The sequence below is a fragment of the Acidaminococcus fermentans genome (assembly GCF_009696675.1).
Lineage (GTDB): Bacteria > Bacillota > Negativicutes > Acidaminococcales > Acidaminococcaceae > Acidaminococcus.
In genome coordinates, this window is sequence record NZ_VULN01000009.1 from 53,744 (window position 1) to 103,095 (window position 49,352).

The 49,352-nt window shown below is 54.3% G+C and carries 51 protein-coding genes and 2 pseudogenes (1 of these 53 cut by a window edge); 40 read left to right on the forward strand and 13 right to left on the reverse strand.

Annotation, left to right across the window (positions count from 1 at the left end):
* The 16 genes from alaS to FX155_RS07365 all read left to right on the forward strand — a co-directional run.
* Nucleotides 1-2,128: the 3' portion of an alanine--tRNA ligase gene (alaS, locus tag FX155_RS07290; protein WP_154488255.1), read on the forward strand. 500 nt of this gene lie to the left of the window's left edge; 2,128 of the gene's 2,628 nt are visible here — the last part of the coding sequence; the start codon falls outside the window, past its left edge; its stop codon occupies nt 2,126-2,128.
* Nucleotides 2,129-2,174: 46 nt separating this feature from the next.
* A complete protein-coding gene (locus tag FX155_RS07295) occupies nt 2,175-2,705 on the forward strand; it encodes a TetR-like C-terminal domain-containing protein (protein WP_154488256.1) in 531 nt (176 codons plus the stop codon).
* 56 nt (nt 2,706-2,761) lie between these two features.
* Nucleotides 2,762-3,022, forward strand: coding sequence for an IreB family regulatory phosphoprotein (locus FX155_RS07300; RefSeq protein ID WP_022487614.1), 261 nt, complete (start codon nt 2,762-2,764; stop codon nt 3,020-3,022).
* A complete protein-coding gene (ruvX, locus tag FX155_RS07305; RefSeq protein WP_022487615.1) occupies nt 3,022-3,441 on the forward strand; it encodes a Holliday junction resolvase RuvX in 420 nt (139 codons plus the stop codon). Before FX155_RS07300 ends, ruvX begins: the two co-directional genes overlap by 1 nt.
* Nucleotides 3,442-3,443: 2 nt before the next feature.
* On the forward strand, nt 3,444-3,758 hold the full coding sequence (locus FX155_RS07310) for a DUF1292 domain-containing protein (protein WP_154488257.1): 315 nt from the start codon (nt 3,444-3,446) through the stop codon (nt 3,756-3,758).
* Nucleotides 3,759-3,773: 15 nt separating this feature from the next.
* Nucleotides 3,774-4,802 carry an endolytic transglycosylase MltG gene (gene mltG, locus FX155_RS07315; protein ID WP_154488258.1) on the forward strand — a complete coding sequence of 343 codons (1,029 nt, stop codon included), beginning with the start codon at nt 3,774-3,776 and terminating at the stop codon, nt 4,800-4,802.
* Nucleotides 4,799-6,019 carry a U32 family peptidase gene (locus tag FX155_RS07320; RefSeq protein WP_326831122.1) on the forward strand — a complete coding sequence of 407 codons (1,221 nt, stop codon included), beginning with the start codon at nt 4,799-4,801 and terminating at the stop codon, nt 6,017-6,019. Before mltG ends, FX155_RS07320 begins: the two co-directional genes overlap by 4 nt.
* Before the next feature lie 113 nt (nt 6,020-6,132).
* On the forward strand, nt 6,133-7,182 hold the full coding sequence (locus tag FX155_RS07325) for a M24 family metallopeptidase (RefSeq protein ID WP_022487619.1): 1,050 nt from the start codon (nt 6,133-6,135) through the stop codon (nt 7,180-7,182).
* Nucleotides 7,183-7,221: 39 nt separating this feature from the next.
* Nucleotides 7,222-7,779, forward strand: coding sequence for an elongation factor P (gene efp, locus FX155_RS07330; RefSeq protein WP_022487620.1), 558 nt, complete (start codon nt 7,222-7,224; stop codon nt 7,777-7,779).
* Nucleotides 7,780-7,872: 93 nt separating this feature from the next.
* Nucleotides 7,873-8,481 (forward strand): histidine phosphatase family protein, encoded by a 609-nt coding sequence (locus FX155_RS07335; RefSeq protein ID WP_154488259.1) that lies wholly within the window; start codon nt 7,873-7,875, stop codon nt 8,479-8,481.
* A 106-nt stretch (nt 8,482-8,587) separates the two neighbouring features.
* On the forward strand, nt 8,588-9,436 hold the full coding sequence (locus FX155_RS07340) for a DUF2156 domain-containing protein (RefSeq protein WP_288174613.1): 849 nt from the start codon (nt 8,588-8,590) through the stop codon (nt 9,434-9,436).
* A 12-nt stretch (nt 9,437-9,448) separates the two neighbouring features.
* On the forward strand, nt 9,449-10,630 hold the full coding sequence (locus FX155_RS07345) for a GNAT family N-acetyltransferase (protein ID WP_022487623.1): 1,182 nt from the start codon (nt 9,449-9,451) through the stop codon (nt 10,628-10,630).
* A gap of 11 nt (nt 10,631-10,641) precedes the next feature.
* The gene (locus FX155_RS07350) at nt 10,642-14,418 is read left to right on the forward strand and encodes a phosphoribosylformylglycinamidine synthase (protein WP_154488260.1); all 3,777 of its coding nucleotides are present in this window, start codon (nt 10,642-10,644) and stop codon (nt 14,416-14,418) included.
* Nucleotides 14,419-14,504: 86 nt separating this feature from the next.
* Complete coding sequence (locus FX155_RS07355; RefSeq protein WP_154488261.1) at nt 14,505-17,432, forward strand: insulinase family protein; 2,928 nt, start codon at nt 14,505-14,507, stop codon at nt 17,430-17,432.
* Between the two features lie 431 nt (nt 17,433-17,863).
* Nucleotides 17,864-18,904 carry a 3-deoxy-7-phosphoheptulonate synthase gene (locus FX155_RS07360; RefSeq protein ID WP_022488106.1) on the forward strand — a complete coding sequence of 347 codons (1,041 nt, stop codon included), beginning with the start codon at nt 17,864-17,866 and terminating at the stop codon, nt 18,902-18,904.
* 19 nt (nt 18,905-18,923) lie between these two features.
* Nucleotides 18,924-19,337, forward strand: a complete 414-nt coding sequence (locus tag FX155_RS07365) for an amino acid-binding ACT domain protein (protein ID WP_022488105.1) — start codon at nt 18,924-18,926, stop codon at nt 19,335-19,337.
* Between the two features lie 417 nt (nt 19,338-19,754).
* Here the strand turns inward: FX155_RS07365 and FX155_RS07370 are convergent, their stop codons facing one another.
* Nucleotides 19,755-20,165, reverse strand: coding sequence for a peptide deformylase (locus FX155_RS07370; RefSeq protein ID WP_154488262.1), 411 nt, complete (start codon nt 20,163-20,165; stop codon nt 19,755-19,757).
* A gap of 508 nt (nt 20,166-20,673) precedes the next feature.
* Nucleotides 20,674-21,039, reverse strand: coding sequence for an ACT domain-containing protein (locus tag FX155_RS07375; protein WP_154488263.1), 366 nt, complete (start codon nt 21,037-21,039; stop codon nt 20,674-20,676).
* A 464-nt stretch (nt 21,040-21,503) separates the two neighbouring features.
* Between FX155_RS07375 and FX155_RS07380 the strand changes: the two genes are divergently transcribed.
* The 12 genes from FX155_RS07380 to FX155_RS11545 all read left to right on the forward strand — a co-directional run bounded on the left by FX155_RS07380 (nt 21,504) and on the right by FX155_RS11545 (nt 28,655).
* Nucleotides 21,504-22,052, forward strand: a complete 549-nt coding sequence (locus FX155_RS07380) for a TetR/AcrR family transcriptional regulator C-terminal domain-containing protein (protein ID WP_195839633.1) — start codon at nt 21,504-21,506, stop codon at nt 22,050-22,052.
* Nucleotides 22,053-22,184: 132 nt separating this feature from the next.
* Nucleotides 22,185-22,511 (forward strand): cupin domain-containing protein, encoded by a 327-nt coding sequence (locus FX155_RS07385; RefSeq protein ID WP_022487520.1) that lies wholly within the window; start codon nt 22,185-22,187, stop codon nt 22,509-22,511.
* Nucleotides 22,512-22,586: 75 nt separating this feature from the next.
* On the forward strand, nt 22,587-23,231 hold the full coding sequence (locus FX155_RS07390) for a flavodoxin family protein (protein ID WP_022487521.1): 645 nt from the start codon (nt 22,587-22,589) through the stop codon (nt 23,229-23,231).
* A gap of 28 nt (nt 23,232-23,259) precedes the next feature.
* Nucleotides 23,260-23,763: a flavin reductase gene (locus tag FX155_RS07395; protein WP_154488266.1), complete on the forward strand. Its 504-nt coding sequence runs from the start codon at nt 23,260-23,262 to the stop codon at nt 23,761-23,763.
* 305 nt (nt 23,764-24,068) lie between these two features.
* A complete protein-coding gene (locus FX155_RS07400) occupies nt 24,069-24,413 on the forward strand; it encodes a hypothetical protein (RefSeq protein WP_154488267.1) in 345 nt (114 codons plus the stop codon).
* The gene (locus tag FX155_RS07405; RefSeq protein WP_154488268.1) at nt 24,403-24,936 is read left to right on the forward strand and encodes a hypothetical protein; all 534 of its coding nucleotides are present in this window, start codon (nt 24,403-24,405) and stop codon (nt 24,934-24,936) included. The genes FX155_RS07400 and FX155_RS07405 overlap by 11 nt, the downstream gene beginning before the upstream one ends.
* A gap of 94 nt (nt 24,937-25,030) precedes the next feature.
* A complete protein-coding gene (locus tag FX155_RS07410; protein ID WP_154488269.1) occupies nt 25,031-25,273 on the forward strand; it encodes a hypothetical protein in 243 nt (80 codons plus the stop codon).
* A gap of 438 nt (nt 25,274-25,711) precedes the next feature.
* Nucleotides 25,712-26,053, forward strand: coding sequence for a hypothetical protein (locus FX155_RS07415; protein ID WP_154488270.1), 342 nt, complete (start codon nt 25,712-25,714; stop codon nt 26,051-26,053).
* A gap of 448 nt (nt 26,054-26,501) precedes the next feature.
* Nucleotides 26,502-26,783 carry a peptide deformylase gene (locus FX155_RS07420; RefSeq protein ID WP_022487524.1) on the forward strand — a complete coding sequence of 94 codons (282 nt, stop codon included), beginning with the start codon at nt 26,502-26,504 and terminating at the stop codon, nt 26,781-26,783.
* A 298-nt stretch (nt 26,784-27,081) separates the two neighbouring features.
* Entirely contained in the window at nt 27,082-27,786 is a 705-nt protein-coding gene (locus FX155_RS07425; protein ID WP_195839634.1) for a radical SAM protein, read from the forward strand.
* 261 nt (nt 27,787-28,047) lie between these two features.
* Nucleotides 28,048-28,374 carry a hypothetical protein gene (locus FX155_RS11540; RefSeq protein WP_229778485.1) on the forward strand — a complete coding sequence of 109 codons (327 nt, stop codon included), beginning with the start codon at nt 28,048-28,050 and terminating at the stop codon, nt 28,372-28,374.
* Nucleotides 28,353-28,655 (forward strand): nucleotidyltransferase domain-containing protein, encoded by a 303-nt coding sequence (locus FX155_RS11545; RefSeq protein ID WP_326831123.1) that lies wholly within the window; start codon nt 28,353-28,355, stop codon nt 28,653-28,655. Before FX155_RS11540 ends, FX155_RS11545 begins: the two co-directional genes overlap by 22 nt.
* Nucleotides 28,656-28,747: 92 nt before the next feature.
* Here FX155_RS11545 and FX155_RS07435 read toward each other — a convergent pair whose 3' ends face one another.
* Entirely contained in the window at nt 28,748-29,302 is a 555-nt protein-coding gene (locus FX155_RS07435) for a hypothetical protein (RefSeq protein ID WP_154488272.1), read from the reverse strand.
* Between the two features lie 107 nt (nt 29,303-29,409).
* Between FX155_RS07435 and FX155_RS07440 the strand changes: the two genes are divergently transcribed.
* A complete protein-coding gene (locus tag FX155_RS07440) occupies nt 29,410-30,210 on the forward strand; it encodes a DAPG hydrolase family protein (RefSeq protein WP_022488296.1) in 801 nt (266 codons plus the stop codon).
* 131 nt (nt 30,211-30,341) lie between these two features.
* On the opposite strand, the gene FX155_RS07445 is transcribed toward FX155_RS07440, so the two are convergent.
* Together FX155_RS07445 and FX155_RS11750 are read right to left on the reverse strand one after the other, a co-directional pair.
* Nucleotides 30,342-30,491, reverse strand: a complete 150-nt coding sequence (locus FX155_RS07445) for a YvrJ family protein (protein WP_083236257.1) — start codon at nt 30,489-30,491, stop codon at nt 30,342-30,344.
* A 46-nt stretch (nt 30,492-30,537) separates the two neighbouring features.
* Nucleotides 30,538-30,723: pseudogene (locus FX155_RS11750) on the reverse strand (DUF2922 domain-containing protein); the annotation flags it as partial.
* Between the two features lie 562 nt (nt 30,724-31,285).
* Here FX155_RS11750 and FX155_RS11755 point away from each other — a divergent pair.
* Together FX155_RS11755 and FX155_RS07455 are read left to right on the forward strand one after the other, a co-directional pair.
* Nucleotides 31,286-31,393 (forward strand): annotated as a pseudogene (locus FX155_RS11755) (DUF4343 domain-containing protein); the annotation flags it as partial.
* Nucleotides 31,394-31,462: 69 nt separating this feature from the next.
* Nucleotides 31,463-31,753, forward strand: a complete 291-nt coding sequence (locus FX155_RS07455; RefSeq protein WP_229778480.1) for a hypothetical protein — start codon at nt 31,463-31,465, stop codon at nt 31,751-31,753.
* Between the two features lie 405 nt (nt 31,754-32,158).
* Here FX155_RS07455 and FX155_RS07460 read toward each other — a convergent pair whose 3' ends face one another.
* From FX155_RS07460 to FX155_RS07470, 3 genes are all read right to left on the reverse strand, one after another.
* Entirely contained in the window at nt 32,159-32,437 is a 279-nt protein-coding gene (locus FX155_RS07460) for a type II toxin-antitoxin system YafQ family toxin (RefSeq protein ID WP_154488274.1), read from the reverse strand.
* Nucleotides 32,430-32,699 carry a type II toxin-antitoxin system RelB/DinJ family antitoxin gene (locus FX155_RS07465; protein ID WP_154488275.1) on the reverse strand — a complete coding sequence of 90 codons (270 nt, stop codon included), beginning with the start codon at nt 32,697-32,699 and terminating at the stop codon, nt 32,430-32,432. The genes FX155_RS07460 and FX155_RS07465 overlap by 8 nt, the downstream gene beginning before the upstream one ends.
* A 549-nt stretch (nt 32,700-33,248) precedes the next feature.
* Nucleotides 33,249-34,109, reverse strand: a complete 861-nt coding sequence (locus FX155_RS07470; RefSeq protein ID WP_154488276.1) for an MBL fold metallo-hydrolase — start codon at nt 34,107-34,109, stop codon at nt 33,249-33,251.
* A gap of 136 nt (nt 34,110-34,245) precedes the next feature.
* Between FX155_RS07470 and FX155_RS07475 the strand changes: the two genes are divergently transcribed.
* The gene (locus tag FX155_RS07475; protein WP_022488291.1) at nt 34,246-34,707 is read left to right on the forward strand and encodes an Lrp/AsnC family transcriptional regulator; all 462 of its coding nucleotides are present in this window, start codon (nt 34,246-34,248) and stop codon (nt 34,705-34,707) included.
* A 302-nt stretch (nt 34,708-35,009) separates the two neighbouring features.
* The gene (locus FX155_RS07480; protein WP_154488278.1) at nt 35,010-35,477 is read left to right on the forward strand and encodes a low molecular weight protein-tyrosine-phosphatase; all 468 of its coding nucleotides are present in this window, start codon (nt 35,010-35,012) and stop codon (nt 35,475-35,477) included.
* On the opposite strand, the gene FX155_RS07485 is transcribed toward FX155_RS07480, so the two are convergent.
* From FX155_RS07485 to FX155_RS07500, 4 genes are all read right to left on the reverse strand, one after another.
* On the reverse strand, nt 35,401-36,105 hold the full coding sequence (locus FX155_RS07485) for a DUF2249 domain-containing protein (protein ID WP_154488279.1): 705 nt from the start codon (nt 36,103-36,105) through the stop codon (nt 35,401-35,403). The two genes, FX155_RS07480 and FX155_RS07485, sit on opposite strands and share 77 nt — an antisense overlap.
* 449 nt (nt 36,106-36,554) lie before the next feature.
* Complete coding sequence (locus FX155_RS07490; protein ID WP_022488289.1) at nt 36,555-36,818, reverse strand: type II toxin-antitoxin system RelE family toxin; 264 nt, start codon at nt 36,816-36,818, stop codon at nt 36,555-36,557.
* 1 nt (nt 36,819) lies between these two features.
* Entirely contained in the window at nt 36,820-37,044 is a 225-nt protein-coding gene (relB, locus tag FX155_RS07495; protein WP_022488288.1) for a type II toxin-antitoxin system RelB family antitoxin, read from the reverse strand.
* Nucleotides 37,045-37,271: 227 nt separating this feature from the next.
* Nucleotides 37,272-38,126: a LysR family transcriptional regulator gene (locus tag FX155_RS07500; protein ID WP_022488287.1), complete on the reverse strand. Its 855-nt coding sequence runs from the start codon at nt 38,124-38,126 to the stop codon at nt 37,272-37,274.
* Nucleotides 38,127-38,234: 108 nt separating this feature from the next.
* Between FX155_RS07500 and FX155_RS07505 the strand changes: the two genes are divergently transcribed.
* The 7 genes from FX155_RS07505 (at nt 38,235) to FX155_RS07535 (ending at nt 47,847) form a co-directional block, all read left to right on the forward strand.
* Nucleotides 38,235-39,992, forward strand: coding sequence for an ABC transporter ATP-binding protein (locus FX155_RS07505; protein WP_154488280.1), 1,758 nt, complete (start codon nt 38,235-38,237; stop codon nt 39,990-39,992).
* Nucleotides 39,992-41,734: an ABC transporter ATP-binding protein gene (locus tag FX155_RS07510; RefSeq protein WP_154488281.1), complete on the forward strand. Its 1,743-nt coding sequence runs from the start codon at nt 39,992-39,994 to the stop codon at nt 41,732-41,734. Before FX155_RS07505 ends, FX155_RS07510 begins: the two co-directional genes overlap by 1 nt.
* Before the next feature lie 146 nt (nt 41,735-41,880).
* Nucleotides 41,881-42,129, forward strand: a complete 249-nt coding sequence (locus FX155_RS07515) for a YdbC family protein (RefSeq protein WP_022488284.1) — start codon at nt 41,881-41,883, stop codon at nt 42,127-42,129.
* An 838-nt stretch (nt 42,130-42,967) separates the two neighbouring features.
* Nucleotides 42,968-43,336: an endonuclease domain-containing protein gene (locus tag FX155_RS07520; RefSeq protein WP_154488282.1), complete on the forward strand. Its 369-nt coding sequence runs from the start codon at nt 42,968-42,970 to the stop codon at nt 43,334-43,336.
* Between the two features lie 586 nt (nt 43,337-43,922).
* Nucleotides 43,923-45,560, forward strand: a complete 1,638-nt coding sequence (locus tag FX155_RS07525) for a DUF4153 domain-containing protein (RefSeq protein ID WP_022486632.1) — start codon at nt 43,923-43,925, stop codon at nt 45,558-45,560.
* Between the two features lie 28 nt (nt 45,561-45,588).
* Nucleotides 45,589-46,509: a DMT family transporter gene (locus FX155_RS07530; protein WP_195839635.1), complete on the forward strand. Its 921-nt coding sequence runs from the start codon at nt 45,589-45,591 to the stop codon at nt 46,507-46,509.
* 27 nt (nt 46,510-46,536) lie between these two features.
* Entirely contained in the window at nt 46,537-47,847 is a 1,311-nt protein-coding gene (locus FX155_RS07535; RefSeq protein WP_154488285.1) for an aminopeptidase C, read from the forward strand.
* Nucleotides 47,848-48,195: 348 nt separating this feature from the next.
* Here FX155_RS07535 and FX155_RS07540 read toward each other — a convergent pair whose 3' ends face one another.
* Nucleotides 48,196-49,251, reverse strand: a complete 1,056-nt coding sequence (locus tag FX155_RS07540; RefSeq protein WP_326831124.1) for an amino acid permease — start codon at nt 49,249-49,251, stop codon at nt 48,196-48,198.
* Between the last annotated feature and the right edge of the window lie 101 nt (nt 49,252-49,352).

Genomic DNA, 49,352 nt, shown 5'->3' on the forward strand with positions numbered 1-49,352 from the left:
GGATTCCGAAATCCATATCGACCTGGGGGAAGAACGGGGCTGCGGCAGCCCTGACTGCGGGCCCGGCTGCGACTGCGGCCGGTTCCTCGAACTGTGGAACCTGGTGTTCACCCAGTACAACAAGGAAGCGGACGGCAGCTACACGCCTCTCCAGCACAAGAACATCGATACGGGCCTGGGCCTGGAACGGGTGGCTTCCGTGCTCCAGGAAAAACCCAGCAACTTTGAAACGGACCTGATTTTCCCCATTATCGAATACGCCTGCAAAGTGTCCGGCAAAACCTACAACGCGGACCCCAAGGATGATATTTCCCTGAAGGTCATCGCCGACCATGCCCGTTCCGTCACCTTCATGATCGGGGACGGGATCCTGCCCTCCAACGAAGGCCGGGGCTACATCCTGCGCCGGGTACTCCGCCGGGCCATCCGTCACGGCCGTCTCCTGGGCATCCGGAAGGAATTCCTGGTGGGGGCTGCGGACCTGGTCATCGACATGTACGGGGACCATTACACGGACCTGCGGGAAAAGAAAAGCTACATTGAAAAAGTCATCGCCATGGAAGAAAACTCCTTCCTTCAGACCCTGGAACAGGGCACGGATCTCCTGAACCAGAAGATCGATGCCATGCGGAAAGCCGGCAGCACCGTGCTGAACGGGGAAGACGCCTTCCAGCTGTATGACACCTTCGGTTTCCCCTGGGAACTGACGGAAGAAATCCTGGAAGAACAGGGCTTCACCATGGACAAGGAAGGCTTTGAAAAAGCCATGGAAGCCCAGCGGGAAAGAGCCCGTGCCGCCCGGAATGACAAAGAGGGCAAACCGGTGCTCTACGAAACCCGTCATCTGAAACTGGGGAACCTGACGGTGGACGAAGCCAGCAAAAACGGCAAAGTGGCCGCCATCTTCCCGGCTCACGATACCCAGCCCATCCAGAACGCCAAAAGCGGGGATGAACTGGCAGTGATCCTCACTAACACCGCCTTCCATGCAGAAGGGGGCGGCCAGCTGGGAGACACCGGCCGGCTGGTGTCCGACAAGGGCATTTTCAACGTTACTGACACCAAAAAGCTGCCCGATGGGTACACCATCCAGCTGGGCACCCTGGAACAGGGAACCCTGGCCGTAGGGGACGAAGTGGAATTCGAAGTGAACCTGAAACGCCGGGGGGACATTGCCCGGAACCATACGGCCACCCATCTGCTCCATGCAGCCCTGAAACAGGTGCTGGGCAGCCACGTGAACCAGGCCGGCAGCTATGTGGGGCCGGACCGTCTCCGGTTCGACTTCTCCCATTTCTCTCCGCTGACGGAAGAAGAACTGGCCCAGGTGGAAGACATTGTCAACGAAAAGATTCTGGATGCAGTGGATGTGGAAATCTCCCAGCAGGATCTGGAAAAAGCCAAGGAAATGGGCGCTATGGCCCTGTTTGGGGAAAAATACGGCAAGATTGTCCGGGTGGTGAATGTGCCCGGTTACAGCATGGAACTGTGCGGCGGTGTCCATGTGTCCAATACCAGCCACATCGGCCTGTTCAAGATCCTGTCTGAATCCAGCGTTGGCGCCGGGGTGCGGCGGATCGAAGCGGTGACCGGCCGGGGCGCCCTGGCTTACACCCGGGAACTGGAAAATCTGATCGGGGAAGCTTCCGCTGCGGTGAAGGGCCGTCCCAACAACCTGGTGACCCGGATCAATGCCCTCCAGGAAGACCTGCGGGCGGAAAAACACCGGGCTGATGAAATGGAAAAGAAACTGGTGGCTGCCCAGGCTGCCAGCGTAACGGCAGATGCCAAAGAGGTGAAGGGTGTGCCCTTCCTGGCTCAGGAAGTGAAGGTACAGGATGTGGATGCCCTGCGGAAAATGGGGGACACCCTCCGGGACAAGACCGGCGGGGTGGTGGTGCTGGCTGCACCTATGAGCGCCGACAAGGTGAACATCCTGGTGATGGCTTCCAAGGAAGCAGTCCAGAAAGGCATCCATGCCGGGAAGATCGCCAAGGGAGTTGCCCAGGCCATGGGCGGCAACGGCGGCGGCCGGCCGGATATGGCCCAGGCCGGGGGCAAGGATGCCTCCAAGGTCCAGGCAGGCCTGGCCAAGGCTCTGGAACTGGTGGAAGGCCAGCTGAACTGAGAAAACCAACCAACAGGAAAGATTGGGTTGACAAGAAGGTGTGGAAATGGATCCAAAGGAAAAACTGGGAAAAGCCCTGTACCATCTGCTGGAGAAAAAACACCTCCACGACATCACAGTGGACGAAATCGTCCGGGATGCGGGGCTGACCAAGGAAGATTTTGAACGCTGCTGCAAGAACAAGAAGGAACTGGCCCACTGGGTGTATCTCCATATCCTGGCCCGTCACGGCCGGGATATCCTGAAAAGCCACTGTTGGTCCGAGGCTCTGTACAAAAAGTTCCTGCTGTACAAGGCCAACCTGAAGTTCCTGCAGAACCTGTACACCAGCTGTGATGTGGAAGACATCCGCCAGACCAACCGGCGGTTCGTCCGGGATGCCTATCACCTGATGCTGAAAAAAGCGGGAGCGGATCTGACGAACCCCCACATCCAGTTCGCCACGGAAATGGTGATCTACGGTGGGGAAGAAATGACCATGCGGTGGATCCTGGAAGGGATGGAAGTCCCCATCGAGGTGATGCTGGTCCTGTTCCAGGAATCCATTCCCCTGATCATCAGTCAGTATTTTTATTGAATAAAGCGGGGGGTGTTGCCGTGCAACAGCCCCTTCTTTACAAAGGAGGGAGAAACATGTCTCGTACTACACAGGAAACCACCATGTTCAAACCGGTTCCGGAAACCAAAAGTGTGGCGGAAACCATCCGGGAGGTGGCAGAGGCCCTGAAGGAAAAAGGGTACAACCCCATCGACCAGCTGGCCGGATATCTCCTGAGCGGGGATCCGGCCTATGTGACCAGCTACAAGGACGCCCGGCTGAAGATCCGCCATTTTGAACGGTACGAACTGATCGAAGCCCTGCTCCAGGCCTACCTGGAGGAATCAGAACGCTGATGAGGATCATGGGCTTGGATCTGGGCACCCGGACCATCGGGGTGGCCGTCAGCGACGAAACCGGCTTCATCGCCCGGGGGGTGGAGACCATCCGCCGGAAGGGGCTGGAAAACGACCTGAACCGTCTCACGGAACTGGTGGAGGCGGAAGAAGTGGGGCAGTTCGTATTGGGCTACCCCAAGAACATGAACGGGTCCATTGGCGACAGAGCCAGGGCCAGTGAAGAATTCAAAACCATCCTGGAGGAACGCTTCCCGTCCATCCCGGTTGTCCTTTGGGATGAGCGGCTCTCTACGGTAGCAGCGGAAAAAGTCCTGATCGAGGCGGATCTCCAGAGGAAGAAACGGAAGAAAATCATCGACATGATGGCCGCTGTGGTCATCCTGCAGAATTACCTGGACAGCCCGAGGAGGAAATGACAATGGCCAAGAACGACGACGAAAAGCTGCTGGCAACGGAAGACCAGGAGGCGGTGGTGGTGATCACCGACGAAAAAGGCAACGAATCCTATTATCTGGAAGAAATGGTAATCCCCATGGATGGGAAGAATTTCGCCCTTCTGACCCAGATCCCGGAAGACGATGACACGGACCCTGACGAAGAGGACAATGTGATCATCGCCCGGGTGGATTTTGATGACAAGGGGGACCCGGTGTACCTGGATCCCACCGATGAAGAATTCGAAGCAGTCCGGAAAGCCTATGAGGAAATCATGGACGAAATGGATGCCCAGTAACCAGGAAGGCCCATTATGCGGAAAAAATTCTTGCCCATCGGGATCGCCCTGGTGCTGGCCCTTCTGTTCGGAGGCTACTGGTACCTGGACTACTTCAACACCAACACCAGCCTGGCCACCGGTCAGAAGGTCCGGTTCACAGTTACGGAAGGCATGACCACCTCTGACATTGCCACCCTGCTCCACGACAAAAAGCTGATCCAGACTCCGGAATCCTTCCGGCTGGCAGCCCGGGTAAAAGGTCTGGAAAACCATCTCCAGGCCGGCACCTACGAAATCACCGCCGGCATGAGCGACGGGGAGATTATCAACATCCTCTCCAAAGGGAAGGTCCATTCCAACAGCTTTGCGGTGCCGGAAGGGGCCACCATCAACGAAATCGCCCTGAAGCTGGAACGGGAACACCTGACCACCGCCCAGGCCTTCAAGGATGCCTGCCGGAACTATACTCCCTACACCTACATGGAAAGCCGCAATCCGGATGTGGTGTACAAGGCAGAAGGGTTCATCTGCCCGGCCACCTACAACATCCCGGAAAAGGCCACCGCCAAGGACATGGTGGCCATGATGGTCCAGGAGTTCAACAAAAAGCTGACCCCGGACCTGCGCAGGGACATCCAGAAAAGCTATCTGCCCCTCCGGGACATTGTGACCCTGGCTTCCATGGTGGAACGGGAAGCCACCCACAAGGAGGAAATGCCTCTTATTGCCGGGGTGTTTGAAAAACGCCTTCAGATGGGGATGCCCATCCAGTCCGACACCACCATCCAGTACATCCTGGGAGCCCAGAAGAAGGAAGTCACCTACGACGACCTGGAGCTGGAATCTCCCTATAACACCTACCTGAACAAGGGCCTGCCTCCGGGACCGGTGGGGAACCCCAGCATGGATGCCATCCGTGCAGTGATCCATCCGGTGATGACCGATTATCTGTACTTTGTGGCGGATAAGGAAGGTTACCATCACTTTACCAAAACTTACGAAGAACATGTGGCCATGATCCAGAAACTGAACCCTGGAGAAGTCATAGGAGAAGCACAGTGAACAAACCTGAACTGCTGGCTCCCGCCGGGAGCCTGGAAAAGGGCCGGATGGCCCTGTTGTACGGAGCTGACGCCATTTATCTGGGAGGCCGGGCCTTCGGGCTCCGGGCCTTTGCCGCCAATTTCTCCCTGGAAGAGATCCGGGAGATCACGGCCTTTGCCCACAGCCTGGGGAAAAAGGTCTATGTGACCGTGAACATTTTCCCTCACAACAGCGACCTGCCGCCCCTGCCGGATTATCTCCGGGATCTGGAGGCCTCAGGGGTGGATGCCCTGCTGGTGTCCGACCTGGGAGTGTGGATGACGGCCCGGAAAGTGGTCCCCGGTCTGGGGCTCCATGTAAGCACCCAGGCCAACGTGACCAACTGGGCCACCGCCAAAGCCTGGGAAGACCTGGGAGCGGAACGGGTGGTGCTGGCCCGGGAACTGTCCTTCCAGGAAATCCGGGAGATCCGGGAAAAGATCACCGCTGACCTGGAAGTGTTCGTCCACGGGGCCATGTGCATTTCCTATTCCGGACGGTGCCTGTTGAGCAACTACTTCACCGGACGGGACAGCAACCGGGGGGCCTGTGCCCAGGTGTGCCGGTGGGAATTCGGCCTGACGGAAAAGAACCGGCCCGGGGAAGTGTTCTCCATGGCAGAGGATGAACGGGGCACTTACATCATGAATTCCAAGGATCTGTGCCTCATTGACTATCTGCCCCAGCTGATGGAGGCAGGGGTCACCAGCCTGAAGATCGAAGGCCGGATGAAAAGCGTCCATTATGTGGCCACTGTGGTCAGCGCCTACCGGAAAGCCATCGATCTGTGCTGGGAGGATCCGGAACATTTCACCGTGCCGGAAAGTCTCCGGCAGGAACTGAAAAAAGTCTCCCACCGGCCCTATACCACCGGGTTCGCCCTTGGGAAGACCGGCCCGGAAGACCAGGTGTACACCACCAGTTCCTATGAACAGAGCGCGGATTTCGTGGCTCTGGTGAAGGACTTTGACCCGGCCGGGGGACGGGTGACCCTGGAACAGCGGAACCATGTGAAGGCAGGGGAAGTGCTGGAAGTACTGACTCCCGGGGGAGAAATCTTCCCCTGGACCCTGGAGGACATGAAGGACGGAGAGGGGAACCCTCTTACCGCCGCTCCCCATGCCCAGATGGTGTTCACCGCCAAAGGGGACGGACGGATGGCTCCCTTCTCCCTAGTCCGCCGCCTGAAGAAATAAAACAAAACAATTTGTAACAAAGTATATAGAAACCCTTGCTTTTTTTCGGGGTTTAAGAGTACAATAGATTAGTCAAACTGATTTTGTTGGACGAAGCACAAGGAGACGATAGGATGAAGGCACTGGAAAGACTCCGGAGTTTTCTGGAACAGGAAAAAGTGGATGGGATCTTCATCAAGGGAGATTCTTCCATCCGGTATTTCACCGGCTTCACCGGCGGGGACAGCCTGCTGTATGTGGATGCCCATCGGGCGGTGATCATCACCGATTCCCGGTATACTCTCCAGGTGCGCCAGCAGGCTCCGGACTGCGAACTGGTGGAACATCTCCATGGGTTCTGGCCGGAAGCGGCCAAACTGCCCCAGTCGGACAACCTGTCCCTGGACGGGGATTATTTCTCCTATACGGAACAGCGGGCCCTGGCAGCGGCCCTGCCCCATGCCACCTGGAAGAATGTGAACCTGGTGGGCCTGCGGGCGGTGAAGACCCCAGAAGAGCTGGCCCTGATCCGGAAGGCAGTGGCCATTTCCGACGAAGCCTTCCTCCAGCTGCTGCCCCATATCCGGGCTGGCCGGACGGAAAGCGATCTGGCGGCGGAACTGGAATACAACATGCGGAAGCTGGGGTCCACCAAGCCTTCCTTCGAAACCATCTGTGCCTCCGGCAAACGGAGCGCCCTGCCTCACGGGGTGGCTTCTGACAAGGTGGTGGACGCAGGCGATTTCATCACGTTCGACTTCGGGGCCACCTATGGGGGCTACTGCTCCGACATCACCCGGACGGTGGTGTTGGGGAAGGCTGCTCCCTGGCAGAAGGAAATCTATGATATCGTACTCCGGGCCAATCTGCTGGGAGAAAAGACCCTGAAGGCCGGGCTTACCGGCATCCAGGTGGACGGAGCCGTCCGGGACTTCATCACCGGCAAAGGCTACGGACCCAACTTCGGCCATGGCCTGGGCCACGGCGTGGGCCTGGACATCCACGAAAAACCGGTGCTGAACCGGGCCAATGACCAGCCTCTGCCGGCTGGTGCGGTGGTGACCATCGAACCGGGCATCTATCTCCCTGATAAGGGCGGTGTCCGGATCGAGGATACGGTACTGGTCACGGAAACGGGCTGCGAACGGCTCACTTCCGTGCCCAAGGAACTGAAGGAACTCTGATTTACCCATATAAACTATATTTTTTTGGAGGTTGTTTTCATGATTTCTACGAACGATTTTAAAACTGGCGTAACGGTTGAAATTGACGGCGATGCTTGGCAGGTCGTTGAATTCCAGCATGTAAAACCGGGTAAAGGCGCTGCTTTCGTACGGGCCAAAATGCGCAACCTGTGCACCGGCGCTGTGGTGGAACGGACTTTCAACGCGGCTGAACGTCTGGAAAACGCCATTGTGGAAAGAAAGGGCATGCAGTACCTGTACGAAGCCGATGGCACCTATGTGTTCATGGACAACGAAACCTATGATCAGCTGGAACTGAACAAGGATCAGCTGGGCAAGGCCGTGAACTTCCTGAAGGAAAACATGGACGTAAAGGTCATCACCTTCAAGGATCGGATCCTGGGTGTGGAACTGCCCAACACGGTGGAACTGACTGTAGTGGAAACCGAACCGGGGATCAAAGGGGATACCGCTACCGGCGGCAGCAAGAACGCCAAAATGGATACCGGTTATGTGGTCAAAGTGCCTCTGTTCATCAACGAAGGGGACGTTCTGCAAATCGATACCCGTACCGGGGATTATATTGCCAGAGCATAACAGGGAGAAAATGGGGGCTGTCGCAGGACAGCCCCATTTTGTATTCCGGCGGTTTTTGAAACCCGGCCGGACGGTGGAATAAAGGAAAGAAACATGAAGACAATCTATCTGGTGCGCCATGGGGAAACCCTGGCCAACCGGCAGGGGATCCTCCAGGGCTGGTCCAACAACCCCCTGGACGACACCGGCCGGAAACAGGCATCCGCCCTGGTGACCCGGGCTGCCCGGGTGCCTTTGGATGCCCTCTATACTTCGGACCTGATCCGGACCCGGGAAACGGCTGCCCCTCTGGCGGCGGCCCGCGGCATGGAAGCAAAGGCCCTTCTCGGGCTCCGGGAGATTTCCTTCGGGAAATGGGACGGCCATCATCTCCGGGAAATCCAGGAAAAGGATCCGGATACCCTCCGGGATATTTTCCTGAAGCCGGGACAGGTGGACCTGGAAGCGGAGGAAGACCTGGCCGCTTCCCAAAAAAGAGGATGGGAAACCTTCCGGGAACTGGTGGACCAAATGGAACCGGAAGGCACCATCCTGTGCGTCAGCCACGGGGGCCTGATCCGGCTCCTGGTGTGTCAGATCCTGGGGTTCCCCATAGACAACATGTGGCGGATGAGCCTGGCCAACACGGCCTTCGTCCAGGTGGTCCAGACCGCCGACTACGGATTCCGGGTGGACAAACTGAACGATATGGGGATGCTGTAAGCCTCTTGACTCATCTGTTATAATAATAGATACATATAAACATCTTACAAATGAGGGAGCGATTCTTATTTTAGAATTCAAGCATATCAGCATCGACGACAAGCCGATATTCGATGATTACTTTACCGAAGAGGACTACCATGCCTCGGAATGTTGTTTCGGGTCTATCTTTATCTGGCGGAAGCAGTATGACAGCTACTGGGCCATCAGCCACGGCTGTCTCATCATCAAGGTCACCGTCAACGGCACCACTTTCGTGCTGCCCCCCTTCGGCGGGGTCAACGAAGACCTGCCAAAAGTGATCTGCGCCCTGAAGCAGTATTTCAAAGGGGAACCTTTCGAAATGCACGGGATCTACGAGCATACCATCGAACGGTTCCAGAAATACCTGCCCCAGGTGAACACCTTCACCCCGGACCGGGACAACTGGGACTATGTGTACCAGCGGGCCAGCCTGGCCAGCCTCAGCGGCCGGAAGCTCCACGGAAAGAAGAACCACTACAACCAGTTCCTGAAGGACAACCCGGAATTCGTCTACGAGCCCATTACCCCGGCCAACAAGGACGAATGCATTGCCTACGGGAAACAGTGGGTGGAACAGCGGGAACTCACCGATCCTTCCATTGTGGCGGAATTCGACGCCATCCAGGAAGGGCTGAACCATCTGGATGAACTCCAGCTCCGGGGCGGTCTGATCCGGCTGGACGGCCAGGTGAAGGCCTTCACCTTCGGGGAACGGGCCGGGAAGAACACGGCGGTGATCCATGTGGAAAAGGCGGATCCGGACATCCGGGGCCTGTACACCGCCATCAACAAGGAATATATCGCTCATGAATGGCCCGATGTGACCTACATCAACCGGGAAGAGGACATGGGCAAGGAAGGACTCCGGGAAGCCAAGGAATCCTACAAGCCTGTGTTCATGGTGAAAAAATACAATACCATCATCCGCTGAAGGAGGATTGCCATGGATTTTCGTTTGCTCCAGCAGGATACCCTGTCCCAGGCGGCGGACCTGTGGGATTACTGCTTTGAAAAGAAGGGGACGCATTTTTATGAATGGTATTTCGGGGAATATGCCCTGAAGCAGAACCGGATCCTGGGTGGATTCCAGGACGGGAAGCTGCTGACCATGCTCCACCTGAACCCCTATGTGCTCCGGCTCCGGGGACGGGACTGGAAGGTGCCCTATATTGTGGGGGTGGCCACGGATCCGGTGGCCCGGGGACACCATGTGATGGGGGACCTGATGGAAACCGCCTTCACCACCCTCCGGGCCCTGAAGGTGCCTTTTGTGATCCTCATGCCCATTTACGCCGGGATCTACCAGCCCTACGGCTTTGCCTGGACCCATCTCCGGAAGCATTACACCCTGCCTCTGGCCGGACTGGATCTGGCGGGACACCCTCTGGACGGGTACGAACCGGAACGGGTGGACACCCGGAGCGGGGAAAAACTGGTGGCTCCCGTCTATGAAAAAGCCATGGCCGGGTACCACGGCTATGTGGTCCGGGACCACCGGGTGTGGGAGAACACCCTTCTGACTGCCGCCCAGGAAAATTTTGAGACGGTAATCATCCGGAATGACGGTGCACCAAAGGCTTACGCGTTGTATAATAGAGAGGGAGACAAAGTGACCGTCCAGGAAATGGCTGCTGCAGAACCCCCGGCCAAAATCCGTCTGCTCCAGTACTTCAAGGGGCTGGCGGGCACCTACAAGACCCTGGACTGGCTGGCGCCGGAAGACGACCTGACCTGGACCCAATTGCCGGACCAGGCCCTGGCGCCCCGGGAGGCCCCCTTCATGATGGGCCGGGTGATCAACGCCGCGGCCTGCCTGAAGGCTCTTTCCGTACCGGAGAGCCTGGTGGGGAAGACCCTGGTGCTGGCCCTGAAGGACGAACAGATCGCCCTCAACACCATGCTGGTGAAGCTGAACTTCACCCGGGAGGGGATCCAGCTGCTGAACACCTTGGACGACCCGGAGGTGCTGCTGGATGTGGGGACCTTCACCCAGCTGTTCTTCGGCCTCTACGGACCGGAACAGCTCCAGAAAGCCGGTATGATCTATGTGGACAGTGAAAATGCATGGGAAATCCTTGACAAATTGTTCCCGCGGGAGAATAATTTTATCAACGAGTATTTTTAAGGGAGGCTGTCATGAGCGACAAAATTAGACGTGTATTTGTGGAGAAGAAGAAAGAATATGCTGTGGAAGCAGCAGGTCTGTGTTCCGATCTCCAGCAGACCCTGGGGCTGAAGAACCTGAAAAGCGTCCGGATCGTGAACCGGTACGACCTGGAAGGGCTCACCGACGAAGAATACCAACAGGCCAGAAGCCTGGTACTCAGCGAAGCCCCGGTGGATGTGGTCCGGGACGAAGAACTGGAGATCCCTGCCGGTTTCCGGAGCTTTGCCGTGGAACTGCTCCCCGGCCAGTATGACCAGAGAGAAGATTTTGCCGCTCAGTGCATCCAGGCCATCACCCAGGGCCAGCGGCCCATTGTGGCTGCTGCCAAGGTGTTCCTGCTGGAAGGGGACCTGTCCGACGCCGACTTTGAAAAGATCAAACACTACTGCATCAACCCGGTGGAAGCCCAGGAAGCGGCCATCGACAAGCCTGACACCCTGGACATGACCTGGGATGTGCCCAAACCGGTGGCTGTGCTGGACGGCTTCCGTGCCCTGGACAGAAAGGGCCTGGAAGACTTCCTGAACAAACAGGAACTGGCCATGAGCCTGGAAGATCTGGCTTTCATCCAGGAATATTTCAAGAAGGAAGACCGGGATCCTTCCATTACGGAAATCAAGGTGCTGGATACCTACTGGTCCGACCACTGCCGGCACACCACCTTTGAAACCAAACTGGAAAACGTTTCCATTACCGACGGTGTCTACACCCAGCCGGTGGCGGAAGCCTACGACCTGTACAAAAAAGACCGGGATTTCGTTTACGGGAAAGACACCCAGCGGCCCATTACCCTGATGGATATGGCCTGCCTGGCCACCAAGAAGCTGAAGAAGGAAGGGAAAATCCCCGATCTGGATGCTTCGGAAGAAATCAACGCCTGCAGCATCGTGGCCCCCATTGACGTGGACGGCAAAAAAGAAGACTGGCTGGTGATGTTCAAGAACGAAACCCACAACCATCCCACTGAAATAGAACCTTTCGGGGGCGCTGCCACCTGTCTGGGCGGGGCCATCCGGGATCCCCTCAGCGGCCGGAGCTATGTGTACCAGGCCATGCGGGTCACCGGGGCCGCAGATCCCCGGACTCCCTATGAACAGACCCTGAAGGGCAAACTGCCCCAGCGGAAGATCACTCTGGGTGCCGCTGCCGGGTACAGCTCCTACGGGAACCAGATCGGTCTGGCCACCGGATCCGTGGAAGAGTACTATCATCCCAAATTCGTGGCCAAGAGAATGGAAGTGGGGGCTGTCATCGGGGCTGCTCCCCGGGACGCTGTAGTCCGGGAACGTCCGGCTGCCGGCGATCTGATCGTTCTTTTGGGCGGCCGTACCGGCCGTGACGGCATGGGCGGCGCCACCGGTGCCTCCAAGGAACATACCACCAAATCCCTCAGCGAATGCGGTGCGGAAGTCCAGAAGGGGAACGCCCCCAACGAACGGAAGATCCAGCGGCTGTTCCGGAATCCGGAAGTGACCCGTCTCATCAAACGGTGCAACGACTTCGGGGCCGGCGGTGTTTCCGTGGCCATCGGGGAACTGGCTCCGGGCCTGGTGATCAACCTGGACAAGGTGCCCAAGAAGTACGAAGGCCTGGACGGCACGGAACTGGCCATCAGTGAATCCCAGGAACGGATGGCGGTGTGCATCGCTGCCAAAGATCTGGACAAATTCATGGCCGCTGCCGCCAAGGAAAACCTGGAAGCCACGGTGGTGGCGGAAGTGGCGGAAGATCCCCGTCTGGTGATGTACTGGAGAGGGGAAAAGATCGTGGACCTGTCCCGGGCTTTCCTGGACACCAACGGCATTCCCCAGAAATCCAACGTGGTAGTGGACGGAGTGGAAGAAACCTCTCCCTTCAACAGCACTCCTGCAGAAGTGGAAGGGAAGAAGGATATCAAAGAAGCCTGGCTGGCCAACCTGGACCGGCTGAACGTGTGCAGCGAAGAAGGGCTGGGTGAACGGTTCGACGGCTCCATCGGCCGGGGCAGCGTACTGATGCCCTACGGCGGCCGGAACCAGCTGACCCGCACCGAAGGCATGGCCGCCCGTCTGCCGGTACTCCACGGCAAGACCAACGCCACCTCCGTCATGGCCAGCGGCTATGATCCCAACGTGTGCTGCTGGAGCCCGTACCATGGGGCCATGTACGCGGTGGTGGAAGCCGTGTGCCGGGCTGCGGCCATGGGCGCCGATCCGAAGAAACTGCGTCTTTCCATGCAGGAATACTTCCCCAAACTCCATACGGAACATACCTGGGGCCGGCCTTTCGCCGCTCTCCTGGGTGCCTATAAAGCCTGCTGCGAACTGGAACTGCCGGCCATCGGCGGCAAAGACTCCATGAGCGGCACCTTCATGGACCTGGAAGTCCCGCCTTCCCTGATCTGCTTTGCAGTAGGGGTCATGGACGGCCGTGACACCATCTCCAACGAATTCAAACAGGCCGGCAACACCGTGGTGTTCATCCCCGTACCCTGCGATGAACACGAAGTGGTGGATTACCCTGCCCTCCGGACCCTCCTGGACAGCGTCCACAAGGCCATCCTGGGCAAACGGATCCTTACCGCCGGCGTGGTGAAAGAAGGGGGCGTGGCCGCAGCCATCTCCTCCATGTGCCTGGGCAACGGACTGGGCTTTGGCTTTGTGAAGCCCTTCCTCCACGAGGAATGCCTGTTCACCCTCCAGCCCGGCGGCTTCCTGGTGGAACTGGCTCCCGGTGCCGATGCGGAGAAAGTCTTCGCCGGCAGCGACTTCCTGGTGCTGGGAAAACTCACCGGCGATGGAAAAGTCACCGTCAACGACACTGCCATCAGCCTGGACGAAATCAAGGCAGCCTATACCCGGACCCTGGAAGGGGTATTCCCCTCTGTGGTGAAGGATTCCGGCAAGGACATCTGCCGGATGCCCTACTACCGGAACGACCTGCCGCTCACCGCTCCCTACAACGTGGCCCAGCCCCGGGTGTTCATCCCTGTGTTCCCGGGCCTGAACTGCGAATTCGACACCGCTGCGGCCTTTGAAGCAGCCGGTGCCAAGGCGGACATCTTCGTGATCCGGAACCTGACTCCGGACGCCATCAAGGAAAGCGTGGAAGAAATGGCCAAACGGATCAAGGAAGCCCAGATCCTGGCCATCCCCGGCGGGTTCTCCGCCAGCGACGAACCGGAAGGCTCCGGCAAATTCATTGCCACCATGTTCCGGAATCCGTCCCTGAAGGAAGCGGTCATGGACCTGCTGTATAACCGGGACGGCCTGGCCCTGGGGATCTGCAACGGCTTCCAGGCCCTGATCAAACTGGGTCTGGTGCCCTACGGAGACATCCGTCCTCTGACGGAAACCTCTCCCACTCTGACCTTCAACACCATTGGCCGGCACATTTCCCGGATGGTGGAAACGAAAGTGGTTTCCAACAAATCTCCGTGGCTGGCCCTCACTGAACCGGGAGACATCCACACCGTCGCCGTTTCTCACGGGGAAGGCCGGTTCGTGGCCACCGAAGAAGAGATCAAGAAACTCTTTGCCAACGGCCAGGTGGCAACCCAGTATGTAAACCAGGCTGGGGATCCCACCATGGAAAGCCCCTACAACCCCAACGGCTCCCTGTATGCCATTGAAAGCATCACCAGCCCGGACGGGCGGGTCCTGGGCAAAATGGGCCACACCGAACGGTTCACCGATGGTCTCATGAAGAACATCCCGGGGAACAAACTGCAGCCTCTGTTCCTGGGCGGCGTGCAGTACTTCAAGTAAGATTCAACAGGGAAGGGGAGACTGCCAGGGGCAGCTCCCCTTTCTTTTGCCCTTAATAGAAAAGAAAACAAAGGAGAAGATTCTGCATGGAACTTTCTGTTGGAACGAAACTCCACGGCTTTGCCGTACAAAAAATCACCCCTCTGCCGGATATCGAAGCCACGGCTTACGAAATGATCCATGAGGCCAGTGGGGCCAAACTGTTCTACCTGTCCTCAAAAGACGACAACAAGGTGTTCACTATCGGCTTCCGGACTCCCAGCCAGGACGACACCGGGGTGGCCCACATCACCGAACATTCCGTCCTTTGCGGCAGCCGGAAATACCGTCTGAAGGAACCTTTCGTGGAACTGGTGAAAGGCTCCCTGAACACCTTCCTGAACGCCATGACCTACACGGACAAAACTGTGTACCCGGTGGCCAGCCGGAATGCCAAGGACTTCCGGAACCTGGTGGACGTGTACCTGGATGCGGTGTTCTATCCTCTCATCGGAGAGAACCCCTTTACCCTCCGCCAGGAAGGCTGGCATTACGAACTGGGGAAAGAAGGGGACAAACCTCTCCTTTACAACGGGGTGGTGTACAACGAAATGAAGGGGGTCTATTCCTCCCCGGATGCCATCGAGGAACATGAAGTGATGAAGGCCCTGTTCCCGGATTCCCCTTACCGGTTCGAATCCGGCGGCCTGCCTTCCGCCATTCCCCAGCTGACCCAGGAAGGGTTCGTGGCCTTCCACAAAAAATACTACAGCCCGGAAAACGCCTACATCTACCTGTACGGGGATGTGGACATCGCCGACTGGCTGGACTACATGGACCGGGAATATCTCAGCCGGTTCCCCAAGACCGGCACCCTGAAGGTGGAAATCCCCCTCCAGGCTCCCTTCGACCAGACCCGGGAAGTGAAAGCCTCCTACCCGGTGCCGGAAGGGGATGACACGGCCAAAAAGACCTACCTGTCCATGAACATCGTGGTGGGGTCCGCCCTGGACCAGAAGCGGATTATGGCCCTGAAGCTTTTGACCCATGTGCTCCTGGACGGGAACAACGCTCCCCTGCGGCTGGCCCTGCTCCGGGCAGGCATCGGCAGCGACGTGTCCGGCAGCCTGAACGGCTCCCAGCTCCAGCCGGTGTTTTCTGTGGAAGTCAGCGGTTCCGACCCGGACAAGGAAGACCAGTTCGTAAAGGTGCTGTACCGGACCCTCCAGGATCTGTCCCGGAACGGGATTCCCCGCCGGCTCCTGGAAGCGGAACTGAACTCCGAAGAATTCAAGATGCGGGAAGCGGATTTCAACATCTATCCCAAAGGCCTGATCTACGGGCTGAACGTAATGGAAACCTGGCTCTACGGAGGAGACCCCACCGCCTGTCTTCGGTTCACCGACTGCCTGGACTTCCTCCGGAGCGCCATCGACAAGGGATATTATGAACAGCTCATCGAAAGCGTACTTCTGGACAACACCCACAAATGCCTGGTGACCCTGACCCCGGAACCGGGGAAGGAAGCCCGGGACGCGGAACAGTTCGCCCAGGCCATGGCGGAAAAGAAGAGCCAGATGGATGCAGACCAGCTGAAGGAAGTGGAAGCCATCGCCGACGAGCTCCATGCCCGGCAGGCAGCCCCCGACACCCCGGAAGCCTTGGTCTCCATCCCGCTCCTCCAGCGGTCCGACATTACCCGGAAAAACGATTTCGAGCATCCCCAGGTAACGGAAGCGGGGGACCACACCCATCTGGTGCTCCATCAGTTCACCAACAAGATCGCCTATTTCGACTGGTGCTTCGATCTTACCGGTCTGCCGGAAGACAAGCTGTGCTATGCTTACCTTCTCACCGACGTGCTGGGGAAGGTGGACACCGACGATTATTCCTATGAGGAACTGACCACCCTGGCGGATCTGTACCTGGGAGGCCTGAACTTTGAAGTGAAGCCTTACAGCCGGTATAACGACACCAACACCTACCGGAACGTGTTCAAGGTGTCCGCCAAGGTACTGGAAAAGAACGAGGACAAGCTGTTCGATATCCTCAGCAGCATCGCCCTCCGGAGCCATGTGGAGGACAAAAAGCGGCTGAAGGAAATCATCAGCGAAGTGAAGACCGACTGGGACAACAACTTTTTTGCCCGGGGGATGACCGTGGCCACCCTGCGGCTTATGAGCTACTTCTCCAAATCCGCCCGGAGCATGGAACACGACCAGCTGACCTATTACCAGTTCCTCCAGGATCTGTGGGCCCATTTCGACGAAAAGGCCGATGAAGTGGCGGCCAACCTGAAGGCTCTGGTGCCCGCCTTCTTCCACCAGGATGCCCAGCTCCAGTCCCTGTCCTGCGACAAGGACATGGAACAGGAAGCCCTGGCCAGGATGGAAGCCTTTACCGCCCAGTTGCCCCATTCCCCCTATGCAGGGAAGGCCATGCCCGTTCTGACGGCTCCCGGGAAGAACGAAGGGATCACCACCTCCGGGAAGGTCCAGTATGTACTGGCCGGGGGCAATTTCCATGACCACGGCTACCACTATACGGGAGCCATGAAGGTGCTGGAAACCATCCTCCGGTACGGATACCTGTGGACCAAGATCCGGGTCCAGGGCGGGGCCTACGGGGCCGGTACCCGGTTTGACCCCAGCGGCACCTTCTACCTGTCCAGCTACCGGGATCCCAAACTGGCGGAAAGCCTCCAGGCCTACCGGGATCTGCCGGACTACCTGGAAAAATTCCAGGCCTCCGACCGGGAAATGACCAAGTACGTGATCGGCACCATCAGCCTGGTGGATACGCCCCTTACCCCGGCCATGCACCTGGAAAAGGCCATCACCGCCCAGATGAAGGGGACCCCGGAAGCCATCGCCCAGAAAAAGCGGGACCAGATTATCGACTGCACAGCCGAAGACATCCGGGCCCTGGCGCCCCTGGTACGGGACGTGCTCTCCGACGGCTACCTGTGCGTAGTCGGGGGAGAAGGGAAGATCCAGGAAAACAAGGGATTGTTTGAACAGGTGATCAAGGCGTAAAAGGCAGTCAGCGGGTGAAGGAGACCATCTGCCGGGGGCAGATGGTTTTGAAGGGAAACGCAGCCCAGGGGGCTGCTAACCCACCACCATTCCGCAAGCGCAACGGTCCCCCGCCCTTGAAAAGGGCGGATATACGCTCGGGGCTCCGCCCCATTGCTTTTGTGACACGCGGGCTATGCCCTAGTGTCACTATCCGCCCTTTTCAAGGGCGGGGGACCAGCCGCAAGGCTGGTGGTGGGTTAGCAGCGACAGCTGCGTTTTTCTCAAGGGGACCCGTGCACCGGGTCCCTTCCTTCGCCCATTGACAATTGACCATTGACCATTGACAGCAACAAGGACGATTGTATCTTTTGTAATTTTTACAGATACAATCGTCCTTGTTGCAAATTTGTGGTATAATGAATACAATTTACACCAAACGGAGGGATACAATGGAACTGGAAATGGAATTCATCCGGAAAATGCCTTCTCCCCAGGAACTGAAGGTGGAACATCCTGTGGAGCCGGCCATTTATGAGACCAAACGGCGCCGGGATGGGGAGATCCGGGACATCCTCACCGGGAAGGACAACCGTTTTTTGCTGATCATCGGTCCCTGTTCTGCGGACAATGAGGACGCTGTGGTGGACTACTGCCACCGGTTGGCAGAAGTCCAGGAACAGGTGAAGGATACCCTGTACATCATTCCCCGGGTCTACACCAACAAGCCCCGGACCATTGGGGTGGGGTACAAAGGCATGGCCCACCAGCCCGACCCGGAAGGGAAGGAGGACATGCTGGCCGGGATCATCGCCTGCCGGAACATGCACATCCGGGTGATCCGGGAAACCGGCTTCACCTGTGCTGAAGAGATCCTTTACCCGGAAAACCACCGGTACCTGTCCGACCTGATTTCCTATGCGGCCATCGGGGCCCGGTCCGTGGAAGACCAGCTCCACCGGATGATGGCCAGCGGGGTGGGGATCCCGGTGGGGATGAAGAACCCCACTTCCGGGGACATTTCCGTTATGCTCAACTCCATTGCCGCCGCCCAGCATGAGCAGCAGTTCCTGTTCCGGGGCTGGGAAGTCCGGACCAAAGGGAACCCGCTGGCCCATGCCATCCTTCGGGGGTATGTGGACAAGTTCGGCAAGAGCCTGCCCAACTACCATTATGAAGACCTGGTCCGGCTCCACGAGGAATACGGGAAACGGGATCTGGTGAACCCGGCGGTGGTCATCGACGCCAACCACGCCAATTCCGGGAAAAAGTACCTGGAACAGATCCGGATCTCCAACGACGTGCTCTACAGCCGCCATATGAACCCGGACCTGAAAAAGATGGTGAAGGGCCTGATGATCGAAAGCTACATCGAAGACGGCAGCCAGAAAATCGGCGAAGGGGTCTACGGAAAATCCATCACCGATCCCTGCCTGGGCTGGGCCAAAACCAAAGATCTGATTTTGGAACTGGCCGGCCGGGTGGATTATTGAGAAACAGGGAGGAAGTACCATGCTGAAACAGATTTCGCTTTTTGCAGCCAACCATAAAGGGGCTCTGGGGAAGATCACCAACGACCTGGCCCGGGAGAACATCAACATCTACACCATGCTGGCCACCGACAGCGCCGAATTTGGCATCATCCGGCTGATCGTGGACAATCCGGACAAGGCCCTGGAGGTGCTCCAGAAAGCCGGCTACCAGTGCCGGATCGACTATGTGCTGGCTGTGGACATGGGCAGCGACCAACCCGGGACCCTGGACAAGATCCTGACCCATCTGAAAGACGCCAACGTGTTCGTCCGGTACCTGTACATCTCCTTCGACCGGAAAACCTCCAGCCCTATTGTGGTGCTGAAAACCGACGAACCCGAAACTGAAACCTTCCTCCAGGGAAAAGGGTATACCCTGCTGGACCGGTTCTGAGGGAAAAGGGCAGGGGCCGCTTTTCCGTCTTACGCAGAAGGAGACCATCTGCCGGAGGCAGATGCTTCTGAAGGGAAACGCAGCCAGGGGCTGCTAACCCACCACCATTGCGCAAGCGCAACGGTCCCCCGCCCTTGAAAAGGGCGGATATACGCTCGGGGCTTTGCCCCATTGCTTTATGTGGGTGCCAGGGCGTAAGCCCGCGTACCCACTATCCGCCCTTTACAAGGGCGGGGGACCGGCCGATAGGCTGGTGGTGGGTTAGCAGCGTCAGCTGCGTCCTTATTCAGAGGAAACCGGTTACGGGTTCCATCCATCTTTCCTTCCATCCCGGCCCCCCAGGTCGCAAAAAAATCAGGCCCGCAGTCACATCGACTGCGGGCCTTTTTTTGTACAGACTATATTGTATCCGTTCTTTTATATCACAATTCCCTGCAAATGATCCACCTCGTGCTGGATGATTTCTGCCGTAAAATCTTTGAATGTCTGTTTTTGCTTTTTGAATTCCATATCCTGGAATTCTACCTGGATTTCCCTGTACCGGGTGGTTTTTCGGGTTCCGGATAGGGACAGGCAGCCTTCTTCGGTTTCGTAGGGATGTTTCTTTTTGAGAATCACCGGATTGAACATGATCAGATCCATCATCCCCAGATTCACTACGATAATGGCTTTGGGGACTCCGATCATATTGGCAGCCATGCCCACACATTCCTGCCGATGGGCGGCCAGCGTGTCCAGCAGGTCCAGGGCCGTCTGCCGGTCTCCGGGAAAAGCAGGAAGGGCTTTTTGCTGGAGGAAAACAATATCGTGGACGATTTCTTTGATCATAACGGATACCTTCTTTCTTGCAGGAAAAGACTCTGATTTTTTGAAAGAACAATCATCCTTAAAGTTTGATGAATCAATGATAGACCATAGATAGGATAAATTCAACCTGTTGCAGTAACATCCAGGAAAACAAAAGGACAAAAATCCAGGGGATTTTTCCCGAATGGATACCCGTCGGGTGGCCGGGAAGGGCGGGCCCGGGGCTCGCCCCTACAGCGTCAGGGTCGGAGAAACGGGGAGGCAGGGAGTTTCGGCTTTCATCGAATCTTCGATGAGCGGGCCTGCCGTCCCTATGGCTTTGTGCACGGCCCGTATTTTGGTGCATAAATCGGCACCGTAGGGGCCTCACGCCGGGAGGCCCGCAAACACACCGAATGTACGGGCGTAATGATAATCATCCCTACGCCAACCAAGTCATACCGAACGAAGGAAATCCTCTGCCCCCAACGTGGTAGGGGCTACCCGGAGGGAAGCCCGTCCCGGCCGCCCAGGGGGCCCGAAGCTTCTTTCAAACAACCGTATATCCGGCTTCCGCCAGCACTTCCAGAGATCGGTCGAAGTTTTCCTTTTTCACCAGGATGTAATCGGTATTGAACGTGGAAACGGCGAAAATACTGATCTTGTGTTCGGCCAGGATGCCGGACACCTGGGACAGGATCCCAATCAGAGAAAAATCCAGGATGCCCTGGATCCGGAACCTTTTCCAGCCATCATCCCGTTCCAGGGTCCGGAGAGGAGCATCTTTCGTCCGGCAAACCAGGGACAGTTCCTCATCGGTTTTTCCAATAAAATAAAAATCAGCATCCAAACGGATATCAGACAGCTGGCTGACCTTGCATACCGTCAGATTATAAGGGATTTTTTTCAGTTCCATGGCAGGCTCCTTTGCAGTTAAATATGAAATTTCATTGATAATTTAGTATATCGGCAGTGAGAAAAGAAAGCAAGATAGAGGAGAAGAAAAAGATCATACAGATTTACCCCGAAGGGAACCCTCCGGGAGGCCGGGGAAGGGCGGGCCTGCGGCACTCCCCTACAGCGCTGCAATCGAATGTCTGATCCAACAGTCTTAAAAACGGATGTTTCGACGATCCCGTTTCTCTGATTTTCCGTTGGTTCTTTGACCCCAACGGCGTAGGGGCTCCCCGCAGGGAAGCCCGTCCCGGCCACCCAGGGGGATGCTCTGCGCTCTGCACTCTGCACTTATGTTCCATTTCCCCCTGCCCATACTCCCTCCTTTTCTGTTATAATAACAGGGAAAGTTTCACCCTACAAAAAGTTTGGCAGTAGGAAGAACCCGTTTTACTATTTTCATCCATGAATGAAGGGGAGACTTTTATGATTGAACGGCCTACCACGAAGCAGTTATTAGCTGCTTCCCTCATTGAACTTGCTGGGAAGAAATCCGTTGACAAGATTTCGGTCAAAGAAATTGTCACCAACTGCGGCATGACAACGACAACCTTTTATAATCATTTTGCGGATAAATATGTACTACTGGCTTCTATCTATAACAAAGAAATTGAGCCGGCTTTCAGCCAACTCGGCAATAAAATCAGCTGGTGTGATGCGTTGCGCATATTCTGCACTACCCTTTCGGATAAACAGTCATTTTTCCTAAATGCGTTGAAAAACACAGCAGGGCAGACCTCCTTCCGCTATGCGACTAATGACTACGCCATTGATTTACTGCGTGAGCGCCTGCGTATTTTAGGTAAAGAAGATGCACTTCCTACAGAAATCGATTTTTTGGCTAAGTACTATATGCGTTCTATCTCTGAGATGATTCAGGACTGGTTTATTGGTGGGCAAAAAATTCCTCTCGATAATTTTATCGAACTGCTTGTCCTCGCCATGCCAGAACCATTAAAGAAGCGTCTGCTTTAATGGCAGGTTGGCATTCTGCACAAAATGACAAGTTCGTTTAGAAACACACGATTTTCTAACGAGATTCTGCCTTTCTCCCGTGCTATAATTCAGTTGAAAAAAACAAGAAACTTACTCAGGAGGATTATCCATATGTCTGTTTTTCCAGAAATCATCCGCCATGTTCCACAACGTGACTATGGTATAGAAGGGCTGACGGTTCGCGTGGACCATACGTCTACAGGCACGGTCTACTTCGTCAGTGCGGAAAAAGAAGTCCATTTCCCAGAGCATGCCCATGCGGAACAGTGGACAATTGTTGTCAGCGGTAAATGCCTGTTGACAATGGATGGCGCAACCAGGACGTATCAGCAGGGCGATACATACGTCATCCCAGGCAATAAGAAACATCAAATCACACTTTGCGCTGGCTATGCGGAAGTTGATTACGTCGACGATCCGTGTGACGGCGAAGCATAATCTATTTTTGCGCGGCCTGCGGTTATGAGTACATTGGCGATATCAACAAAAAATCATAGAGGAGGAGAGATTCCTATGAAAAAGATACTGATACTGGATGGTGGCCCCCGGAAGAACAACAACACTGCAAAACTCCTGGCATCTGCCAGGGAAGGTGCTGTTTCTGCCGGAGCCAGCGTCGAGACTATTGACTTATATAATCTGAACTTTACCGACTGTCGCAGCTGCCTGGCATGTAAGAATAAAAAGATTGCCGTGCCTTGGAAATGCTATTGGAAGGACGGCTTGACGGAAACGCTGGAGAAAGTCTATGAGGCAGATGCAATTATCATCGGCTCGCCAATTTACTTCGGGGAACCAACGGGCGAGGTCCGTTCCTTTATGGTCCGCTCGACCTTTCCGGCACTATCCTATGATGATTATAAGAGCACGTTTACGGGAAAAATCGATGTCGGCATTATCCTTACGATGAATGCAGACCAGAACTACTACGATGAGCACTACAAACCGCGCATGGAAGAATACTTCTGGCCGTTCCATTTCCTGAACGGGAAAACGGAAATACTGGCTTCCTGCGATACGCTGCAGGTACCGGATTACAGCCGATACCGTATGGCATCGTGGGATGAAACGAAAAAGAAAGCGCATCACGCCGAGCAATTCCCGAAAGACCTGCAGGCGGCATTTGATCTTGGAAAGAGACTGGCCAGTCAGCAGTAACTGTTTTGTTGTGAAAGGATAAACTTTTATGAATACAAAAGATTTTCAGCCAGAGATTTTCAAACTCTTTGATGACCAGTGGGGCATCCTGACCGCCGGCGATAAAGGTGCCTTCAATTCGATGACGATTAGCTGGGGTATGCTGGGAACACTCTGGTGTATGCCTCACAAGGGGAAGAATGTCTGCGCAGTATTTGTCAATCCGGCGCGTTATACGTATGGTTTCATGGAAAAGAGCGACTACTACACTGTCTCGTTCTTTGACAACAAGAAGTATCAGAAAGCTCTCGGTATCATGGGAAGCAAATCCGGCCGGGATATGGATAAAGCAAAGGCCAGCGGTCTCACCCCAAAATATCTGGAGCATGGCGTGACCTACAAAGAAGCAGAGATTACTTTTGTCATCCGGAAAATCTACCGCCATGAGCTTCAGCTGGGGCAAATGCCAGCGGATGTCATCGAAGGATTCTATACCAAAGGCCGTGTGCCGCACACGATGTATATCGGAGAAATCATCGAGACCATCCGGTAAATCCCGGCCATCAATCCTATAAGCTTCACATAATCATAATCTCCGTCAGGGTCGGGGGACCAGGGAGGGCAGGGAGTTTCGTTTTTTATCGCACCCCCGATTCCCATATTGTCACCGTCCAACAGATCAAACGAGAGTGCCCGACCCCAACGGTGTAGGGGCTACCCGCAGGGAAGCCCATCCCGGCCGCCCAGGGGGCAAAAAAGCAGGTCCGCAATCTTGAGAAGATTGCGGACCTTTTTCTATCGGGATTTTTGGATAGGGCATTTGCTATAATGACATAACGCAGGAAGATAAATTCAGCTGTGGGTAAAAAGAACCAGAGGGAGAGAAAATTGAAGGTAAGATATGTTGGACCTTCACAGCAGGTTAAGAGTCTGACGGATCATCAAATCTACTCTATTGAACAGGAAAAAGGTGCTTCATTGAATCCATGGGACGAATTGGAAAATACGATTTTTTATGGGTCTGCCCAAGATGTTGAAAATTTAAAATGTCCCAAGTGCGGTGGACCCTTAACGGTAAGATTTGAAAAATCGGAATCCTGCCTCACCATAGAATGCCGGCAATGTGGGGCTCGATCTCATGGGGATAAGTGTCTCCTGGTGCCAAAGTATTTACAGGAGGACGGTGAATTTAATGACGGCTGATGATGGAAAGAAAACGAAAACGCTTCTAACACCTTTTGGTGAGATCAAAATCCTGGTCGATGGAAAACCAATCCCCTATGTTGCACAAAGGGGAAGGAATTTGGAAGGAATGTGTCCTCATGTTCTGGGAAGATATCAGATTGCCATCCATTTTATCCCTGATGGAGAGAATCATACCCTGGCATGTGTTTTTGAAACTGGTTTATCCTATGAAAGAACGCCGGAAAGTGGTGATCGGCTGGAATGTCAAAGCTTTTATAATGATTGCGGGTTTAAAATGTCCATCGGCCTTGAATGTGAGGGAGGATATGTCGATGGCAAGCGGTTCTCCAATGAATATGACTATGATTCAGATTATCTGGCTAATGGAATGGCTTTCTTGATTGACAGGAATACACAAACAGAGCGCTATGTGTTTGGGATATCCTGGATTGATAACGCAGTCTGGAACGATCATACTGAAGACAATCGTAAACGGGATGTTGAAACCTGGTATGGGGCAGACCCAACGATAGGATTGTAAATCTTCGCCACTCAGTTACTAGGACCTCAATCGAATAAAGACTTTCGGCCGCTGGCCGGCCAGGGTAAGGCGTGTCAAGCAGGAGCATAGCAAAATGGTCGATTTATTTTTGCAGGAAATTACGGAGGAAAAAGTTGCCTATAAATATGTCCCAGAAGGTAAAGAGAATGAATACGGGTATGGATTGATTGCTATCGATAAAACAACCGGCGAACTAGAACTGGTTCAACGAGATCCACAGAAGTGGGATGCTTATGCAAGGCATGCAGTTTTAACGATTCATAAATTTTACAAACAGGGATTTTACCCTGAAAAATATACGGTTCTCTGGTATTGAACAAAAAAGATTACGGTGAACATCCATGATTGACCTGGCGAAAGACAGGAAAACTGGCATTCCTAATTCTGAATCTTTGACTTTGAGTTTGTGGTGGCCAGGATTGATTTGCCTTGGTTGAACCCCTACCACGTCTGCGTCGGAGTTGGGTGCAGAAAGACGAGCCGCGAGCCATTGCAATGCCGTAGGACTCGCAGGCCCGGCGTTCCCGTTAGATGCACGAACCTATGACCCCAACGGTGTAGGGGCTCCCCGCAGGGAAGCCCATCCCCGGCCGCCCAGGGGGCAAAAAGCAGGCCTGCAGTCGAGGGATTACGGGCTTTTTTCTGTCGTGATTTTTGGATAGGGCATTTGCTATAATGAACATAAAGCAAGAAAAACCTTCAGGAAGTAGAAAATTAAAAAGACTGCATATAAAAAATCGAGGTGTTGGAGAAAATGAAATCAACACAATTAAAACAAGAAAAAACACAGAATATATTTGCGGGTCTCAAACGTGGAGATTCCAATGTTCTTTTACAATATTTAAAGGGATCACCGGAAACTAAAATCATTGGTATTATAGCTGCCATCATCTATAATAATAGATCTGATGAGTGCGTTAGTCTTTTAAAAGAGATTGCCAAAGGTACGGATTTTGCAAGTTATGGCGGAGTTGTAGCAGAATACGCTATAGCAGCTTTAGATATATTAGAAGTAGAAAAATATCATGGTTCGAATGAAAGAATACTTGGCATTATTAAATATCAGTTTAAAGACTTGAAGGATATCTTTAGATAAAAATCATCGATTTATGCACTCCAACTTCTGCAGAGTGATTATTATGCACGGTTGGACGAGTGTAAGAAAATTCTGCTCTCCGGGCGCCCCCTACGGGCCGGTATTCTTCACATTCGACTCATTCCCGCCTGCCCATACCCCCTCCTTTTCTGCTATAATAACAGAGAAAATTTCACCCCACAAAAAGTGCAGTAGTAAGAACAGTCCGTTTTACTGCTGAATACAAGATATGGTAGCTAATAAATTACGAACAACCACATCTTGTGTATGCCCCAAACTGTTCATAAAACATTGCAAATAATGGGAGAAAAAAGCTCTTCTTGGGTTACTTTTGTAATGAAATAAATTTACATTCAGATAGAGAAAAACTTGCTCGTATAAGATTGCAGCAAGAAAGATAGCCGTGGTGGGAGTTCCTGCCAAGGCTTTTTTATTTTGTTTTCTCGCAATGGCAGCCAATATGATCGGAGTACCAAAGACCATCATTGTGGTGAGCCTGGGAATCATGGACCTGGTGATGTTCAACCCGGCAATCACACAGAAGAAAGGGCCTTACGAAACAGAAGAAGGCTGTCTGTCTCTCACAGGGACCCGAAAAGTCACCAGGTATCAGGAAATCAAAGTGGAATTCCAGGATATGAAATTCAAAAAGCAGAAAAAGACTTTCAAAGATTCCCCGGCAGAGATTATCCAGCATGAAGTGGATCATTTGGAGGGCGTATTGATTTAACAGTCTTGTCAGCGGTCGACAGATATCCGGCCAAACAGTCACAGAAAGACCTGGAACAGGCGAGAGCCATGGGTTTGAGGGACTGATACAGGACTGAGTACCAGGAAAACGAACGCTAGCAATCTGCAAAAACCAATTTTTCTAATTTCCTTTGAATTTAGAAGGAGAATCTGCTATAATCTCTTTCGGTAACTGAAAAATCCGGTGCTGACGGCTGCCGAGTCGTCAGAAGTAGGGCCGTATCCCCATCGTCAGGTCTTAGCAGATGAGGATGCGGCATTTTTTATTACAGGAGGTCATGATGGAATCATTTTTTTACAAAGATCCCTATGAAGAAAACGGGAAAACCATTCTCGAACTGAACCTGTTCCCTGGCAAATACTGCAATTTTAACTGCATTTTCTGCCCTGTGAGCCGGAAGCTGCCCCATCAGCAGACCCAGGACCCGGTGAATGTGGGGAATCTGGACGCGGCCATTCTGGACCTGCAGCAGAAGATCCGTGCGGTGAAGCCGGACCTGGTTTTCATCAATTCACTGGGCGAGGCACTGCTTCTAATAGGCCTAGAAAAGGTGATCCATACCATCCACAAGGAAAATGTCCCTGTTCGCCTCCTGTCGAATGGCTATCTGTACGGAAACCAGAAGTACGCGGCCCTCGCCGGCACCTGTGAAGAAGTAATCGGTGAACTGAAAATGGGCCGGGAAGAAGCTTTCCAGAAAGCCCAGAGACCTCTTGCAGGCTATACGGTCCGTCAGCATATTGAGAATATGGCAGAATTCCGGAAATCCTACCCGGGCCGCTTCCACCTGGAAATCACTGTAGTCAGAGGGTACAGCGACGATTCCGCATCCCTCAGTGTCTTCCGAGATGCCGTAGCTGCCATCAAGCCGGATGTGCTCCAGGTCGTCACTCCGGAAGCCCCCTTCGACAAAGTACTGGGACTTCCCCAGGACAGACTGGAGGCGATTGCCGGGGAGCTGCAAAAGAGCCTTGGCGCATGAATACAGGGAGCCGTGAAAAATGGGATGCCCATTTTTTCACAGCTTCCATTTTTATGGAAACAAAGGATGGACTCCACGGTAATGGAAGGAGAGCCGCACCGTTCCCAGCACCATGGCACCATGATAATATGTTATACTGTATTTAACTATGTATGTTTGCAATTATTCTTTGACAACACACATAATATTTATTAGAGAATAGGATTTGCAGGAAAAGTTGGAAAGACAATATTCTAAAAACGGTAGAAAAGGAAAAGAACCATGAGCATAGAGGGTCTGGAAAATCTAATTGGAAAAATCGTCAGGATAAAACCAATGGTCATCCGTTCTGAAACCGGGGATATCATCAGGGCCAGATGGCTGCCGGAGGAGAGTGACTTTGGGAAGAAGGAGACCATCTGCCGGGGGCAGATGCTTCTGAACGTGGGAAAACCGACGGCCGGGAAGGGCGGGCCTGCGGCGCGCCCCTACAGCGTCAGGGTCGGGGGACCAGGGAGGGCAGGGAGTTTCGTTTTTTATCGTACCCCCGATGTCCATATTGTCACCGTCCAACAGATCAAACGAGAGTGCCCGACCCCAATGGTGTAGGGGCTCCCCGCAGGGAAGCCCATCCCGGCCGCATTTTTGACCGATTTCGAGATACGTTATCATGGGTCAAACTATTTGGTTCCAGAGCCAGAGGAGATTACAAAACAACTTCGGATGTGGATTTGGCGATTGCCAGTAAAACAGATATACTCACTCCTTTGCAGACGGCATTGGAAGACAGTCAATTGCCTTACACGTTTGGTTTAGAGGATGGAATAGAAAGAAGTCAGATCGGCTCATCCGGGCCTATCAGATGTCAGACGTCAGCTGGTTGGCGATGAGCAGATCGGTCTTTCTACTTAGTCAGAACAAAGCTGACGTCTGACATCTCAAGGCTCGCAGGACCGTTTCTGACGTCTTATTCCCCTCCGGCTTACAATGCATCCAGGTTGGCGATGGTACGGATGCTTTGCCAAAAGTAGTGATAGACTTCTTCGGGAGTATCTTTTTGTCCCCGATGGATCCAGGTGGAAATGGCAACCGGCAGCAGGTAACTCATGATGTCAATGAGGTATTCTCGACTTGCCTCTTCCAGTTGGGAAGGAATGCCGAGCAAAGAGCCCATATCTTTGAAATACCGCCGATGATTCTGGGCCAGGGCATCCAGCCGGTTGCATTTTTCCAGTGCGGCGAACAATTCTGCATGTTCCATAATGGTTTGGAAAAACGAGAAAAGAACGGCTTTCCGGGTTCCTTGTTTGGGCAATTCCCTGACAAAACCGGCAAAAAGTTGGTCCATCTGCCAAAGCAGCACATCTACCGGGATGTCGAAGAGACGGTAAAAAGTGCTGCGGCTGACCGAGGATGCCCGCTGGATGGCTGCAATGGAAAGCCGGTCGGCCGGTTTGTTCTTGGAAAGAGCCAGGACGCTTTGGGCAATCAGTTCCGCACTTTTCCTGGCCCGGGGATCATTTGCAATATGATACATTTTTACGCCTTTCTGTTCTATATCCCAGGAGTGGGTAGTTGGAGCCTGCTTACTGTGATACAATCGTATCACAAGTCAGCAAACAGAACAAGAAAGGCGGTCTTTTTATGACATTGTATACTGGGAAAAAAGTGGGCGTCAGCAAGGAAGAGAAAACCCTTTCCTATTATCCCCTGTTCCAGCGGAAAATGACGGAGGTGCCGGCTGCGAAACTGGCCCTGATCGAGGAACCTTCTCCGGTCCCTGCCGTTCCTTTTGCAGAGCGGAACCGTTTCCTCCAGGGGATGGACAAGGAATTCTGTCAGGTGGGCTATGGCGTGGCTGCTGACGGGACAGGGTTTGTCTGCAATGCAACCTATATGCCCGGAGTGACCGGCGATATGCTGGACTGGTGGTTCCCCTGGCACAGCGTAGGCTCTGACCTCCGTTACAAAATCTGGGACCCGGAGGATCATTATTTTGCCCGTGCCAACAATGCGGCATACGTTTGCGACCCTTCCGTCCCTGTTTCCCAAAAGACTTGGGATGTGGATCATTACATTATGGAAGATATCGGCTTCGGACCGTCCTTCCTGCATTTGCAGTTCAAGCGGCCCAGAGATTTCGGGTATGATGAATCCCTGATGGGGACTGCAGCCTGTCAGTCCTTGGTCTGCGCCATTGGGGCAGGGGATTGCGGGGCGGCCATGACCCATAAATGGTTCCCGTATAAAGAGGGTGTCCTGTTCTGCTCCCGGTTCTGGATTGGATATGCCCTGCACCAGGGGGAGATTATCAAGGCTCTGCCGGAAGGGGATTCGGTACCGGTGGAAGTGGCTCGGGGCCTTTTTGCCCACAATATCAAGGAATTTACCAACCTGGCCGCTATTTTGCCGGAAGTTTACAGGGAGAATAAGGAGAATTTTTGAACAAGACGTCAGGTCCGGTAGGGCCGGTCTGACATCTTAAATCTGATAGGCCCGCAAGAGCCGGTCCGATATCTCTCTTGACCATTGACAAAAAAGCGTGCTGCGATTTTTTTTCGCAGCACGCTTTTTCTCTATTCCATCTTCACTGCCATGCGCAGCCGTTCGATGCTCTGGGTCAGGTTCTCCAGTTTCTCTTCCATCCGTACCAACAGGTACCAGGAGATGACCATGGGGAAGCCGTACTGAGCAGCCTGGCCGGCCAGCAGGGTCAGGTCGTCCATGGTCAGCGGCCGGGTCCGCCAACAGGTCCTGTACGTCCGTCACCTTGGCTGCCTGGACGGTTTCCACCGGAAGGTTGTTCCGGGAGAGGAAAATCTTGCTTTCCAATACTTTTTCCATCACCGGGAGCACCGCTTCCTTATCCACGTCCGTACGGGGATTGGGGATGCGGATGTTCTTGGTGGCTTTTTTGCTGTCTTTGAAAATCAGGTCCAATTTCCGGGAATCTGCCATCTGTCATGCCTCCTTTACGCTTTTTCCGTGAGCTGATGCCGTTCCACCACGTACAGTCCGTGGGGAGCTTCTTCCATCAGCCCGCCGAATTCTTTGCCCATTTCCGCCAGCTGGCCCGCTGTGGCCTTGGTGTCCAGGTTGTCATAGCTGATGTTCTTGAATTTGGGCTGGTCATTTTGTCCACCCCGTTGCTGATTTCCAGCTGCAGGGTCACTGCAGTCAGGTCTTTCGCTGCTGCCATTGGTTCATTCCTCCTTTGTTTACAAGATGATTCAGGACAGAGAGTGTAAGGAGGCGGCCCATGCGGGCCGGCTGCCAACGCCGGTTCTCACGTAATCACCATCCAATCGATCAAACGAGAGGGACCGCCCCCAACGCCGTAGGGGCTCCCCACAGGGGAGCCCCTCCCGGCCGCCCAGAGGGCAAAAAAAGCAGGCCCGCAGTCGTAGTGATTGCGGGCCTGCTTTCTGTCCACTTTTTTGCACAGCTCATATGATATACTGAGAATAAGAAAGATTTGGATATCACCAGAAAGCAAGGGAAGTGAACAAAATGAAAGTTTGGATATGCACTGGGGAGTTACGGGCTGTTCTATGTTGACTATGCAAAACTTCTGGCAGCCCGGTGGGCAGAATTGACCGGGACGAAGGATGAGTATGAAGATTTTTAAATATCTGAGCTGTTGAGATAACCGCCTATCATGAATTATTTTTGCGAACCGAGTAAGGGAGAAAATGAAATGTGGAAGTCAATTAAAAATGATCTTATTGGTTCAGAGGGTGGAATCATTCTTCAGGATGAAGAATATGAAGGTTCGTGCCGCATAACATTGGAACGCTGTCGGCCATATGATGCCATTACTTGTGGTGTATATGGTGACATGGTGCATACTGTCTATTCGGATCCTTTAGTATCCCAGCATCTTTATGAAATGATGAAAAAAGATTTACAGGCTTTCATTGATGCAGATATTGAAGATCTAGGCCGGCGTAGCGATTTTTATGAGGCATTTATTGAAAGGTATCGTTGATATACTATTTTACAGCAGCGTTCAGGAAAACAAAAGGACAAAAATCCAGGGGATTTTCCCGAACAGAACCCTCCGGGAGGGCCGGGGAAGGGCGGGCCTGCGGCACGCCCCTACGGCGCTGCAATCGAATGTTTGATCCAGCCGTCTTAAAAACGGATGTTTCGACGATCCCGTTTCTCTGATTTTCCGTTGGTTCTTTGACCCCAACGGCGTAGGGGCTACCCGGAGGGGAGCCCGTCCCGGCCGCCCAGAGGGCAAAAAAAGCAGGTCCGCAGTCTTGAGAAGATTGCGGACCTTTTTTTGCAAGAAAAGACATGGAGCTATTCTTGATGATTGGAGGTCAGCCCATTTTATCAACAGGGATTTTATCTTGGTAAATATTGTGTCACAAAGAGTAACTGCTGATTATCCGAACAAATCACTGTGGCTTCCTGTACGGGTGAGAGTCAATGTCAGGATATCTTCTTCGATTTTGTAAATCAGCAGCCAATCCGGCAGTATATGGCATTCCCAGAATCCGATATAATCTCCAGACAAGGCATGATCTCGATATTTAACCGGCAGTACCTGTTCTTTAACCAGGATTTCAAGAACATCCTGGAAAAGCTCTGGTTTATGTCCTGGACGCTGGACAGTCCTTTTATAATCCTTTTTGAATTGCTTGCGGTAGCGGATCTTAAGCATTCAGATCCTCCATAAGGTCTTTTACGGAATCATAGGTTTTACTCAGGTTCCGATGATGATTTACGTCATCGATTGCCTGCAGAGTCTCCAGTTGGTTGGCAGAAAGACGCAAGTCAAAAGGAATTCCTCCATGACGTACAACCGAACGCAGGAACATATTGATGGCCGTAGAGGTAGGAATACCAAGGTCAGAAAAAATCAATTCCGCCTGATGCTTCAGATCCGCATCGACACGAAGATTCAGGGTCTTTGTATCGGACATAGCAATCATCTCCTTTCATAGCTATTGTAACGTTAATTAAGGAAAATGTAAAGAAAATTACTTTTTATCGCGTGCCTGCAAGTCTTCTTTTTGTCAGTTTTTTTGAGAGACAATAGGGATATAACGGAAAGAACTGGAGCAGGTGGGCGAGATCCAGCCCAAGGTAATCCGGTTGCCAAAGCTAAGTGCAGAGTGAAGAGCGAAGAGTGCAGAGCGGGACGGAAGGTGCAAATGGTCCATTGCGATGCCGTAGGGGCCTCACGCCGGGAGGCCCGCCAGATGCACGAGCCACCGACGTCAACGTGGTAGGGGCTCCCCGCAGGGGAGCCCATCCCCGGCCGCCCAGAGGGCAAAAAAGCAGGCCCGCCGTCTTAAGAAGATTGCGGGCCTGCTCTGTAATTATCCGGCAACAGCCCGAGGTATTTAAGCCCCGGGATTATCTTTTTGTACATGAAAAAGGACTGCTGCACGTCACATTACGTGCAACAGCCCCATTTTATCACGCTGTTGCACGCGATTTCACATGCAACAGCTCACTTTGTTACGTTCTTATTTATCAAAATTTATGATCTGTCCATCATCCGGTACAGCTACCTGTTTGTCTAACTTTCTGCTATGGACAAAGTCGCGCATATTTTTGCGTGATACTGTGCAATGGTTAATGGCATCCATATGCACCGCTACAATTTTGGCCTTTGGCATTCTCGTTGCCGCTCTGCCTACATCTTCTGTACCCATAATAATGGAATCATTGTAGCAGATGGACTTAGCATAACCAGTATTCATAATTAGAATATCGGGCTGACGATTTTGTAGCGTTTTATCAACCCGGGCCGTCCAGACCGTATCGCCCATCAGGTAAGTAGTTTTTTCACCGGGAGCAGCAAAGACCACGCCCATACTTTCTCCGAGCAGTACGCTATAAGCGGGATTGGCATACATCTCTTCCGTACCATGCGTGCCTTCTACTCTGGTCAGGCGCACCCCTTGGAACTCGATATCCCGATCCAGCACCTGAACATTGCGGAAACCTTCCTTGCGAATTTCAGTAGCGTCCTTATCATCCTGCACAAATACAGGAATATCTTTGTTGATGAACTGCTGAGCTACTTCATCCCAATGGTCAAGATGGGTATGCGTGACAATTAACGCATCAACATTCTTTAATACATCCTCCTTTGATTCGGGCAAGTCCACCTTGGGATTGCGCACCTCACTGTTAAAAGAACCAGCAAAGCCTTCATAACGGCCTTTTTCTGCCAGCATGGGGTCTATCAAAAATACCGTATCGTTGTACGCCAATTTGCCCGTAGCATTGCGTACATGCTGGTAAGAAACCTGTGCAAAGGCACTGCCCGTCATCATCGTCATTCCCAAGAATGCAGCCATTAAAGTTTTTCTCCACTTCATTTCATTTCCTCCTCTGAATCACAATTTAATTTACATTGTGATTATACTTTGCTAGAATTTTACTTACGATACAGGATTTCAAGAGATGCATACAAATCACTTGAAATTTTCAAGTTTTCAAGTTAGGAGCATTGCCATGAATTTTTTACCTGCCAACAACAAAAAAATTGACAAAACTGACCATGAAATCCTCAGCATTCTGCATAAAGAGGCCAGAATTTCCATGACTGAACTGGGAAAACGCGTTCACTTAACCAGTCAGGCGGTCAAGAATCGTCTTGACCGCCTGACTGATTTGGGCGTTGTCCATCACTATACCGTGAATGTCAACTGCCCCATATATGGTTATAAAACACATGCCCTTATAAAAATAACCCCACACAGCGGTTTTATGAAGTCCCTGTTGGATTATCTTACTCAGTGCCACAGCCATATCAACCACTGTTATCAGATAACTGGTGCTCAAACACTATCCATCGACAGTTATTTTACGGACGAGGCAGAATTGCAGGAATTTATTGACACAATCCAAAAATGGGGGGATTATGAAATCGAATTGGTATTAAGGGACATCTTACTCTCTGAAGGTGATGAATGATTTTTTTTCTGTAACAGACACACTCACTATCTGCAGACATAAGATTTTGTGTGGTTTCCGTCAGGCTTTCCCAAACACCAAAGCCGACAGTGATACTATTTATCTGCTATAATAACAGAGAACATTTCACCCCACAAAAAGTGCAGTAGTAAGAACAGTCCGTTTTACTACTATTTTTACTACTGCAACGGGGAAAGTTGTGCCGTTTTTTGCAAAATTATGTCCTTTTCTCCGTGAACAGGTGAAACCCGAAAATCCGCATTAATTCGGCATATTTTGGCATAGAAGGGAGTTTTGTGTCCATGACTAGGATACTTTTTATTTGCCATGGCAACATCTGCCGTTCCCCCATGGCGGAATTTGTCATGAAGGAGCTGGTTCGGCGTCATCATTGTGCCGATGCTTATGAAATCGCTTCGGCGGCTACCAGCCGGGAGGAAATTGGCAATGACACCCACTGGGGGACCAGGGAGCAATTGGATCTCCACCATATTCCCTATGCGCCCCGGAAGGCCCGGCAGATGACCCGGGGAGATTATGGGTACTATGATCTGCTCATTGGGTTCGATGATGAGAACCTTCGGGAGATCCGCCGGATCGCCGGGGGAGACCCGGATGGCAAAATCCACCTGCTGCTGGATTTCACCGATCATCCCCGGGAAATCGCCGACCCCTGGTATACGGGGGATTTTGTCAGCACGTACCGGGATGTGAAGGAAGGGTGTGAGAGCCTTTTCTGTCGGAAAAATGTTCCTTCAGCAGCTGGTTGATTTCGGCTCTTTCTTTGCCCTGCTTTTCCATCTGTTTGATCAGTTTGTAGGCGTGGAACAGGGGGGAGGGGGCGATTTCGGAGCTGAAGAAGCCGATGCCCATGTTCCAGGCCAGCTGTTCGAACACATCATCCAGGGCCCGGGAATCCAGGCCGTTGGCATAGGCCTTCAGCAGTTCCCGCATGGCCTGGCGCATCCGCCCGGCACCTACTGCATTGGCCAGGGAGAGCAGCAGCCGGATATTGTAATCCAGGTAGCGTTTTTCGCTTTTCCAGGTCATATCCCAGAATTCCACTGCCAGTTCGCCCAGTTTTTCGTCAATCATGGGGTAGTTGGTGATCACCGCCGGCCGTTCCGGGGCTTCTTCCGTGTTCCCTTTGTTTTCGGTCCGGTAGAAATAGGCGTGGTATTCGTTGGGGGCCTTTTTCTCAGTGGCATGTTCATAGCCCAGCATTTCCATCACTTCGTAGAGGGGGATGGGTTCGAAGGTCTGGATTACTTCCAGTCCCTGGCCCACAGGGAGCTTGGCCGCCTGTTTTTTCAGGCCTTCCAGGAAATTCCCGGCAATGCCCCGCACGTCGACTTTTTTAAAGCTGCTGATTTTATCGTTCCATTCCAGATTTTTCATACCGATTCTCCTTCCATTTGTTCCTGTTACCATGGATAATGTTACGTTCTTCGTCTTCCTGGAAACAATATAGCATGGAAAAAGAAACCGGTATGTTGTTTTTACAACGAAAATTGGCACAGGAAACCCTCCGGGAGGCCGGGGAGGGCGTGCCTCTGGCGCGCCCCTACGCGTCAGGGTCGGGGGTTCGGTGCACGGTCTGTATTTCGGTGCGTAAATCGGTACCGTAGGGGCTCCACGCCGGGGAGCCCGCAAAAAACACCGATTGTACGGGCGTAATAGCAATCATCCCTACGCTAACTACGTCCAATCCGATTGAAGGAGATCCCTCGATTCCAACGTGGTAGGGGCTGCCCGCAGGGAAGCCCGTCCCGGCCGCCGGTTTTTACTGTTACCTATTGAAAAAAATGAGCTGCTGCATATACCTGCAACAGCTCTAATTCATTTGATTACCGATAAACTTCCCGTCGGTGAGCAATTTCAAAAAGAAATACAATCAGCACATCATCCTGGATTTCGGCAAACAGCCGGTAATCTCCTACCCGGTATCGCCACACCCCTTTCAAGTTTCCCGTAAGAGATTTTCCATGCTGTCGGGGATCTGTTGTATCCACCAGGTTTTTAACCACCCAGTTTTTAATGACACGGGCCGTTTGTTTATCCAGTTTTTTCAGTTCTTTTACCGCGTGTTCAGAGAACCGTACCTGGTACATATTAAATGCCCAGCTCTTTCCAGACCTCTGTATGATCATAGGTCTTTTCTTTCTTCAGCAGTGCCCGGGCCCGCAGGATCCGGTCCTCGTCCAGTTTCATATCCTCCTCGATTTTATCCAGCACCAGGCTGCGGATAAAAGAAGAAAGATTCAGATTATTGGCGGCCACATAATTTTGAATCAGTTTGTTTTCTTCATCGCTGACCCGAAGAGAAATGGTGCTCATAGGAAATCCTCCCTCGTAATACATGTAATACCTTCTACCATAAGTATAGCAAAAATGCGTGAAAAAGCAAGAGAAGAGAAGGGGGAAAGGGAAGATCCCTCCGGGAGGCCGGGGAGGGCGTGCCTCTGGCGCGCCCCTACGCGTCAGGGTCGGGGGTTTGGTGACGAGCCAGCAGGCCTGCCAGTTTGCATTTTTCCTGTGCAGACAGTTTCATGGTACCGCCCTCCTCAGTAATTTTCCCAGAACAGCCGGGCGGTTTCGTGAAGAGGCCGGCCTTTTTTCCGGACCAGCACCACCTGGCTTTCCAGCTTTTCTTCCCGGACCGGTACCGCATTCAGGTTCTGGCTCAGGTTCACCACGCTTTCCGGCACCAGGGCCACCCCCAGTCCCGCCTGGGCCCACTGGAGGCAGCTCCGGGCATCATCCGCCAGGCACCGGAAATACAGGGAAAAACCCCGGCCCCGGCAGATTTCCTGGATGATCCGCTCCCACCGCCGGTATCCCAGAAGGGGCAGCTCCTCCAGATCTTCCAGGGTAAAGGCCTCCGGCAGGTGTTGGGGGAACAGGTCCTGGCTCCCCAGGGCGCAGAAATGTTCCCGGCACAGCACCTTTCCTTCCACCCGGGTTTTGGAAAAGGGGGTCCGGATCACGGCCAGATCCACCGTTTCCTTTTCCAGGGCGTCCAGCAGCTGGTAGGTGTTCCCTTCGTACAGCTGGATGGAAATCTCCGGGTACTTCTGGGCGAAATACCGGGCACCCCGGAAAAACCGTTCTCCGGCGCCAGAAGAGATCATCCCCAGATGGAGACTGCCTTTTTTTCCCAGCTGGAAATTCTTCATGTCCTCCTGGGCCGCAAGGGTCAGGGTCTGGATCCGTTTGGCCGTGTCATAGAGGCTTTTCCCCGCTTCCGTGAGACGGATCTTCCGGCCGCCCCGTTCCAGCAGCCGTACCCCGCACTGGGCTTCCAGCCGCTGGAGCTGGAGGGACACCGGGGGCTGGGTCAGGTTCAGCCGCCGGGCCCCTGCTGAAATGGACCCTTCTTCCACCACTGCAATGAGACAGTTCAGCTGTTCCAGGTTCATAATGCATCCTCCTATATGGAAAATATATGGTTCTCAATAGATTCAATATTTATTATATAGTATTTCCGGTGGTAAGATAAAGACAGTTCAAGCAATGAGGTGCTGATTATGAAAAAATTTCTTTCTTATTTTAAGGGGTACCGCTGGGACTGCATCCTGGCCCCTTTGTTCAAACTGCTGGAAGCCCTGATGGATCTGGCGGTGCCGTTGGTGATCGCTGCCATGATCGACCAGGGACTTTCCACCGGAGACGAAGGCTTCCTGTTCGGCTGCTTCCTGGTGCTTATGGGGCTCATGGTGCTGGGCATGGGCTTTTCCTTTACCGCCCAGTATTTTGCAGCCCGGGGCAGCGTGGGGGTCATTACCCGGCTCCGGCAGGCTCTGTTCGACCATATCCAGGGACTGTCCTACAGGGAACTGGACACTTTGGGCACCGATACCCTGATCACCCGGCTCACCAGTGACGTGAATCAGGTCCAGACCGGGCTGAACATGGCTCTGCGGCTGCTGCTCCGGAGTCCCTTCATTGTGTTCGGGTCCATGGTCATGGCCTTTTTCATCGATGTGCCCAGTGCCCTGGTGTTTGCCGTGGCCATCCCCCTGCTGCTGGTGGTGGTGCTGGGGATCATGCTCCGGAGCATCCCTTTGTTCAAACGGGTCCAGGAAACTCTGGACAGACTGCTCCAGACCACTAGGGAAAACCTGACCGGGGTCCGGGTGATCCGGGCCTTCTGCCGGGAACAGGCGGAAATCCGGGAATTCGACAGCCGGAATGCTGACCTGACCCGGAAGAACCTTCATGTGGGCCGCTGGTCCGCTTTGATGACACCGGGCACTTATTTGCTGGTGAACCTGGCCACGGTGGTGCTGATCCGCCAGGGTGCCCTCCGGGTGGAACTGGGGGCCATGGCCCAGGGGGATGTGGTGGCTCTTTACAATTATATGGCCCAGATGATCATTGAACTGGTGAAACTGGGCAGTATGATGATTACATTGAATAAATCGGCAGCCTGTGCAAGCCGCATCCAGGGAATCCTGGAGGTGGAAAGTTCCATGACCAGTCCCGCTGCTTACGGACCCCTTCAACCGGTGAGCGGGGGACCGGCCGTGGCTTTCCATCACGTGTCCTTTGGCTATGCCGGAGGCGCCGAAGCGGTGACAGATCTGGATTTTGCCATTCCCAAAGGCAGTACTGTGGGAATCATCGGGGGCACCGGCAGCGGCAAGACCACCCTGGTGAACCTGATTCCCCGTTTTTATGATGTGACACGGGGCCAGGTGGAAGTGGAAGGCCGGGACGTGCGGGAATACCCGGCCGGCCATCTGCTGGAAAAAATCGCCCTGGTACCCCAGAAGGCAGTGCTTTTTGAAGGCACCATCCGGGACAACCTGCGTTGGGGCAAGGCTGATGCCACCGACGAAGAACTGTGGCAGGCCCTGGAAACTGCCCAGGCCAAAGATGTGGTGCTGGGGAAGGAAGGCCGGCTGGATGCCCTGGTGGAACAGGGGGGACGGAACCTGTCCGGAGGCCAGAAACAGCGGCTGACCATTGCCCGGGCCCTGGTGAAGAAACCGGATATCCTGATCCTGGACGATTCTGCCAGTGCCCTGGATTTTGCCACCGACCTCCATCTCCGCCAGGCCATCAAGGCCCTGGAAGGGGAAATGACCGTATTCATCGTGTCCCAGCGGACCAGCAGCGTCCGCCAGGCAGATGTGATTTTGGTGCTGGATGACGGGAAACTGGTGGGCCAGGGAACCCATCTCCAGCTGCTGGAAACCTGCCCGGTGTACCAGGAAATCTTCGATTCCCAGTATCCCGGCCGCCGGGCGGAAGAAATCCGCAAGGGAAAGGAGGAAGCCTGATGTCCATGGATAGAAACAATTCCAGCTGGGTCACCCTGAAAAAAGTCTGGAAGATCATCGACGCCTACCGGATGCTCCTTATTGGGAGCCTGGTGCTGGCCGGTGTTTCCGTAGCTCTCCAGCTCTATGTGCCCATCCTGTTCGGCCGGGCCATTGACGGGATCCTGGGACCGGGACAGGTGGATTTCCCCCTGGTGGGCCGCTATGCTTCCCAGATCCTCTTTTTGGTAGTCCTGTCCAGCCTGGCCACCTGGGCCATGAATCTCATCAACAACCAGTTGGCCTTTAACACCGTCCGGGATATCCGGAGCCGGGCCATCCGTCAGATCCAGCAGCTGCCCCTGTCCTTTTTGGACGGCCACAGCACCGGTGACCTGGTCCAGCGGGTGATCGCCGACGTGGACCAGATTTCCGACGGGCTGCTATTGGGGTTCACCCAGCTGTTTTCCGGGCTGGTGACCATTGTGCTCACCCTGTATTTCATGTTTTCCACTCACCGGAACATTTCTCTCATGGTGATCGTCCTGACCCCGGTGAGCTTCCTGGTGGCCCGGTTCATCGCCAGCCGGTCCTATCGGCTGTTCCAGAACCAGACCGCCATCCGGGGGAAGCAGACCGCCCTGATCAACGAAACCATCGGCAACGAAAAAGTGGTGAAGGCCTTCTGCCATGAAGAACGTTCTTCAGACCAGTTCCGGAGCCTTAACGAAGAGCTGCAGCAGGCCACCCAGGGAGCCCTGTTCTACAGCTCCCTCACCAATCCGTCCACCCGGGCGGTGAACAACGCCATCTATGCCCTGGTGGCCCTGGTGGGGTGCTGGGAGATCCTGGGCGGAGGGCTTACCGTAGGGGGGCTCACCGTGCTGCTGTACTACGCCAACCAGTACATGAAGCCCTTTACGGACATCAGCTCCGTGGTCACTGAGCTCCAGAATGCCCTGGCCTGCGCTGCCCGGGTGTTCGCTCTCATCGAAGAGACTCCCCAGAGCGCCGATCCGGACCGGAAACTGGTGTTCCGGGAAGGGCGCGTGGACATTTCCCATGTGTATTTTTCCTACAATAAAAAGCGCCCTCTGATCGAAGACTTCAACTTCCAGGTGGAACCGGGCCAGACCACCGCCATTGTAGGGCCCACCGGCTGCGGCAAGAGCACCTTCATCAACCTGCTTATGCGGTTCTACGATGTGGACCGGGGGACCATCGCCATCGACGGCCAGGATACCGGGAAAGTGGACCGGCACTCTCTCCGGCGGACTTACGGCATGGTGCTCCAGGAAACCTGGCTGAAACAGGGGACCATCCGGGAGAACATCGCCTTCGGGAAGCCGGGAGCCACCGAAGAAGAGATCATCCAGGCCGCCAAAGAAGCCCACAGCTGGGAATTCATCCGCCGGCTGCCCCAGGGGCTGGATACGGTGGTGGACGACGACAGCCTGAGCCAGGGACAGAAGCAGCTCCTGTGCATCACCCGGGTGATGCTGGCCCTGCCGCCCATGCTGATTCTGGACGAAGCCACCTCCAGCATCGACACCCGGACCGAGATCCAGATCCAGAACGCCTTTGCCAAGCTCATGGAAGGCCGAACCAGCTTCATCGTGGCCCACCGGCTCAGCACCATCCGCAGCGCCGATCGGATCCTGGTGATGAAAGACGGGAAAATCATAGAGCAGGGCACCCACCAGAGCCTGATGGAACAGGGAGGGTTTTACAAGGAGTTGTACAACAGTCAGTTTGCAGGGTGATAAGGGTGTTGCACAGAACGTGCAACACCCTGTTTTTCCATTCACCCCCCAAAAACGCCCATTCATCCCGCAGGGGGTTCTCAAATCTGGAAACTTCGGTATAATGGGACCTGAGGGGAAATTATCTGTACCGAGGAGGCACGAACATGGACAGAAACAATTCCGACTTCAGCTACGAAATCACCCAGGAACTGGGAACCCTTTCCACCAGCCCCAAAGGCTGGACCAAAGAGGTGAACCGGATTTCCTACAACGGCCGGACACCCAAATTCGACATCCGGGAATGGGCCCCGGGGAAAGAAAAAATGGGCCGGGGAGTGACCTTGAGCGAAGAAGAAGCCAAAACCCTGTGCAAGATCCTGTTCCAGTATTTCAAGGAACAGGCAGGGAGGTAAGAGGAGGGGGCTGCTGCAGGCGCAGCAGCCCCCTTTGTCAACGGTCAGCGGCAAAAAGGAGACCATCTGCCGGAGGCAGATGGTTTTGAAGGGAAACGCAGCCCTGGGGGCTGCTAACCCACCACCAGCCTATCGGCCGGTCCCCCGCCCTTGAAAAGGGCGGATATGTGGCACGGCGGGCTGGGGCCCTTGTGCAGAAGGAGACCATCTGCCGGAGGCAGATGGCTTTGAAGGGAAACGCAGCCTGGGGGCTGCTAACCCACCACCAGCCTATCGGCCGGTCCCCCGCCCTTGAAAAGGGCGGATATTTGGTACGGCGGGCCAGGGGCCCTTGTACAGAAGGAAGCCCGGCATCCGCCGGCCTTTGAAGGGAGACGCAGCCGGGGGGCTGCTAACCCACCACCAGCCATACGGCTGGTCCCCCGCCCTTGCAAAGGGCGGATATACGCTTGGGCTCGCGCCCATTGCTTTTTGGCAAGTACTAAGGCGTTAGCCCGCGTACTTCTTGTTCACTCTTTTGCGTGGGCGGATATACGCTCGGGCCTGCGGCCCATTGCTTAATGTATTGCAAAACTACAGCTGTCGTATTGCTGCACAACTGCAGATTTAATCGAACAGTCGCCATTAATCGTGCAGGGCGCCAGCCCGCACTACTATCCGCCCTTTACAAGGGCGGGGGACCGTTGCGCCTGCGCAATGGTGGTGGGTTAGGCGCCGCGATACCCGGCGCCGTCTTCCTCTATCCCCCCTGCACTAACAACCATTCCCAGTCCACTCTGCCATTTTAGCACCAACAAACAATTTGCCACAAAACAATCCAACAGAAAGGACATCACCCATGTACTACGAAACCACCCGAGACCGTCACCTCAAACACCTTGCCAATCATCTCCGAAAAAACATGACTGCCGAAGAACGGCATTTGTGGTTCCAGTTTTTGCAGCAGTATCCTATCCGTTTTCTCCGGCAGAAACCCATCCGGGGATACATTGTGGATTTTTACTGCGCCAAAGCCCGGCTGGTGGTAGAAATCGACGGCAGTCAGCATTACAATCCCGCGGAAAAAGCCTACGATCTGGAACGGACCCGGCGGCTTATGGCCTGCGGCATGAAAGTGCTCCGGTTCAGCAATCGGGACATATGGAGAAATTTTCCCAGGGTGCAGTACGTGATTGATAAGGAAGTACGGAAACGGGTGAAGCAGTAGAGGGCACGGCGGGCCAGGGGCCCTTGTGCAGAAGGAGACCATCTGCCGGGGGCGGATGGCTTTGAAGGGAGACGCAGCCTGGGGGCTGCTAACCCACCACCAGCCTAACGGCTGGTCCCCCGCCCTTGCAAAGGGCGGATAAATACAGCGCATACCGGGCCAGGGGCCCTTATGCAAAAAGAAGCCCGGCATCCGCCGGCCCTTGAAGAGAAACGCAGCCGGGGCTGCTAACCCACCACCAGCCTAATGGCTGGTCCCCCGCCCTTGTAAAGGGCGGATATACGCTCGGGCCTGCGGCCCATTGCTTTAAAATAAGTACAAGGGCGTTAGTCCGCGTACTTATTATCCGCCCTTTTCAAGGGCGGGGGACCGTTGCGCCTGCGCAATGGTGGTGGGTTAGGCGCCGCGATACCCGGCGCCGTCGTCCTTCGCCCCCGCACCAACTTCCGCTGGTGCAGGCGGTGGCGATCCCCATGCAATCCCGGCGCCGTCTTCCTCTATCCCTCCACACCAACTTCCGCCTCGCTCCCACTTCCCATCCATGCTATAATCATAAGGAATGAACATCCAAGGGGAGGCATCCTTTATGCTGAGCAGGTTCAAAGGATTGTGCAGGGAAATCTGGGAGCGGAACCAGCGCTTCAAGACGGCTTTTCTGGGCAGTTGGAGCTTTTTTCTGGTATTCCTGGTGCTCACTGTCATCGGGCGGGGGGACCAGTGGAGCAAATGGACGGTAATCAGTCAGGGCTTTTTGGCTGTACAGCTGGTAATGTTTCTTTCCGTGCCTTGGCGGCTGTACAACGAAAAATACGGCAGGATCGAGCCCCGGCGGGAAGCGGCCAATTTCCTGCTTTTCCTTCTGCTCTGGCGGAGCCTGGAACAGGTCCCGTCCTTTAATGACTACCTGTTCCTGGGCCTTTGGGGCACCGCCGCCCTGTCCGCAGCGCTTACCCTTTTTTTCTGTGATACACCCCAGGGACGAAAGGGGCTTTTTCCCGCTTTTCTGCTGGCCCTTGGCAAAAGCCTGCTCCTGGGAGGGTTGTCCTTTGCCCTTTTGGGCCTCTGCTTTTCCGGCATCCGGATGCTCCTGTACCCCAAACTGTCCCTGGAATGGCTGGAGCTGGCCTGTGTATTTTCCATCTGGGTGGTATCCTGGCAGGTCCTGCTGGCCCAGATTCCCCGGGAAAACGAACCTCTGGCGATACCGGACTGGTATTCATCACTCTGCCGGAACCTTCTTCTTCCGGCGGCCGCGCTCCTTGTGGTCATCCTTTATTTCTATCTGGCCAAAAGCCTCCGGGAGGGAGCTCTGCCAAATGGTATCATGAATCCCTTTGGATCCTGTGCTTTGGCTTTTTATACCCTGTTCTGCTTATCCTACCCGGAAGAGCAGCCGCTCTGGGTGCGGAAAGTCCTGAAATGGGGAGCACTCCTTCTGGTTCCCATAGCAGCGGCTCAGCTCCGAGGCGTCTGGATCCGTTTGGAAGCCTACGGGCTCACAACCCTCCGGTATCTGTCCCTCTGCTGCACCTTCGTGGGGCTTTGTGTCCTGCTCGGGGGCATTACAAGGCAAAAACCCCGGAAAATATACCTGTTGTGCGGAATCCTCAGCGGGATCCTGGCATTTTCGCCCCTGAACCTGGTGGACCTCCCTGCCTGGTCCCAGGCACGGCGCCTGGAAGAAACCATCACCCGGAATCAGCTGATCCAGAAGGGGAAACTGGTCAGCGCCCGAGAGATTTCTCCAGAGGAAGCGGAGCGGATCCGCAGCAGCTATGGTTATCTGGCCGGTTCCGCCGGCCGGTGGCGGTATCCTCTGGTGGAACAAATCAAAGAATCTCCCTTCCTGGCCACCCTGCCTCGTCCGCCCAAAGGAAAAGGTCATACCGGTATCGGGTATTATAACTACAGCCAAAAACTTGCAACACTGCCGGTCAGCGGTTATTCCAGGGTAATAATCATCAAGGGGGCCCATATCCAGTACCACCGGCTGCGTTTTTCCGGAGAGGGAAATACTGCATACAGCCTGCCCATAGATGATGCGTACCTGCAGCAGCTGCGGGAAAAATATCCTTCCAATGGACTGGTGGAGGGAAAAGATCTCCAGCTTCAGCTGGAGGATGGGAAACTGCTGATCTTTACCCAGCTTGCAGGGAGCCAGGACGGGTTTGACCAAAAAGAGAAGAATTCCGTCAGAGTCGATGGATACCTGCTGGAACAGTAAAATTCCAATTCAAAGGAAGTGTCCCCTTATGACCAAACACCGTGAAGCCATCCTGTGCATGCTGGTGGCTGCGCTGTTTTTCTGCCTTACGGAAGTATGCATGAAAAAAATCAATGGCGACCTGAACGGGGTCCAGGTGAATGCCACCCGGTACACCCTGGCCGGGCTGGCCTTGATGCCCTGGAGCCGGAAGCAGCTTTTGGCCCGGCATGCCCGGGTTACCTTTGCCCAGCAGAAACTCTGCTTTTTTCTGGGATTCATGGGCATTGCCATGGTGGGGCCTCTGTACCAGATGGCTTCGGTGGTGCTGGGAGCCAGCCATACGGCGGTGATCTTTTCCAGCACGCCTCTTTTCATTACGGTGCTGGCGGCCCTGATTCTGGGGACCCCCATTACCCGGTATGAAATCGCCGCCCTGGGGCTCCAGGTGCTGGCCATTGCCGTTTTGGTGGACCCATTCCACATGACCCTGGACCCGGGAGGCTTTTTGGGGCTCATGGTCTGCGTGTTCGGGTACAGCCTGTATGCGGTGGGAGGCAAGAAGCTCATGCCAGCCCTGGGCAGTGTGACGGTCACCGCTTGGACCTTTTTGTGGGGCGGGCTCCAGCTGCTGTTTGTGGCCTTCCTGTCCCACATCCCCGCTGTGGCGGCCTTTTTCACTGCCCACGGCCTGGGAAATTATGCCTATATCCCGCTTCTCACCGGCTACACCTGGGCCAACCTGCCCTGGGTGCTCACCCTGTATCTGGGCATCACTCTGGTGGCCTTCCTGTGCTGGTTCCGGGCCATGGAGGTTGGGAGCATCACCCTGGGGAGCCTGACCTATTTCATCAAGCCGGCCCTGAGCCCTCTCTTCGCCTGGTTTTTTGTGGGGGAGGCCATTACCTTCCAGATGGCCTTGGGCATGGGGCTCATGCTCCTGGGGGCCCGGATCGCCCTAATCAAATAACCTTTGTCGAGAAAGGAAAGATACCCAATGAAAGAAATCAACAATGCCTTGCTGAAAGAATTCCGTGCTGCCTATGACCGGGATGCAGCCGCCCGGACCCTGAACAGTGCCCTGGCCAAAACCGACCTGGCGGACCTGTCTTTTGTGCCCATGCAGGCGGCCCTCCACCAGGGACCCTTTGCGGTGGAAGTGAAGACCCGGGGGATCACCGCCCAGCAGAAGTCCGGCCGGTGCTGGCTCTTTGCAGCTCTCAACATCATGCGGGAGATCGTGGCGGAAAAGTGTGGCTTGGAGGAATTCGAACTGTCCCAGAACTATCTCAGCTTTTACGACAAGCTGGAAAAGGCCAACAACTTTTTGGAAATGGTCATCGAACAGGCCGGGGAGCCGGTGAAAGGCCAGAGCATGCAGTACGTGCTCCGGGGCATGGTGGACGGCGGCTACTGGAGTGAAGCGGCCCATCTGGCGGCCAAATACGGGGTGGTGCCCAAAACTGCAAACCCGGAATCCTACCAGTCGGAACATACGGACCGATTCCTGGCTGCCATGAACCGGCTGCTCCGGAAAGATGCCCTGGAGCTCCGGGAACTGGTGGCTGCCGGAAAGGATCCCTATCCCCGGAAGAAGGAAATGCTGGCGGAAGTGTACAAAGCGGAATGCATCGCCTTCGGGGCGCCGGTGGAGACCTTCGATTTTGCCTGGCGGGACAAGGACAAGAACTACCACTGTGACCGGAACCTGACCCCCAGGGAATTCTACGACAAATATGTGGGCCTTGCCCTGGAAGACTACATGCCCGTGATCAACGAACCCACCCCGGACAAGGAGATGGATACGCCGGTGGCCTTCCACGCTGTGGAAAACATGGTGGGGAAGGATATGGAAGCCCTGAACCTGTCCCAGGAAGCCCTGGAAGACCTGTGCATCCGCCAGCTCCAGGCCGGGGAACCGGTGTGGTTCGCCTGCGACGCCGGTGCCTACGGAGCCCGGAAAGAAGGGATCTGGGATCCGGACAGCGTCCAGGTGGAAAAGCTCCTGGGAGGATTTTCCTGGGATATGCCCAAAGGCAAGCGGCTGGAATACGGAGCCAGCTCCGCCACCCATGCCATGCTACTGACCGGGGTGGATTTCGATGCCAGCGGCCGTCCCACCCGGTGGAAGATCGAGAATTCCTGGGGCAAGGAAGTGGGGAAGAACGGCTATTTCGTCTGCTCCGAAAAGTATTTCAAAGAATACGTCTACGAAGCCGTGATCAGAAAATGCCATTTTACCCCGGAACAAAAAGAAATGCTGAAAAAAGAACCCATCCGGATCAATCCCTGGGATGAGGATGTATGAAAAAAGGAAGAAACCCACAGCAAGCCGGTTTCTTTGATGGTAAACGCATCCGTTGGATGCTAACCCACCACCATTGCGCAAGCGCAACGGTCCCCCGCCCTTGTAAAGGGCGGATATACGCTCGGGCTGGCGCCCATCGCTCTTTGGTAAGTACAAGGGCGTTAGCCCGCGTACTTACTATCCGCCCTTTACAAGGGCGGGGGACCAGCCGTGAGGCTGGTGGTGGGTTAGCCGCTTCAGCGGCGTTTCCCTTTAGAACCATCTGCCTTCGGCAGATGGTCTCCTTCGCCCGCTGCCCGCTGACAAAAAAACAGGGTGCTGCATGTTTTATGCAGCACCCTGTTTTTCTTACTCCCGTTCCTTCTTCGCCAGTTCCGGCAGGATGAACCCGATCCCGATCAGTACCAGCGGGGTCAGGATGTTCATGGCGAACTGGAAGTACCAGGTGTCCGTACCACTCTGGACCCCACGGGGGAACATGCCCATGATGCAGGCAAAAGCGGTGAAGGCGAAGCACCAGAACCCGGCCAGCATGCCCAGGCCCTTGCTCTTCACGAAATGGTATTCAGAAACATAGTTGTCCGCATGTTTCTTCAGCATCATGTAGGCAAAGAACACCCACAGATACCGGAGCGGCATGCACACCGCGTTCAGACGGATCAGCCAGTTGTACAGGCTGGTCATGTCCCCGATCCCCAGCGCCGGTACGATCAGCAGGATGGAAACCAGGATGGCGGTCAGTTTGTACCCGGTTACAGGCACCCCTTTGGCGTTCACTTTGGTGAACACTTTGGGCACGAACTGGGGATCCACGTCGGACAGCAGGATCTTGATGGGGGCATCGATGGAAATGGCCAGGGTGGCGGCCTGTCCCAGGGCGGTGCAGATGGCGTAGATGATCACGAAGGTCTGGCCGATGCCGTAGTATTCACCCAGCTTGGAAAAGCTGTAATAGGCCCCGTTCATCATCAGGTCTTTGGGGATGTTGTTGGGGTCGAACATCAGACCCATGGCAAAGGTCCCCAGCAGTGCGGTCACCGCCACCATAATGGCCATGAAGATCATGGATTTGGGGTATTCGGTGGAGGGTTTCTTCAGATTGTTTACATAGGGGCTCAGCCGTTCGCAGCCGCCAACAGCAAATACTAGGATCCCCAGGGTGGTCATGTAGTCGAAATCGAAGGTGGGCATCAGGGTATCCCAGTTCAGGCTGTAGCTGAAGGTCTTGGCGGTGGTCAGGTGAGGAGCCGCCAGGGCCAGCAGGATGTACAGGATGGACATGACGAACATGAAGCTCCCGGACAGGGCGCCGATCCGTTTCAGGGCCGTAACCCCTTTGGAGGCGTACCACAGGAAGAAAAAGAAAATCACAAGAGCGTGAAGTGGTAAACTAAAATTGGACACGGAGGGGGTAATTTTTGGACATACGGTGTATACTGTACGGATAGTACGAAATTAATTATCGGACAGAAATTCTCCCTCACAGGACAGGAGGTTTGCCGTGA

Bases quoted from the DNA above. Each gene is read 5' to 3' on its own strand.
- FX155_RS07505 (WP_154488280.1), top strand. From the start codon at position 38,235: ATGAAAAAATTTCTTTCTTATTTTAAGGGGTACCGCTGGGACTGCATC.
- relB (WP_022488288.1), bottom strand. From the start codon at position 37,044: ATGAGCACCATTTCTCTTCGGGTCAGCGATGAAGAAAACAAACTGATT.
- FX155_RS07535 (WP_154488285.1), top strand. From the start codon at position 46,537: ATGAAAGAAATCAACAATGCCTTGCTGAAAGAATTCCGTGCTGCCTAT.
- FX155_RS07300 (WP_022487614.1), top strand. From the start codon at position 2,762: ATGTCTCGTACTACACAGGAAACCACCATGTTCAAACCGGTTCCGGAA.
- FX155_RS07375 (WP_154488263.1), bottom strand. From the start codon at position 21,039: ATGGAACTGAAAAAAATCCCTTATAATCTGACGGTATGCAAGGTCAGC.
- efp (WP_022487620.1), top strand. From the start codon at position 7,222: ATGATTTCTACGAACGATTTTAAAACTGGCGTAACGGTTGAAATTGAC.
- FX155_RS07485 (WP_154488279.1), bottom strand. From the start codon at position 36,105: ATGAAAAATCTGGAATGGAACGATAAAATCAGCAGCTTTAAAAAAGTC.
- FX155_RS07365 (WP_022488105.1), top strand. From the start codon at position 18,924: ATGCTGAAACAGATTTCGCTTTTTGCAGCCAACCATAAAGGGGCTCTG.
- FX155_RS07490 (WP_022488289.1), bottom strand. From the start codon at position 36,818: ATGTACCAGGTACGGTTCTCTGAACACGCGGTAAAAGAACTGAAAAAA.
- FX155_RS07405 (WP_154488268.1), top strand. From the start codon at position 24,403: ATGACGGCTGATGATGGAAAGAAAACGAAAACGCTTCTAACACCTTTT.
- FX155_RS07530 (WP_195839635.1), top strand. From the start codon at position 45,589: ATGACCAAACACCGTGAAGCCATCCTGTGCATGCTGGTGGCTGCGCTG.
- FX155_RS07440 (WP_022488296.1), top strand. From the start codon at position 29,410: ATGACATTGTATACTGGGAAAAAAGTGGGCGTCAGCAAGGAAGAGAAA.
- FX155_RS07475 (WP_022488291.1), top strand. From the start codon at position 34,246: ATGAATTTTTTACCTGCCAACAACAAAAAAATTGACAAAACTGACCAT.
- FX155_RS07520 (WP_154488282.1), top strand. From the start codon at position 42,968: ATGTACTACGAAACCACCCGAGACCGTCACCTCAAACACCTTGCCAAT.
- mltG (WP_154488258.1), top strand. From the start codon at position 3,774: ATGCGGAAAAAATTCTTGCCCATCGGGATCGCCCTGGTGCTGGCCCTT.
- FX155_RS07515 (WP_022488284.1), top strand. From the start codon at position 41,881: ATGGACAGAAACAATTCCGACTTCAGCTACGAAATCACCCAGGAACTG.
- FX155_RS07350 (WP_154488260.1), top strand. From the start codon at position 10,642: ATGAGCGACAAAATTAGACGTGTATTTGTGGAGAAGAAGAAAGAATAT.
- FX155_RS07480 (WP_154488278.1), top strand. From the start codon at position 35,010: ATGACTAGGATACTTTTTATTTGCCATGGCAACATCTGCCGTTCCCCC.
- FX155_RS07295 (WP_154488256.1), top strand. From the start codon at position 2,175: ATGGATCCAAAGGAAAAACTGGGAAAAGCCCTGTACCATCTGCTGGAG.
- FX155_RS07335 (WP_154488259.1), top strand. From the start codon at position 7,873: ATGAAGACAATCTATCTGGTGCGCCATGGGGAAACCCTGGCCAACCGG.
- FX155_RS07385 (WP_022487520.1), top strand. From the start codon at position 22,185: ATGTCTGTTTTTCCAGAAATCATCCGCCATGTTCCACAACGTGACTAT.
- FX155_RS07445 (WP_083236257.1), bottom strand. From the start codon at position 30,491: ATGGACGACCTGACCCTGCTGGCCGGCCAGGCTGCTCAGTACGGCTTC.
- FX155_RS11540 (WP_229778485.1), top strand. From the start codon at position 28,048: ATGAGCATAGAGGGTCTGGAAAATCTAATTGGAAAAATCGTCAGGATA.
- FX155_RS07360 (WP_022488106.1), top strand. From the start codon at position 17,864: ATGGAACTGGAAATGGAATTCATCCGGAAAATGCCTTCTCCCCAGGAA.
- FX155_RS07525 (WP_022486632.1), top strand. From the start codon at position 43,923: ATGCTGAGCAGGTTCAAAGGATTGTGCAGGGAAATCTGGGAGCGGAAC.
- FX155_RS07470 (WP_154488276.1), bottom strand. From the start codon at position 34,109: ATGAAGTGGAGAAAAACTTTAATGGCTGCATTCTTGGGAATGACGATG.
- FX155_RS07500 (WP_022488287.1), bottom strand. From the start codon at position 38,126: ATGAACCTGGAACAGCTGAACTGTCTCATTGCAGTGGTGGAAGAAGGG.
- FX155_RS07395 (WP_154488266.1), top strand. From the start codon at position 23,260: ATGAATACAAAAGATTTTCAGCCAGAGATTTTCAAACTCTTTGATGAC.
- ruvX (WP_022487615.1), top strand. From the start codon at position 3,022: ATGAGGATCATGGGCTTGGATCTGGGCACCCGGACCATCGGGGTGGCC.
- FX155_RS07415 (WP_154488270.1), top strand. From the start codon at position 25,712: ATGAAATCAACACAATTAAAACAAGAAAAAACACAGAATATATTTGCG.
- FX155_RS07355 (WP_154488261.1), top strand. From the start codon at position 14,505: ATGGAACTTTCTGTTGGAACGAAACTCCACGGCTTTGCCGTACAAAAA.
- FX155_RS07370 (WP_154488262.1), bottom strand. From the start codon at position 20,165: ATGATCAAAGAAATCGTCCACGATATTGTTTTCCTCCAGCAAAAAGCC.
- FX155_RS07325 (WP_022487619.1), top strand. From the start codon at position 6,133: ATGAAGGCACTGGAAAGACTCCGGAGTTTTCTGGAACAGGAAAAAGTG.
- FX155_RS07510 (WP_154488281.1), top strand. From the start codon at position 39,992: ATGTCCATGGATAGAAACAATTCCAGCTGGGTCACCCTGAAAAAAGTC.
- FX155_RS07435 (WP_154488272.1), bottom strand. From the start codon at position 29,302: ATGTATCATATTGCAAATGATCCCCGGGCCAGGAAAAGTGCGGAACTG.
- FX155_RS07460 (WP_154488274.1), bottom strand. From the start codon at position 32,437: ATGCTTAAGATCCGCTACCGCAAGCAATTCAAAAAGGATTATAAAAGG.
- FX155_RS07345 (WP_022487623.1), top strand. From the start codon at position 9,449: ATGGATTTTCGTTTGCTCCAGCAGGATACCCTGTCCCAGGCGGCGGAC.
- FX155_RS07390 (WP_022487521.1), top strand. From the start codon at position 22,587: ATGAAAAAGATACTGATACTGGATGGTGGCCCCCGGAAGAACAACAAC.
- FX155_RS07410 (WP_154488269.1), top strand. From the start codon at position 25,031: ATGGTCGATTTATTTTTGCAGGAAATTACGGAGGAAAAAGTTGCCTAT.
- FX155_RS07455 (WP_229778480.1), top strand. From the start codon at position 31,463: ATGTGGAAGTCAATTAAAAATGATCTTATTGGTTCAGAGGGTGGAATC.
- FX155_RS07380 (WP_195839633.1), top strand. From the start codon at position 21,504: ATGATTGAACGGCCTACCACGAAGCAGTTATTAGCTGCTTCCCTCATT.
- FX155_RS07420 (WP_022487524.1), top strand. From the start codon at position 26,502: ATGGCAGCCAATATGATCGGAGTACCAAAGACCATCATTGTGGTGAGC.
- FX155_RS07465 (WP_154488275.1), bottom strand. From the start codon at position 32,699: ATGTCCGATACAAAGACCCTGAATCTTCGTGTCGATGCGGATCTGAAG.
- FX155_RS07425 (WP_195839634.1), top strand. From the start codon at position 27,082: ATGATGGAATCATTTTTTTACAAAGATCCCTATGAAGAAAACGGGAAA.
- FX155_RS07310 (WP_154488257.1), top strand. From the start codon at position 3,444: ATGGCCAAGAACGACGACGAAAAGCTGCTGGCAACGGAAGACCAGGAG.